At 30.8% G+C, this 47,013-nt stretch carries 44 protein-coding genes, 1 rRNA gene and 1 riboswitch (2 of these 46 only partly in view); of the genes, 28 read left to right on the plus strand and 17 right to left on the minus strand.

The window, feature by feature from the left end:
- Together LACAL_RS08165 and LACAL_RS08170 are read left to right on the plus strand one after the other, a co-directional pair.
- Positions 1–227 carry the 3' end of a phenylacetate--CoA ligase family protein gene (locus LACAL_RS08165; protein ID WP_013870252.1) on the plus strand. It extends 1,060 nt beyond the left edge of the window, so the window shows 227 of its 1,287 coding nt (coding positions 1,061–1,287); the start codon falls outside the window, past its left edge; the stop codon is at positions 225–227.
- A gap of 24 nt (positions 228–251) precedes the next feature.
- Complete coding sequence (locus LACAL_RS08170; protein WP_013870253.1) at positions 252–1,757, plus strand: GMC family oxidoreductase; 1,506 nt, start codon at positions 252–254, stop codon at positions 1,755–1,757.
- Positions 1,758–1,790: 33 nt separating this feature from the next.
- Here the strand turns inward: LACAL_RS08170 and LACAL_RS08175 are convergent, their stop codons facing one another.
- Positions 1,791–2,264 carry an Lrp/AsnC family transcriptional regulator gene (locus tag LACAL_RS08175; RefSeq protein ID WP_013870254.1) on the minus strand — a complete coding sequence of 158 codons (474 nt, stop codon included), beginning with the start codon at positions 2,262–2,264 and terminating at the stop codon, positions 1,791–1,793.
- Positions 2,265–2,463: 199 nt separating this feature from the next.
- Between LACAL_RS08175 and LACAL_RS08180 the strand changes: the two genes are divergently transcribed.
- The 13 genes from LACAL_RS08180 (at position 2,464) to LACAL_RS08240 (ending at position 15,518) form a co-directional block, all read left to right on the plus strand.
- Complete coding sequence (locus tag LACAL_RS08180; RefSeq protein ID WP_237700981.1) at positions 2,464–3,738, plus strand: dihydrolipoamide acetyltransferase family protein; 1,275 nt, start codon at positions 2,464–2,466, stop codon at positions 3,736–3,738.
- Positions 3,739–3,878: 140 nt separating this feature from the next.
- Entirely contained in the window at positions 3,879–4,946 is a 1,068-nt protein-coding gene (locus LACAL_RS08185; RefSeq protein WP_041301405.1) for a branched-chain amino acid aminotransferase, read from the plus strand.
- A 179-nt stretch (positions 4,947–5,125) separates the two neighbouring features.
- On the plus strand, positions 5,126–7,219 hold the full coding sequence (locus LACAL_RS08190; protein ID WP_013870257.1) for a thiamine pyrophosphate-dependent enzyme: 2,094 nt from the start codon (positions 5,126–5,128) through the stop codon (positions 7,217–7,219).
- 199 nt (positions 7,220–7,418) lie between these two features.
- Positions 7,419–7,513, plus strand: a riboswitch (TPP riboswitch).
- Between the two features lie 46 nt (positions 7,514–7,559).
- Positions 7,560–7,763, plus strand: coding sequence for a sulfur carrier protein ThiS (thiS, locus tag LACAL_RS08195; protein ID WP_013870258.1), 204 nt, complete (start codon positions 7,560–7,562; stop codon positions 7,761–7,763).
- 30 nt (positions 7,764–7,793) lie between these two features.
- On the plus strand, positions 7,794–9,656 hold the full coding sequence (gene thiC / locus LACAL_RS08200) for a phosphomethylpyrimidine synthase ThiC (protein WP_013870259.1): 1,863 nt from the start codon (positions 7,794–7,796) through the stop codon (positions 9,654–9,656).
- A gap of 90 nt (positions 9,657–9,746) precedes the next feature.
- Positions 9,747–10,334 (plus strand): thiamine phosphate synthase, encoded by a 588-nt coding sequence (locus LACAL_RS08205; protein ID WP_013870260.1) that lies wholly within the window; start codon positions 9,747–9,749, stop codon positions 10,332–10,334.
- Between the two features lie 16 nt (positions 10,335–10,350).
- On the plus strand, positions 10,351–10,704 hold the full coding sequence (locus LACAL_RS08210; RefSeq protein WP_013870261.1) for a four helix bundle protein: 354 nt from the start codon (positions 10,351–10,353) through the stop codon (positions 10,702–10,704).
- A 1-nt stretch (position 10,705) separates the two neighbouring features.
- Positions 10,706–11,485 (plus strand): hydroxymethylpyrimidine/phosphomethylpyrimidine kinase, encoded by a 780-nt coding sequence (locus LACAL_RS08215; RefSeq protein ID WP_013870262.1) that lies wholly within the window; start codon positions 10,706–10,708, stop codon positions 11,483–11,485.
- Between the two features lie 4 nt (positions 11,486–11,489).
- Positions 11,490–12,140 carry a thiamine phosphate synthase gene (gene thiE / locus LACAL_RS08220; protein ID WP_013870263.1) on the plus strand — a complete coding sequence of 217 codons (651 nt, stop codon included), beginning with the start codon at positions 11,490–11,492 and terminating at the stop codon, positions 12,138–12,140.
- A 9-nt stretch (positions 12,141–12,149) separates the two neighbouring features.
- Positions 12,150–12,920 (plus strand): thiazole synthase, encoded by a 771-nt coding sequence (locus LACAL_RS08225; RefSeq protein ID WP_013870264.1) that lies wholly within the window; start codon positions 12,150–12,152, stop codon positions 12,918–12,920.
- A 21-nt stretch (positions 12,921–12,941) separates the two neighbouring features.
- Positions 12,942–14,057: a 2-iminoacetate synthase ThiH gene (thiH, locus tag LACAL_RS08230; protein ID WP_013870265.1), complete on the plus strand. Its 1,116-nt coding sequence runs from the start codon at positions 12,942–12,944 to the stop codon at positions 14,055–14,057.
- The gene (locus tag LACAL_RS08235; RefSeq protein WP_013870266.1) at positions 14,057–15,106 is read left to right on the plus strand and encodes a HesA/MoeB/ThiF family protein; all 1,050 of its coding nucleotides are present in this window, start codon (positions 14,057–14,059) and stop codon (positions 15,104–15,106) included. The genes thiH and LACAL_RS08235 overlap by 1 nt, the downstream gene beginning before the upstream one ends.
- An 85-nt stretch (positions 15,107–15,191) precedes the next feature.
- Positions 15,192–15,518, plus strand: coding sequence for a thermonuclease family protein (locus LACAL_RS08240; protein WP_013870267.1), 327 nt, complete (start codon positions 15,192–15,194; stop codon positions 15,516–15,518).
- 41 nt (positions 15,519–15,559) lie between these two features.
- Here the strand turns inward: LACAL_RS08240 and LACAL_RS08245 are convergent, their stop codons facing one another.
- Genes LACAL_RS08245 through LACAL_RS15390 form a run of 3 tightly spaced genes read right to left on the minus strand, consistent with a single transcriptional unit; the run spans position 15,560 to position 18,299 of the window.
- Entirely contained in the window at positions 15,560–16,111 is a 552-nt protein-coding gene (locus tag LACAL_RS08245) for a DUF4136 domain-containing protein (RefSeq protein WP_013870268.1), read from the minus strand.
- A 20-nt stretch (positions 16,112–16,131) separates the two neighbouring features.
- Complete coding sequence (locus LACAL_RS08250; RefSeq protein ID WP_013870269.1) at positions 16,132–18,123, minus strand: urocanate hydratase; 1,992 nt, start codon at positions 18,121–18,123, stop codon at positions 16,132–16,134.
- A gap of 5 nt (positions 18,124–18,128) precedes the next feature.
- The gene (locus tag LACAL_RS15390) at positions 18,129–18,299 is read right to left on the minus strand and encodes a DUF5522 domain-containing protein (protein ID WP_013870270.1); all 171 of its coding nucleotides are present in this window, start codon (positions 18,297–18,299) and stop codon (positions 18,129–18,131) included.
- 49 nt (positions 18,300–18,348) lie between these two features.
- Between LACAL_RS15390 and LACAL_RS08255 the strand changes: the two genes are divergently transcribed.
- From LACAL_RS08255 to hemL, 4 genes are read left to right on the plus strand one after another with little or no spacing between them, the layout of a single operon-like run.
- Positions 18,349–18,687, plus strand: coding sequence for a hypothetical protein (locus tag LACAL_RS08255; RefSeq protein ID WP_013870271.1), 339 nt, complete (start codon positions 18,349–18,351; stop codon positions 18,685–18,687).
- Positions 18,677–19,588, plus strand: a complete 912-nt coding sequence (locus LACAL_RS08260; protein WP_013870272.1) for a 1-aminocyclopropane-1-carboxylate deaminase/D-cysteine desulfhydrase — start codon at positions 18,677–18,679, stop codon at positions 19,586–19,588. The genes LACAL_RS08255 and LACAL_RS08260 overlap by 11 nt, the downstream gene beginning before the upstream one ends.
- A 4-nt stretch (positions 19,589–19,592) precedes the next feature.
- A complete protein-coding gene (locus LACAL_RS08265; RefSeq protein ID WP_013870273.1) occupies positions 19,593–20,408 on the plus strand; it encodes a glucosaminidase domain-containing protein in 816 nt (271 codons plus the stop codon).
- Positions 20,409–20,414: 6 nt separating this feature from the next.
- The gene (gene hemL, locus LACAL_RS08270) at positions 20,415–21,695 is read left to right on the plus strand and encodes a glutamate-1-semialdehyde 2,1-aminomutase (protein WP_013870274.1); all 1,281 of its coding nucleotides are present in this window, start codon (positions 20,415–20,417) and stop codon (positions 21,693–21,695) included.
- Positions 21,696–21,765: 70 nt separating this feature from the next.
- Here the strand turns inward: hemL and LACAL_RS08275 are convergent, their stop codons facing one another.
- Together LACAL_RS08275 and LACAL_RS08280 are read right to left on the minus strand one after the other, a co-directional pair.
- Positions 21,766–22,170 carry a hypothetical protein gene (locus LACAL_RS08275; RefSeq protein WP_013870275.1) on the minus strand — a complete coding sequence of 135 codons (405 nt, stop codon included), beginning with the start codon at positions 22,168–22,170 and terminating at the stop codon, positions 21,766–21,768.
- A gap of 110 nt (positions 22,171–22,280) precedes the next feature.
- On the minus strand, positions 22,281–22,760 hold the full coding sequence (locus tag LACAL_RS08280) for a hypothetical protein (protein WP_013870276.1): 480 nt from the start codon (positions 22,758–22,760) through the stop codon (positions 22,281–22,283).
- Positions 22,761–22,900: 140 nt separating this feature from the next.
- Here LACAL_RS08280 and LACAL_RS08285 point away from each other — a divergent pair, with 140 nt between their 5' ends.
- Complete coding sequence (locus tag LACAL_RS08285) at positions 22,901–24,547, plus strand: hypothetical protein (protein WP_013870277.1); 1,647 nt, start codon at positions 22,901–22,903, stop codon at positions 24,545–24,547.
- 350 nt (positions 24,548–24,897) lie between these two features.
- Here the strand turns inward: LACAL_RS08285 and lysS are convergent, their stop codons facing one another.
- A complete protein-coding gene (gene lysS / locus LACAL_RS08290) occupies positions 24,898–26,592 on the minus strand; it encodes a lysine--tRNA ligase (protein ID WP_013870279.1) in 1,695 nt (564 codons plus the stop codon).
- Between the two features lie 122 nt (positions 26,593–26,714).
- Between lysS and LACAL_RS15180 the strand changes: the two genes are divergently transcribed.
- From LACAL_RS15180 to LACAL_RS08305, 4 genes are all read left to right on the plus strand, one after another.
- The gene (locus tag LACAL_RS15180) at positions 26,715–26,873 is read left to right on the plus strand and encodes a YqaE/Pmp3 family membrane protein (RefSeq protein ID WP_013870280.1); all 159 of its coding nucleotides are present in this window, start codon (positions 26,715–26,717) and stop codon (positions 26,871–26,873) included.
- Between the two features lie 38 nt (positions 26,874–26,911).
- The gene (locus LACAL_RS08295; RefSeq protein WP_013870281.1) at positions 26,912–27,721 is read left to right on the plus strand and encodes a hypothetical protein; all 810 of its coding nucleotides are present in this window, start codon (positions 26,912–26,914) and stop codon (positions 27,719–27,721) included.
- A 3-nt stretch (positions 27,722–27,724) separates the two neighbouring features.
- Entirely contained in the window at positions 27,725–28,429 is a 705-nt protein-coding gene (lipB, locus tag LACAL_RS08300) for a lipoyl(octanoyl) transferase LipB (RefSeq protein WP_013870282.1), read from the plus strand.
- A 324-nt stretch (positions 28,430–28,753) separates the two neighbouring features.
- Positions 28,754–30,208 carry a hypothetical protein gene (locus LACAL_RS08305; protein ID WP_049791483.1) on the plus strand — a complete coding sequence of 485 codons (1,455 nt, stop codon included), beginning with the start codon at positions 28,754–28,756 and terminating at the stop codon, positions 30,206–30,208.
- Between the two features lie 98 nt (positions 30,209–30,306).
- On the opposite strand, the gene LACAL_RS08310 is transcribed toward LACAL_RS08305, so the two are convergent.
- The 6 genes from LACAL_RS08310 to LACAL_RS08335 all read right to left on the minus strand — a co-directional run bounded on the left by LACAL_RS08310 (position 30,307) and on the right by LACAL_RS08335 (position 35,363).
- Positions 30,307–31,356 (minus strand): nucleoid-associated protein, encoded by a 1,050-nt coding sequence (locus LACAL_RS08310; protein ID WP_013870284.1) that lies wholly within the window; start codon positions 31,354–31,356, stop codon positions 30,307–30,309.
- Positions 31,357–31,471: 115 nt separating this feature from the next.
- Positions 31,472–32,002, minus strand: coding sequence for a hypothetical protein (locus LACAL_RS08315; protein WP_013870285.1), 531 nt, complete (start codon positions 32,000–32,002; stop codon positions 31,472–31,474).
- Between the two features lie 89 nt (positions 32,003–32,091).
- Positions 32,092–32,436: a DUF4870 domain-containing protein gene (locus LACAL_RS08320; protein WP_013870286.1), complete on the minus strand. Its 345-nt coding sequence runs from the start codon at positions 32,434–32,436 to the stop codon at positions 32,092–32,094.
- 97 nt (positions 32,437–32,533) lie between these two features.
- Positions 32,534–33,775 (minus strand): hypothetical protein, encoded by a 1,242-nt coding sequence (locus LACAL_RS08325; protein ID WP_013870287.1) that lies wholly within the window; start codon positions 33,773–33,775, stop codon positions 32,534–32,536.
- A gap of 217 nt (positions 33,776–33,992) precedes the next feature.
- Complete coding sequence (locus LACAL_RS08330; RefSeq protein WP_013870288.1) at positions 33,993–34,487, minus strand: outer membrane beta-barrel protein; 495 nt, start codon at positions 34,485–34,487, stop codon at positions 33,993–33,995.
- Between the two features lie 33 nt (positions 34,488–34,520).
- Positions 34,521–35,363: a DUF4412 domain-containing protein gene (locus LACAL_RS08335; protein ID WP_013870289.1), complete on the minus strand. Its 843-nt coding sequence runs from the start codon at positions 35,361–35,363 to the stop codon at positions 34,521–34,523.
- Positions 35,364–35,496: 133 nt separating this feature from the next.
- Between LACAL_RS08335 and LACAL_RS08340 the strand changes: the two genes are divergently transcribed.
- Both LACAL_RS08340 and LACAL_RS08345 read left to right on the plus strand, forming a co-directional pair.
- Positions 35,497–36,063 carry an RNA polymerase sigma factor gene (locus LACAL_RS08340; RefSeq protein WP_013870290.1) on the plus strand — a complete coding sequence of 189 codons (567 nt, stop codon included), beginning with the start codon at positions 35,497–35,499 and terminating at the stop codon, positions 36,061–36,063.
- Positions 36,063–36,791: a tol-pal system YbgF family protein gene (locus LACAL_RS08345; RefSeq protein WP_013870291.1), complete on the plus strand. Its 729-nt coding sequence runs from the start codon at positions 36,063–36,065 to the stop codon at positions 36,789–36,791. Before LACAL_RS08340 ends, LACAL_RS08345 begins: the two co-directional genes overlap by 1 nt.
- On the opposite strand, the gene LACAL_RS08350 is transcribed toward LACAL_RS08345, so the two are convergent.
- From LACAL_RS08350 to LACAL_RS08365, 4 genes are all read right to left on the minus strand, one after another.
- Positions 36,784–39,570 carry a CHAT domain-containing protein gene (locus LACAL_RS08350; protein WP_013870292.1) on the minus strand — a complete coding sequence of 929 codons (2,787 nt, stop codon included), beginning with the start codon at positions 39,568–39,570 and terminating at the stop codon, positions 36,784–36,786. The genes LACAL_RS08345 and LACAL_RS08350 overlap by 8 nt on opposite strands.
- Positions 39,554–40,201 carry a hypothetical protein gene (locus tag LACAL_RS08355; protein WP_158306394.1) on the minus strand — a complete coding sequence of 216 codons (648 nt, stop codon included), beginning with the start codon at positions 40,199–40,201 and terminating at the stop codon, positions 39,554–39,556. The genes LACAL_RS08350 and LACAL_RS08355 overlap by 17 nt, the downstream gene beginning before the upstream one ends.
- Before the next feature lie 136 nt (positions 40,202–40,337).
- Positions 40,338–42,767: a hypothetical protein gene (locus tag LACAL_RS08360; protein WP_013870294.1), complete on the minus strand. Its 2,430-nt coding sequence runs from the start codon at positions 42,765–42,767 to the stop codon at positions 40,338–40,340.
- Between the two features lie 33 nt (positions 42,768–42,800).
- Entirely contained in the window at positions 42,801–43,400 is a 600-nt protein-coding gene (locus LACAL_RS08365; RefSeq protein WP_013870295.1) for a ribonuclease HII, read from the minus strand.
- A gap of 135 nt (positions 43,401–43,535) precedes the next feature.
- Here LACAL_RS08365 and LACAL_RS08370 point away from each other — a divergent pair, with 135 nt between their 5' ends.
- Positions 43,536–45,512: a putative porin gene (locus LACAL_RS08370; protein ID WP_013870296.1), complete on the plus strand. Its 1,977-nt coding sequence runs from the start codon at positions 43,536–43,538 to the stop codon at positions 45,510–45,512.
- Between the two features lie 809 nt (positions 45,513–46,321).
- A 16S ribosomal RNA gene (locus LACAL_RS08375) occupies positions 46,322–47,013 on the plus strand; it runs 828 nt beyond the window's last position.

Here is a 47,013-nt window from a genome sequence, read left to right on the forward strand (position 1 = left end):
CTCCTAATTATCAGCTAATAGTTTCTAAAGATAAAGCTATGGACATAGTAGAAGTTAAAGTAGAAGTGGTAGATAATTCTTTATTAAATAATGAAAGCTTAATAAAAAAGTTTTCAAAAAAAATAAAAGATAATATAGGTCTGTCTATGAAAATTAACCTTCAGGCAATAGGAACAATACCTAGAAGTGAAGGAGGAAAACTCAATAGAATACTTGATAAAAGATAAAATTAAACCTTAAAATTTAACAATATGAATTATGATTATATAGTAGTTGGAGCTGGATCTGCAGGCTGTGTTTTAGCAAATCGCTTGTCTGAAGATGTAAACAATAAAGTTTTATTAATAGAAGCAGGAAGTCCAGATAACGATCCTAATATTCAAGCTCCAGCAGGTTGGCCAGCAACTTGGAATACAGAAAGAGATTGGGCATACATGACGGTTCCTCAAAAAAACGCTGGAAATAAGGTTAAGTATTGGCCAAGAGGAAAAACCTTAGGAGGAAGTAGTAGTATTAACGGTATGATTTACATTAGAGGTCATAAAACAGATTACGATAATTGGGCGTACCAAGGTTGTCAAGGTTGGGATTATGACAGTGTTCTACCATATTTCAAAAAATCTGAAAATTTTGAAAAAGGAGCAAATGAAGCTCATGGAGTAAATGGGCCATTGCACGTCACAACAATTAAAAAGCCTAGTCCAATTTCAGATATTGCAATAGCAGCCTGTAAAGAAGTTGGTTTGCCTGTAACAGACGATTTTAATACAGATATTTGGGGAGCAGGTTTAAATCACATAACGGTAACTCCAGAAGGAGAGCGTTGCTCGGCAGCTAAAGCTTTTTTAGTACCTGCACTTTCTCGCGAAAACTTAACAGTAATTACTAATGCACAAGCACAAAAACTGACCTTTAATGGTAAAAAATGCTCGGGTCTTGTATATAAAAAAGATGGAGAATTACATGAAGTTAGCTGTACTAAAGAAGTTATTTTATCTGGAGGAGCAATTGGTTCGCCTCAATTATTAATGCTTTCTGGTGTTGGTAATGCTAAAGATTTAAATGAGCATGGTATTGATAGCGTTGTAGATTTGCCTGGAGTTGGACAAAATTTACACGATCATATTTTGGTGAGTGTTATTTTTGAAGCTAAACAGCAAATTCCTGCTCCACAAGCAAATTTATTAGAAGCACAGTTGTTTTGGAAAAGTAAACCAGAAATGATTGTTCCAGATTTACAGCCTCTATTTATGGGATTGCCTTATTATAGTCCAGGCTTAGAAGGACCTGCAAATGCATTTACATTATGTGCAGGATTGGTGCGTCCAGTAAGTAGAGGAGAAATAAAATTAAATTCAGCAAATGCGGAAGATGATCCATATTTAGATCCAAATTATCTAGGAGAACAAGCAGATTATGATGCTATTTACGAAGCGGTCAAACTATGTCAGCAACTTGGTCGTACAAAAGCAATGTCAGAATGGATGAAAGAAGAAGTATATCCAGGAAATAATAAAAGTGAAGCAGAAATCGAAGATTATATAAGAAACTCTTGCGAAACTTACCATCACATGGTAGGCACTTGTAAAATGGGAATCGATAGTATGTCTGTTGTAGATCCAGAATTAAAAGTACGTGGTATCGAAGGTCTTCGTGTGGCAGATGCTTCAATCATGCCAACAATAATTTCAGGTAATACTAATGCTCCAGCTATTATGATTGGTGAAAAAGCTGCAGATATGATTTTAAAAGGCTAATCTTAAGTCTTGATAATGTAACAGATTTGAGTGTTAAGAAGCACTCAAATCTATTACATTAGTTTCTTTTCCTGTAGAAAGCGTAATTAAACTCTGTACGTTTCCTAAATAAGGTAATAACGTTAATTTCGAAATAATAAAAGTCTCGTAAGCTTCAATATCTTCAACAACAAGCTTTAAAAGATAATCAAAATTCCCACTAACTCTGTGGCACTCTACCACTTCAGGAAAATTGTTTATTTCGTTTACAAATTTCTCTAAATAACTTCGGGTATGTCCTTGCAAAGTGATGCCAATAAAAACTGTAAGTTTTAGTCCTATTTTCTTTTTGTCTAAAACGGCAACATATTTTTTAATATAACCTTCTTTTTCTAATTTTTTAATACGCTCAAAAATTGGTGATGTAGTCATTCCTAATTCCTTAGCAATGCTTTTTGTTGTTCTATTACTATTCGCTTGTAGAATATTTAAAATTTGAGTGTCTATTTTATCAAGAGTATTTAACATAAGGAAATAATATTTTAAAGACGATTATATTTAGATGTAAAAGTAAATTATTCTTTTATTTTAACATTAATAAGAATAAAATTCTTTTTACGATTTATTTTAAAGTTTTTAACAATTGCAGATTCTAATATTTATTATCTTTATTTCTTGAAATAAAAAGATATTTAACTTGAAGAATTTTGAATTAAAAATGCCCAAAATGGGCGAAAGTATAACGGAAGGAACCATCATCAATTGGTTAATTTCTGAAGGAGATAGTTTTGATGAAGGAGATATTATTCTTGAAGTAGCTACAGATAAAGTAGATAACGAAGTACCTGCGCCAGCATCTGGAGTATTGGTTAAAACCTTATTTCAAGCAAAAGATGTTGTTCCGGTTGGAGAAGTAATTGCTGTGTTAGAAGTTTCAGAAGAGGTAAAAACTTCTAATGAAACAAAGGTCTCGTCGAGCGCTGTCGAGACGTCTAAAAAGAAACAAAAGACACCAAAAAGACCAAAACCAGTTCAGCAAGCATCAGCTTCAACTTCATTTTCAACATCAAATTCAAATACATTCTTTTCACCATTAGTACTCGAAATTGCAAAAGAACATCATATTAGTTTTGAAGAATTAGCCAGAATACCGGCAACAGGTCATGAAGGCAGATTGCGTAAAAGTGATGTGTTTCAATATATAGAAGAAGGCAGGCCATACAAATTTGCACAACCAGTAGCCGAAAAAGATCCTACGGCTTATCGTATTCCGCAATTGCAGTTCGATAAAGGCAAAGGTAAAGTGATTGAAATGGATCGCATGCGCCAAATGATTGCAGATCATATGGTGTATTCAAAGCACACGTCGCCACACGTTACAGCTTATGTTGAGGCAGATTTAACCAATATGGTAAATTGGCGAAATGCTAATAAAGTGGCGTTTCAAGAAAAGTATGGTGAGCGTTTAACCTTTACACCATTATTTGTTGAAGCCGTAGCAAAAGCAGTAAAAGATTTCCCAAATATTAATGCTTCGGTAGATGGTAATAGCATTATAGTAAAAGAAGACATCAATATTGGTATGGCAACCGCATTACCAAGCGGAAACTTAATAGTTCCTGTGGTAAAAAATGCAGACACGAAAGATTTAAAAACCATTGCCAGCAATGTTAATGAACTTGCAGGAAAAGCAAGAGAAAATAAATTGGCAGGAGACGATATAAAAGGCAGTACGTTCACAATATCAAATGTTGGAACTTTTGGTAGCGTCATGGGAACACCAATAATAAATCAACCAGAAGTAGCAATTCTTGCCTTAGGAATTATTAAAAAACGACCAGAAGTTATCGAAACCGAAAACGGAGACGAAATCGCAATACGTAGCATGATGTATCTATCATTATCATTCGATCATCGTGTTGTAGATGGTTTCCTTGGTGGAAGCTTCGTAAGACGTGTAGCCGATTATTTCGAGCAATTTGATATCAATAGAGACATTTAATTCCTGCGACGTAGCAATCTCTTAGTAAAAGAGAGAGTATATTAATATAAATAGTATTGTCATTCCATATTTGATACGGAATCCACAATAAAAAATAAGTTTAATTAATGAGATACCCACTTTCGTGTGGGCATAAAATTATGAAACATAACATTTCAATAACAACAGTAACCGAATCTAAAGTTAAAGGCATAGACTTTAACAATATTCCTTTAGGTACAACCTTTACAGATCACATGTTTATTTGTGATTATAACAACGGTGTTTGGGAAAACCCAAGAATAGAACCAATGGGAATGATTCCTACGCATCCAGCAGCCATGGCATTACACTACGGTCAAGCCATTTTCGAAGGCATGAAGGCAACAGTAGATGCAGATGGAAACCCAATGTTATTTAGAGCAGATAAAAATGCAGCACGATTAAATACCAGTGCAGACCGTATGGGAATGCCACATTTCCCAACAGATTTGTTTGTAGAAGGCTTAACAAAATTAGTAGATTTAGAGCGTAACTGGATTCCACCAACCGATGGTAGCGCACTTTATTTAAGACCATTTATGTACGCAGACGAAGCCTTTATAGGTATGCGTGCAGCAACACATTATAAGTTTATAATCATGGCCTCACCAGCAGGACCATTTTTTAGTAAGCGCATTAGGTTGTGGGCCGAAAAACATTATATACGTGCCGTAAATGGTGGAACAGGAGAAGCAAAAGCAGCCGGAAACTACGCCGCAGCCATTCGTCCAACAGAATTAGCAAAAGCAAAAGGATTCGATCAAGTATTGTGGTTAGATGCTATCGAGCACAAATACATTCAAGAAGTTGGAACCATGAATATTTTCTTTAAAATCGACGGAAAATTCATCACACCAAATCGAGACGGTTCTATATTAGACGGTATCACGCGCATGAGTGTAATCGATATTTTAAGAGATAAAGGTTATCAGGTTACAGAGCGTACAATAACCATAGACGAGATTCAAGAAGCGGCAAAAAATAAAACATTAGAAGAAGCCTTTGGAACAGGAACAGCCGTTGGTATTGCTTACATTCAAGACATTGGAGTAGGCGATGAGGTTATACACGTATCCAACGAAAGTCCAGTAGGTTTAGATGTTAACAATACTTTAAACGCCATTAAAACTGGTAAAATAGAAGATAAATTTGGTTGGATGCTAAAAGTAGAAAATCAGTTAGCTTAAAATTTTTTGGGCGTTACCACAAGGGTCGCGCTTTCCGTTATATCTTTTTTGCTTTTAATGGCAAAAAAGGATGCCACATCAATCGCTAACGCAAACTAACGCTAACAAAAAAATCTTTTATACTAATAAAAAAGATTGATTTTGAGATTATAACAAAATAGATACCTGCTTTCGCAGACATGAATATGAAAAAAGAAACACTAAAAAAAGGATTTTCAAAACTCTGCACAGCAAAAGCTATGGCAGAATTATACGAAGCTAATTTTAAGCAAGTCTCTAAATACGTACACGCTACATCAAGAGGTCACGAAGCTATCCAAATAGCTTTAGGTATGCAGTTATTACCACAGGATTATGCGTTTCCATATTATAGAGATGATGCCATGTTATTATCATTTGGTTTAGAACCTTACGATTTAATGTTGCAATTATTAGCAAAAAAAGACGATCCATTTTCTGGCGGAAGAACGTACTATTCGCATCCAAGTTTAAAAGATGACGATAAGCCAAAAATACCACATCAATCCTCAGCAACAGGTATGCAAACCATACCAGCAACAGGTGTGGCTATGGGAATGAAGTATAAAGAACTACAAGGATTGGATGATTATAGTTTAGAATCGGATCCTGTCAGTTCGAGCGCAGTCGAGAACGCTCTAAATCCAATAACGGTTTGTTCTTTAGGCGATGCCTCAGTTACCGAAGGTGAAATAGCCGAAGCCTTCCAAATGGCAGCTTTAAAGCAAATGCCAATTTTATATTTAGTACAAGATAACGGTTGGGATATTAGTGCCAATGCAGCAGAAACAAGAGCGCAAAATGCTTTTGAATATGCTCAAGGTTTTAAAGGCTTAGAAGCCATTTCAATAGATGGTGCTAACTTTACAGAAAGTTACCAAGCGCTAGAAAAAGTAATAGAAACTATTCGTACAGAACGTAGACCATTTTTAGTACATGCAAAAGTGCCGTTACTAAATCACCACACATCTGGTGTAAGAATGGAATGGTATCGCGACGATTTAGACGAGGCGCGTTCTCGTGATCCATATCCAGTAATAAAACAACAATTATTAGATGCAGGATTTTCAGAACAAGAAGTTGAAGAGATAGAAAATTCCGCGAAAGCGAAAGTACAATCAGATTTTGAAAAAGCCTTAAAAGCCGAAGACCCAAAACCTGAGGATTTATTTACTAACGATTTTGTACCAACACCAATTACTGAAGAGCAAGGAACACGTGCACCAGAAGGTGCAGATAAAGTGGTAATGGTAGATTGTGCCTTATTCGCAGTAGAAGAACTAATGAAAAAGCATAAAGAATGCTTGCTTTACGGTCAAGATGTTGGTGGCAGATTAGGTGGAGTTTTTAGAGAAGCAGCAACATTAGCTCAAAAATTTGGAGACGACCGCGTATTTAATACACCAATACAAGAAGCTTTTATTGTAGGCTCAACTGTTGGTATGAGCGCAGTTGGATTAAAACCAATTGTTGAGGTTCAGTTTGCCGATTATATTTGGCCAGGATTAAATCAGTTATTTACAGAAGTAAGTAGAAGTTGCTATTTGTCTAACGGTAAATGGCCAGTTAGCATGATACTTCGTGTGCCAATAGGCGCCTATGGTAGTGGTGGACCTTATCATTCATCTTCAGTAGAATCTGTAATAACAAATATTAGAGGTATAAAAATTGCCTATCCAAGTAATGGTGCCGATTTAAAAGGTTTGATGAAAGCTGCGTATTACGATCCAAATCCTGTAGTTATTTTAGAGCACAAAGGTTTGTATTGGTCTAAAGTACCAGGAACACAAGGTGCAACATCTGTTGAGCCAAGTGAAGATTATGTTTTACCATTTGGAAAAGCTTGGGTTTTACAAGAAATCTGGAAACAAGAAAATGTAGAAACGTTGACCATTGTTACTTATGGAATGGGCGTACATTGGGCAATGAATGCATCAGAAGAATTAGGCATGCAAGACCAAATTGAAGTCATTGATTTGCGTACGTTATTCCCATTAGATGAAGACACGATTATGAAATCGGTTAAAAAAACAGGAAAGTGTTTAGTTGTTACTGAGGAACCTTCAAATAATAGTTTTGCCAGAGCATTATCTGGAAAAATTCAGGAAGAATGTTTTAAATATTTAGATGCACCAGTAATGACAATTGGTAGTGAAAACATGCCGGCAATACCTTTAAATTCAACTTTAGAGCAAACCATGATTCCTTCAACAGATAAGGTGAAAGCTAAAATTGAACAGCTAATTAATTATTAATTTTATGTCTGTTTAAAAACATATTTTTAATTATAAATAAACTAGGGATTAGTAATTGTACACACAATTATTAATCCCTTTTATTTGCTTTATATTTTTGTTTTGATTTTATGGTATATAAAATCTTAATTAAAAAAAAAGAGCATAAAAATTACTTAAAAAGCGTTTTAAAGTAATAAATAATCTTCTATATTTGAGGTGTAAACTTTAGGAGTAGCTATTAAATTAGTTTGAGAAACATCCTTAGAACCTGATTTGGTTAATACCAACGTAGGAAAAAGTTATGTTCGATAATATGTCGATATACTACCATTCTGGTTTACAATAATATTTTATAAATATGATTGCTATAAAAGTAAACCAAAAAGACCACCACATTTTAGAAAATGTAACCTTACAAACATTTGTTGAACAATTAAAAATTGAAACAAATGGTATTGCTATTGCTATAAATAATGCTGTAATAAAAAAAGCAGATTGGTCTTCAAGATTACTTCAAAATAACGATGATATTTTAATTATAAAATCTACTCAAGGAGGATGATTTTAATTTTAAATGGAAACCAAAAATCTAATGAAGAAAAAAGACACAGCACCAAAGCAAGGACAAATTACCAGAAATCCATTTCCTAATTCTAAAAAGATTTACGTACAAGGTAAAATGCATCCGCAAATTAAAGTGGCAATGCGTGAAATAGCTTTAAGCGATACCGTCGATTCTATGACGAAAAAGAAAACGCCTAACGAGCCTGTTACGGTGTACGATACTTCAGGACCTTATACAGACCCTAATAAAGAAATTAATGTACATGATGGTATTGAACGTATTAGAGAACAATGGATTTTAGATCGCGGTGATGTTGAAGAATTAGACGTCTTTACTTCTAAATATTGTAACGAGCGTTTAAACGATAAAAGTTTAGACCATATGCGATTTAACTTAAAGCATAAACCAAAACGTGCAAAAAAAGGAAAAAACGTTACCCAATTGCACTATGCTAAAAAAGGCATTATAACTCCAGAAATGGAATATATCGCCATTCGTGAAAATCAACGTATAGATGAAATGACGGAGATTAGAAAGCAACATCCAGGTGAACATTTTGGAGCTTCAATTCCAGCTAAAATTACACCAGAATTTGTACGTAGCGAAGTTGCAAGAGGTCGTGCAGTAATACCATCAAACATAAATCATCCAGAAGCAGAACCTATGATTTTAGGGCGTAATTTCTTGGTTAAAATTAATGCAAATATTGGTAACTCTGCAACAACATCGTCAATAGAAGAAGAAGTAGAAAAAGCAGTTTGGGCCTGTCGTTGGGGAGCAGATAATATCATGGATTTATCTACAGGACAAAACATTCACGAAACACGCGAGTGGATTGTACGCAACTCACCAGTACCAGTTGGAACAGTACCAATTTATCAGGCTTTAGAAAAAGTAAACGGTGTTGCCGAAGATTTAACTTGGGAGATTTTCCGTGATACGCTAATAGAACAAGCAGAACAAGGTGTAGATTATTTTACCATTCATGCAGGTGTGTTATTACGTTATGTGCCCATGACAGCAAATCGAGTAACCGGAATTGTTTCTCGTGGTGGATCTATTATGGCAAAATGGTGTTTAGCGCACCATAAAGAAAGTTTTTTATACACGCATTTTGAAGACATTTGCGAAATCTTAAAATCTTACGATGTAGCCTTTTCATTAGGCGATGGTTTACGTCCAGGTTCGGTAGCAGATGCTAATGATGAAGCGCAATTTGCAGAGTTAGAAACCTTGGGTGAATTAACACAAATTGCACGTAAACACGAAGTGCAATGTTTTATAGAAGGTCCAGGTCATGTACCAATGCATATGATTAAAGAAAACATGGAAAAGCAAATTGAAGTTTGCGACGAAGCGCCTTTTTACACTTTAGGTCCGTTAACAACAGATATTGCTCCAGGTTACGATCATATTACATCGGGTATTGGAGCAGCCATGATTGGTTGGTACGGTTGCGCTATGTTATGTTACGTAACACCAAAAGAACATTTAGGTTTGCCTAATAAAGAAGATGTTCGCGTTGGTGTAGTTACCTATAAATTAGCAGCACATGCTGCCGATTTAGCAAAAGGACATCCAGGATCACAACATAGAGACAATGCATTAAGTATGGCACGATTTGAGTTTCGTTGGGAAGACCAATTTAATTTAGGTCTGGATCCAGAACGAGCTCGCGAATATCACGATGAAACCTTACCGGCAGCAGGTGCTAAAATTGCACACTTCTGTTCTATGTGCGGACCAAAATTCTGTTCTATGAAAATCTCTCAAGAAGTACGTGATTTTGCTGCAGAAAATAAAATAGCAGATAACAACGAGGTTATAGCAAAAGGTTTTGAAGAAAAATCGGAAGAGTTTAAAGAAAAAGGCTCAGAAATATATCATTAGTAAATAATACAATTGGCAATGTGCAATTAACAATAACTCTTAAGTTATAAAATATTGTTCATTGTCAATTATAAATTGTTAATTGACAAAATGATAGTCTTAATAGCACCAGAAAACGATATAAAAAATGAAATTGAAATACTAAACCAGTTATTTCAAGAAGGTTTGCAATATTATCATTTAAGAAAACCAAATAAAGATTTTAAACAACATTGCGATTATTTAAACCAAATAGACGAAAAATATCATAATAGAATTGTGGTTCATTATTTTCATGAATTAATCAATACATTCAATTTAAAAGGTATTCATTTTCAAGAACAAAAACGAAAAGATCATATAGATAATCCAGGACAGTATTTTAAAAACTTAAACATGTTTGGAAAAACAATAAGCTCGTCGTTTCACGAACCAGACGAACTTGAAAATTGTTATTTCGAATTCGATTATCATTTACTAAGTCCTGTGTTTTCTTCTATTTCAAAACAAGGCTATAAAGGTCGAGGTTTCAATGTTAACCATATCGATAAAACCATAATTGGTATGGGTGGAGTTACTGCCAGTAACTTAAACGAATTCGATAAACTTGGTTATAAAGGCGTTGGTATTTTAGGAGGTATTTGGAATAGTAATCAACCTATGGAAGTTTTTAAAGCAATAAAGCGTCATTTTGATTAACAAATAACAATTTGCAATGAGCAATAATATTATACTTGATAAAACTTATGACTTTGCAGTGGCAATAGTTAAACTTTCTCAGAAATTAGTTTCTGAAAAGAAAGAATATGTCTTGTCAAAACAAATATTACGCTCAGGAACTTCTATTGGAGCAAATACAGAAGAGGCTATTGGAGGCGTTTCTAAAAAAGATTTTATCTATAAATTGTCTATTGCTTATAAAGAGGCTCGTGAAACAAAATATTGGTTAAGATTATTAAAAGATACAGAATATATAAACCAAGAAACGTTTAAATACTTGTTTGATAAAGTCGAAGAAATATTGAAGATTTTGTACAAAATCATAAATTCATCTAAAAACAATATCTAGCATGAAAAAAGAGAATTGTTCATTGCCAATTGATAATTGTATAGTAACCATTGCAGGTCATGATCCTTCAGGTGGAGCAGGATTAACTTCAGATATTAAAACATTTGAAGCTCATGGTTTGTATGGCTTATCTGTTTGTACTGCTATAACCATTCAAAACGATATCGATTTTAAAGCATGTATTTGGACAGATGTTGATATTATCATAGCTCAAATTGAAATCTTGTTTAAACGCTTTAAAATTTCAGTAGTTAAAATTGGCATCATTCAATCTTGGCAGACATTGTCTGTTTTGTTAGACAAGCTTTATTCACTAAACTCAAATATAAAAGTCATTTTAGATCCTATTATAAAAGCTAGTGCAGGCTTTAATTTTCATGAAAAAGAAAACCAAGAAATATTAAATTCTGTATTTAAAAAATGCTTCATTATTACTCCAAATTATGAAGAAATACAGCTTTTATATCCAAATTTAAATATTCAAGACACTATCGAGCACATAAGTAATTTAACAAATATCTATTTAAAAGGCGGACATAAAACCGATAAAAAAGGATGGGATGAGTTGTATTACAGCAAAATAGTACTTGTAAATTTACCTCCAGCAACCCAAAACGTTTCAGAAAAACATGGTAGCGGTTGTGTTTTATCTTCAGCATTGGCAAGTAATATTTTTTTTAAAGATAATTTAGAAGACGCAGCAAGAGAAGCCAAGTATTATACCGAGCAATTTTTAAGCTCAAACTCTACTTTATTAGGACAACACACGTATAAAAAATAAAAATATGATAATACCTAAACTCCACTATATATCACAAGGCGATTCTCCAAAAGAACACATAGCCAACATACAAAAAGCATGTACTTCTGGAGCAGAATTAGTACAGTTACGTTTAAAAAATATATCGGAAAAAAAGATTTTAAAACAAGCTGAAGAAGCCAGAGAAATTACTTCTCACTTTCAAACCAGATTAATAATTAACGATCATTATAAAATTGCAAAAGCTATAAAAGCAGGTGGTGTACACTTAGGTAAAACCGATACTTGTCCTACAATAGCAAGAAAACATTTATATACTTGGCAAATTATTGGAGGTACAGCAAACACGCTAGAAGAATGCGAAACATTAATAAATAAAAATGTAGATTATATAGGTTTAGGTCCTTTTAGATTTACAATAACCAAAGATAATTTAAGTCCAGTTTTAGGGCTTGATGGATATAAAGTAATTTTAGATAAGCTAGAAACAAAAACACCAATAATAGGCATTGGAGGTATTACACTAGAAGATGTTCCTGCTATTTTAGAAACAGGCATTTCGGGTATTGCAGTATCTGGAGAGATTACAAAAGACTTTAATAAAATAAGAACATTTAACCAGTTGCTAAATGCCTCTTCTACACTCGAGCAACGCCATACATTTAATAAAAAGTAGAATTTTAATATGAATGATTTATTAAAAATTGCAGATAAAGAGTTTAGTTCAAGACTATTTACTGGTACTGGGAAATTTAGTTCTAATACTTTAATGTCTGAAGCATTAAAAGCCTCAGAAAGTGAATTAATAACAGTAGCATTAAAACGTGTTGAGGTAGATAATGAACAAGATAAAATGTTGCAAAGCATCATGAGTCCTAAAGTAAATTTATTACCAAATACTTCTGGAGTTAGAGATGCAAAAGAAGCTGTTTTCGCTGCGCAACTAGCTCGAGAAGCTTTAGAAACGAATTGGATAAAATTAGAAATACATCCCGATCCTAAATATTTATTACCAGACCCAATCGAGACTTTAAAAGCAGCAGAAGAACTGGTTAAACAAGGTTTCGTGGTTATGCCATACATACATGCAGATCCAGTTTTATGCAAACGTTTGGAAGATGTAGGTACGCAATGTGTTATGCCATTGGGCGCACCAATTGGTACTAATAAAGGTATTAAAACAGTCGATTTTTTAGAAATTATAATAGAACAAAGTAATGTACCTGTAATTGTAGATGCAGGAATTGGCAGTCCGTCGCATGCAGCTTTTGCAATGGAGTTAGGCGCAGATGCTGTTTTGGTAAACACTGCTATTGCTGTTTCTAAAAACCCAACACAAATGGCTGTTGCTTTTAAAATGGCTGTCGAAGCTGGCCGAATGGCATTTAATGCCAAATTAGCTTCGGTTAAAAAACATGCAGAAGCTAGTAGTCCGTTAACTTCATTTTTAAACTAGAAATTGAATACACCATAAAACATGTCTTTTAAAACTACTTTTAATAAATATAATTGGGATACTTTAGAAAAAGAAATTTATGCTTTTACAGCAGAAGATGTTAAGGAAGTTCTTCAAAAAGAAAAAATAGATTTAGAAGATTTTAAAGCCTTAATATCTCCCGCAGCAAAACCTTTTATTGAGCATATGGCGCAACGTAGTCATGCTATTACTAAAAAACGTTTTGGTAACACTATACAAATGTATGTGCCTATGTATTTGTCTAACGAGTGTCAAAACATTTGTACTTATTGTGGTTTTAGTATGACTAATAAAATTGCACGTAGAACATTAAATGATGCCGAAATTTTAAAAGAAGTTAAATTTTTAAAAGCCAAAGGTTACAACCATATTTTATTGGTAACGGGCGAAGCAAATAAAACGGTTGGTGTCTCGTATATTAAACATGCTATAAGTTTAATTCGAGAGCATTTTTCTAATATAAGTATTGAGGTACAACCGTTAGATCAAAACGAATACGAACAACTAATTGAGGCTGGTTTGTATGCTGTTTTAGTGTATCAAGAAACCTATCATGAAGCGACTTATAAAACACATCACCCAAAAGGGAAAAAATCTAATTTTAATTATCGATTAGATACGCCAGATCGTTTAGGAAAAGCAGGAGTTCATAAAATAGGACTTGGTGCTTTATTTGGTTTAGAAGATTGGCGTGTAGATAGTTTTTACACCGCTTTACATTTAAAATATTTGCAAAAAACCTACTGGAAAACCAAGTATTCTATATCATTTCCTAGGCTTAGACCGCATCAAGGTGAAGTACAACCAAAGGTAGAAATGACAGATTCTGATTTAGTTCAGCTTATTTGCGCGTACCGTTTACTAGATGAAGATGTAGAGCTTTCTATGTCTACCCGCGAAAGTGAAACCTTTAGAAATAATATTATAAAACTTGGAATAACTTCTATTAGCGCAGAGTCTAAAACAAATCCTGGAGGTTATGCTGTAGCGCCAGAAAGTTTAGAGCAGTTTGAAATATCTGATGAACGCGAAACTAAAGACATTAAAGAAATGATTGAAAATCAAGGTTACGAAGTGGTTTGGAAAGATTGGGAATGTTTTGAAGAAACAAAATAATGAGTCTTAGCGAAAAAGAAAAAAAGCAATATAGCAGACATCTTATTTTAGATAAAATAGGAGAAGCAGGACAATTAAAACTAAAACAAGCAAAGGTTTTGGTTATTGGAGCTGGTGGTTTGGGTTGTCCAGTTTTACAATATTTAACAGCAGCTGGAGTAGGCACTATTGGTATTATAGATCATGATGTTATAGATCAAAGTAATTTGCAAAGGCAAATTTTATACACAATTAACGATGTTGGTTTGTATAAAGCTAAAATAGCAGCTAAAAAATTATCTAAATTAAATCCTTTTGTGAATTTTAATATCTATAATACAAAGTTAACACAAGAAAATGCCATTGCGTTATTTAATAATTATGATATTATAGTTGACGGAAGCGATAATTTTTCTACCAGATATTTAACAAGCGATGCAGCAGTAATTACTAATAAACCGTTAGTTTATGGCGCTATTTTTAAATTTGAAGGTCAAGTTAGTGTTTTTAATTATTTAGGTAGCGCAACCTATAGATGTTTATACCCAACACCACCAAGACCTGAAGATGCTCCTAATTGTTCAGAGATTGGAGTTCTAGGTGTGTTGCCAGGAATTATAGGAAGTTTTCAAGCCAATGAAACCATTAAAATCATTTGTGGTTTAGGAGCGGTTTTAAGCAATAAGCTATTATTGTTTAATGCTTTAAATATGAGCCAACAAATATTAGGTTTTGAAAAAGATGAAAACATGAGAATTATTGCTTTAGAAAAAGACTATAACCTTTTTTGTGGTATTAATAACGCTGAAGAAATTACCTTAGATGAATTTAATAAAAATAAATCAAGATATAATTTACTAGATGTTAGAGAGCAAAACGAAAGAGAAGAATACCATATTGGTGGTCAACACATACCTCTAAAAGAAATACCAATTAGGTGTATGGAAATAGATACTTCACTACCTGTAATAGTATATTGCAAATCGGGTAAAAGAAGTGCAAGAGCTATTTCTATATTAAAAACAGAATTTAAAAGCGCTCATTTTTATAGTTTAAAAAACGGATTGTAAAGCATTAAAATACTGTTTAATTATTTATAATAAATTATAATTGTATTATTTTGTATATTGATTTTTAGTCACTTAAAAATAGAAAATGTATAATTATTACGCTAAAATAATAGGAGTTTACGATGGTGATACGGTTACAGCAGTTGTAGATTTAGGGTTTTTACATTCGCAAGAAATGAAACTTCGTCTTTATGGCATTGATACTCCAGAATTAAGAGGAGAAGAAAAAGAAGAAGGAAAAAAAGTTAGAGATATTTTAAGAGAAATGATTCTTGATAAAGAAGTAGAACTAATTACTTATAAAGATAAGCAAGGTAAGTATGGCAGATATTTAGCAACAATAATGATTGATGGTGTAGATGTAAACCAATGGTTAGTTGCAAACGGTCATGCTAAAGTTTATTTACCATAAAAAAAAAGCGATTCAGTAAATATTGAATCGCTTTTTTAATATTATTTATTTGTTTCAGGTGGATATTTGGTCATAATCTTAGCAACAAATTCTTTTATTCTAGCTTCTTTTTTATCAATATTAGAAGAGTTTGTTAGGTAACCTTGACCTTTACCTTGCCAAATCAATTCTTTTTTAGAAGCATCTATTAAATCTATATATAAAGAACCTTGAGTAGATGTGCTAACAGAGGTCCTATTAAAACCATTGTTCCAATACCAAGGGCTCCAACCCCAACCATAACCATATGGTCCAAAACCATTATTGTAAACATTAACTTGTTCTCTAGATTTTGTAAAAATACTTACTAATAAATCTGGATTTTCAGATTTTGTAAATCCTTTAGCAATCATTTCGGCTTCAATAGCTCTAAGAATTCGGCGTTTATCTAAGTCGCTTATCTCGGCTTTATCAATTCCAGTTTTGAAGAAGGCAAACGTTTTGTAAGAATCAAAATCTGCATTTTTATCATAATCTGAAGCTACTCGAACTGAAGTACACGAGCTAACTACTACAAGAAGTAGTAAAATAGGTAGAGTTTTTAATAATTTCATCTTTTTTAATTTTTATAAAGTTATAACGAGTCTATAATAGCATCATCTACATTATTAGGTAATGTGACTTTTAAATTAGGCTCGCTATCCATTGCACGTTTAATGGCAAAAATAGCACCTTCATTTCTTGCCCAACTTCGTCTTGAAATTCCGTTGTTTACATCCCAGAATAACATTGATTTTAAGCGAGTTGATGCTTCTTTACTACCATCAAGAACCATACCAAAACCACCATTAATAACTTCTCCCCAACCAACGCCACCACCGTTGTGAATACTTACCCAGGTTGCACCACGAAAACTATCTCCTATTACATTTTGTATTGCCATATCTGCTGTAAAGCGTGAGCCATCATAAATATTACTGGTTTCGCGATATGGAGAATCTGTACCAGAAACATCATGGTGATCACGGCCTAAAATAACAGTACCTATTTCACCTTTTGCAATAGCTTGATTAAAAGCTTCGGCTATTTTTGCTCTACCTTCGGCATCTGCATAAAGTATTCTAGCTTGAGAACCTACTACTAATTTGTTTTCTTGAGCTCCTTTTATCCATTGAATGTTATCTGCCATTTGTTGTTGGATTTCTTCTGGAGAGTTTTGTTTTATTTCCTCTAAAATAGCACAAGCAATAGCATCAGTTTTTGCTAAATCTTCAGGTTTACCTGAAGCACAAACCCAACGAAAAGGACCAAAGCCATAATCAAAGCACATTGGTCCCATAATATCTTGAACATAGCTTGGGTATTTAAAATCTACTCCATTATCTGCCATAATATCTGCACCAGCACGAGACGCTTCTAATAAAAAAGCATTACCATAATCGAAAAAATAAGTACCTTTTGCAGTGTGTTTATTTATTGCTTTAGCATGACGACGTAATGTTTTTTGAACTTCGGCTTTAAAGGCTTCAGGATTATTTGCCATCATATCATTTGCTTCTTCAAAAGACAAACCTACTGGGTAATAACCACCAGCCCAAGGATTGTGAAGAGATGTTTGGTCGCTTCCTAAATCTATGTGTATGTTCTCTTCGTCAAATTTTTCCCAGACGTCTACAATATTTCCTAAATATGCAATAGATATAGTTTCTTTGTTAGCTTTCGCTTTATTAACACGCGTTACTAATTCATCTAAATTGGTTATTTTTTCGTTTATCCAACCTTGATCTAAGCGAACTTGTGTTATTTTTGGGTTTACTTCTGCACAAACTGTAATACAACCAGCAATATTTCCTGCTTTAGGTTGTGCGCCAGACATACCACCTAATCCAGAGGTAACAAATAAATTTCCTTTTGGTTCTTTTTTAATTTTTCTAAAACCGTTTAAAACAGTAATTGTTGTACCGTGAACTATACCTTGTGGGCCAATATACATATAGCTTCCCGCAGTCATTTGTCCATATTGTGTAACACCTAAAGCATTAAATTTCTCCCAATCGTCTGGTTGAGAATAATTAGGTATCATCATTCCGTTTGTAACAACTACTCGTGGTGCATTGTTGTGAGATGGAAATAATCCCATTGGATGTCCAGAATACATAACCAATGTTTGTTCGTCATTCATTTCGGCTAAATACTTCATTGTTAATCTGTATTGCGCCCAATTAGAAAACACACCACCATTACCGCCATAAGTAATAAGTTCGTGAGGATGTTGAGCAACAGCATAATCTAAATTATTTTGAATCATTAACATGATTGCTGCCGCTTGTTTAGATTTTGCAGGATACTCTTCTATTGGTCTGGCGTACATTTTATAATCTGGACGCAAACGGTACATATAGATTCTTCCGTAATTATCTAATTCGTTTTTAAACTCTTTTATTAATGTTTTATGGTGTTTTTTGTCAAAGTACCTAAGCGCATTTCGTAGTGCAAGTATTTCTTCTTCTTTAGTAAGAATAGCTTTTCGTTTAGGTGCGTGGTTTATATCTTTTTCGTAAGGTTTAAAAGCAGGTAATTGCTCTGGAATACCTTCTAGAATTTGTGTTTTAAAAGTTGAGTTCATTTGTGTTAACTCTTTTTATTAGTGGAATTAGTGTTTTTATTATAACCGTATGGGCAATGCCTACAACCGCTTTCACAACAATAACCTCTTTTTAAATGGTATTGCTCTGTAAAGCACCTGTAGCCTTCTGGCGTTAAGTAATAATCGCCGTCTTCTAATGGAATATATTTCTTCATTTCTCACAAAGATAATGTAAATTGGAGTGATTTTTGAAACCATTAAATCATGATATTATTTTCTAAATATTTAGTGCCTAAAGGTTATACAGGAATAACAATTTATCCGTTTGTTTTTTTAAGAAGTAAACGGTTTAAAAATGATGTTGTATTAATTAATCATGAAAAAATACATTTAAAGCAGCAACAGGAATTATTGGTGCTACCGTTTTACTTAATTTACTTAACAGAATTTGTTGTAAGGTTTTGCATTTACCAAAATTGGTTTAAAGCTTATAGAAATATCTCTTTTGAAAGAGAAGCGTATTACAACCAAACCAATTTAAATTATTTAAAAACAAGATCGTTTTGGAGATTTACGCATTATTTTTGCAAGAATGATATTTGATTTAGAAAACGTATTAAATAAAAAAATAATTACTAAAAACGCTTTAAATGTAGAAGTTCATTTAAAACGTGAAGACACTATACACCCAATTATTTCTGGAAACAAATACAGAAAATTAAAATATAATTTAAAAGAAGCCAAACAACAAAATAAAAATACTGTTGTCACATTTGGTGGAGCCTACTCAAACCATATTGCCGCTGTTGCAGCTGCAGGAAAAGTGTATGGTTTTAAAACAATAGGAGTAATAAGAGGTGAAGAAATTAAAGATAAATTAGAGCGTAATGCTACTTTAAAGTATGCAAAATCTTGTGGCATGACTTTTAAATTTATTAGTAGATTAGAATTTAGAAATAAAAATGAATTTTATTTTATAGAAAATTTAAAAAATGAATTTGGAGATTTTTATAATATTCCAGAAGGTGGCACTAACGCTTTAGCTATAAAAGGTTGTGAAGAGATTTTAACACAAGACGATTTTAAATTTAATTACGTCTGCACATCTGTAGGAACAGGAGGAACAGTTGCAGGAATAATAAATAGTACAAAACCTAATCAGCAAGTTTTAGGTTTTTCGGCTTTAAAAGGCGATTTTTTAAGAGAAGATATTAGTAAATTTGCAAAACAAGATAACTGGAAGTTAATTACTAATTATCATTTTGGTGGTTATGCCAAAATAAATGAAGAGCTAATAACGTTTATTAATACATTTAAAGCTATTAATAATATACAGTTAGATCCTATTTATACAGGAAAAATGCTTTTTGGAATCCAAGATTTAATTGAAAAAAAATATTTTCCGGAAGGTTCAAAAATTTTAGCAATTCATACTGGAGGTCTACAAGGCATTCAAGGTATGAATGAAAGACTAAAACAAAAAGGGTTACCAATAATAAAATAAATTAATGAAAAAAATAATATTACTACTGTGTTTATCACTATTTATAGCTAGTTGTGGCTCTAAAAAAAGAGTTGTTACAAGTAAATCTAAAACAAAAAAAGAGCGTGTTGTAAAAAAACCACGTAAAAGAAAAGAAGTTAAAGTTACATCAGAACCAGCACCTAAGCCTGTAGTAATTGAAGATACACCAGAAGTATATAACTCACCAACCGAAGAGTATATTGCCATTTATAGTGATATAGCAAAAGATGAAATGAAAAGCTACGGTATTCCTGCAAGTATAACCTTAGCTCAAGGCATATTAGAATCTGGATCTGGAAAAGGACGTTTATCTACAGAAGCTAATAATCATTTTGGTATAAAATGTCACTCTGGTTGGACTGGAGGAAAAATTTATCATGATGATGATGCGAGCCAGGAATGTTTTAGAAAATATAAAAATTCAAAATATTCTTTTAGAGATCATTCTTTATTTTTAAAAGAAAGAAAACGTTATTCAGATTTATTTAACCTTCAAAAAGATGATTATGAAGGTTGGGCAAAAGGATTAAGAAAAGCAGGTTATGCAACAGATAGAAAATACCCTCAAAAATTAATAAGCCTAATAGAACGTTACCAGTTATATAGATTTGATAATGAGGTTTTAGGGAAAGATAATGGTGTAAACGAAAAACATATTGTTGTAGCAGGTGATACACTATATTCACTGGCCAAAAAATATAACCTAACTGTAGAAACATTAAAAAGTTTAAATGGGTTAGAAAATAATTCACTTTTTGTTGGCCAGATACTTTATGTAAAACCTTTACCAAAAGATTAAAAATTTATGATTTATAAACGAAGTAGTTCACTTTTTTTAGAAGCAGAAAAAGTGATTCCTGGTGGAGTAAACTCTCCAGTAAGAGCCTTTAAAGCCGTTGGTGGAACACCAATATTTGTAGAAAAAGCAAAAGGCGCATATTTGTATGATGAAGATGGAAACCAATTAATAGATTATATTAATTCTTGGGGACCAATGATTCTTGGTCATGCTTTTAAGCCAGTAGTAGATGCTGTAATTGAAAAAGCTAAAAAAGGAACCTCGTTTGGAATGCCAACCGAGATAGAAACAAAAATTGCAGAATTAGCAGTTTCTATGGTTCCAAATATAGATAAAATTCGTTTTGTAAATTCTGGTACAGAAGCTTGTATGAGCGCTGTAAGATTAGCAAGAGGTTTTACTAATAAAGACAAAATAATAAAATTCGCCGGTTGTTATCACGGGCATAGCGATTCATTTTTAATACAAGCAGGAAGTGGAGCTGTAACTTTTGGCTCACCTAACAGTCCAGGCGTTACAAAAGGAACAGCAAAGGATACTTTATTAGCAAAATACAACGACTTAGACAATGTTAAAGCATTAATTGAAGCTAATAAAAATGAAATAGCTTGTATAATAATTGAACCAGTTGCAGGAAATATGGGATGCATTCCACCTAAAAAAGGCTTTTTAGAAGGATTACGTACATTATGCGATGCTAATGATATTTTGCTAATATTTGATGAGGTCATGACTGGTTTTCGTTTAGCAAAAGGTGGCGCACAAGAATTATATAATATTAAGGCAGATATTGTTTGTTTTGGTAAAGTAATTGGTGGTGGTTTACCTGTTGGAGCTTTTGCGGCAAGAAATGAAATAATGAATTATTTAGCACCGCTTGGTCCTGTTTATCAGGCAGGAACATTAAGTGGTAATCCTTTAGCAATGGCAGCAGGTTTAGCCATGTTAACAACATTAAATACAGATACAGAAGTATTTAATAGATTAGCACAAAAAACCGAATATCTACATAAAGGTATTGCAAAGGTTTTAAACAAATTAAATATAACACATACTATTAATAGAGTAGGTTCAATGATTTCTGTACACTTTAGCGAAACCGAAGTCGTTGATTTTGATACTGCAGCAAAAGGAAATAATAATACATTTAAAAACTTTTTTCACGGTATGCTTAATAATGGTGTTTATATTGCACCAAGCGCCTTTGAAACTTGGTTTATAACAGATGCATTAACCTACGAAGATTTAGATAATACAATTCTAGCCTGCGAAAACGTTTTTAAATAAAACTTTAAGTATAGAGCAAAAAAAAGCGATTCAATATTAATTGAATCGCTTTTTTTATAAGAGATAAAAACTATCTCTGTTGTTTTACTTGAGAAGCACTTTTGCTTTGTAATTGTGTTTCTTCTTTATCTATTTCTAATTGCTCTGTAATAATTAAATATCTTTGAAAACGGTCTTCTCCAAGAGCACTTTTAATATTTTGTTGTAATGTTTTACTAGTTTCTAAAGTTGCATTTTTGTATTGTGCAGTATTTTTAGAAAGGTTCTCATTTATAGACAACATTTTGTTTTCATACTGTTGGTATGCTAAATATACTTTCTCCATAGTCGAATCATCAAACTTAAGTTGAGAGCGTAACTCTTTAGCTTTAGTAGTAGCCTTTTGGTCAACCTTTACATTATTTTGCGCAAATGCAGTTTGCGTTCCAATAAGCATAGTAAAAGCGAATAGGCATAAAGTAATTACTTTTTTCATTATTAATTTATTATTAGTTATTTACTCAAAGTAAAGCTATTTAGATAAAATTAGCAAATAAAAAAGCACAGATTAAAAAACCTGTGCTTTTTAAGTAACCAAATTAACAATTAATCATTATCCTCGTTGTGTTTTTCTCCACGACGTTTTTTCTTATGTTTATTAGCTTTTTTGCGCTTTCCCATTCTTTGCTTTTTTTCTGTCATGGTAGTCCACTTTTCGTATTGAGATTCATTAAGAATGCTTTTCATTTCTCTTTTAGTAGCAATTTTGTGGTCTAACATCTCGTTTTGTCTCTTTAATCGCTCTTCTTGAGAAGGTTTTTCATTCTTTTCTTTAGCAGCTTCTCTATCTTTACGAGCTTCAATACGTCGTTTTGCATTATCAAGATTTAGCTTTGCAACTTTTTTTTGCTGCGCATCAGATAAATCTAAAGCCAAAACCATTTTTTTAGTTTGTATTTGGGCTAAATCTTCAGCATTTAAATTATTTAATCTTTCTTTTTTCATCGCTAAGCGATCATCTTTTTTGTTTTGAGCATTTAGTCCAAATGTAACTAATGCTAAAGCTATAATTATTACCTTTTTCATCGTTTATGTTTTTTAAATTCAACATTATTAGGACACTGTAATTTTAGAAAGGTTTAATTATGTTATAGTTTTTAAGTGTTTTTTAACATCTAAATGTTTTTTAAAAAGGCTTATATTTGAGGATAACTAATCTTTTTAAAATGAAAAAAATAAACTATTTATTATTAATAGTATTCACAATTTTATCATGTAAAAACGATAAAAGCAAAGCAGAAACTAAAGATGTTTCTCCTCAAAATACAGCAATGGAAACAAAACTTGATAAATATGTAAGCGTTAAATTAACTGCAGATTTAAGTGTACTTTCAGAAAATGAAAAACAAATGTTGCCTTTATTAATAGATGCTGCAAATAAAATGAACGATCTATTTTGGTATGAGTCTTATGGTGATCAAGATTTATTATTAACAAGTATTAAAGATGAAGCTACAAAAGCGTTTGTGAAAATTAATTATGGACCTTGGGATAGGTTAGATAACAACAAACCATTTGTAGAAGGTATAGGAGAGAAGCAAAAAGGAGCAAACTTTTACCCAAAAGATATAACAAAGGAAGAGTTTGAAAACGCAAGCATGGAAAACAAATCGAGTATTTATAACTTTGTTAGAAGAGATAAAGAAGGAAATTTATACACTATACCATACCACGAACAATTCAAGGAAGAAGTTAAAGAGGTGTCTAATTTATTAATTGAAGCATCTAGATTAGCTGAAGATAAAGGATTAAAAAAATATTTAGAGTTAAGAGCTGAAGCCTTATTAGATGATAATTATCAACAAAGCGACCTTGCCTGGATGGATATGAAAAACAATACTTTAGATATTGTTATTGGCCCAATAGAAACTTACGAAGACCAATTATTTGGAAATAAAGCAGCACATGAAGGTTATGTGTTAATTAAAGATCAAGCATGGAGTGAAAAATTAGAAAAATTCAGCAGTTTCTTACCAGAATTACAAAAAGGACTACCTGTTGGCGATAAATATAAAACTGAGAAACCAGGAACAGATAGCGATTTAAATGCATATGATGTTGTTTTCTATGCAGGAGATTGTAATGCGGGAAGTAAAACCATTGCTATTAACCTACCAAATGATGAAGAGGTACAATTAGAAAAAGGAACAAGAAGATTGCAATTAAAAAATGCAATGCAAGCAAAATTTGATAAAATTTTAATGCCAATCTCAAAGGTATTAATAGATGAAAGTCAAAGACAGCACATTACATTTGATGCCTTTTTTGAAAATACAATGTTTCATGAAGTTGCACATGGATTAGGAATAAAAAATACAATTAATGGAAAAGGTACAGTTAGAACCGCATTAAAAGAATATGCTAGTGCTTTAGAGGAAGGAAAAGCAGATATTTTAGGACTTTATATGGTGGAGCAATTACATAGTAAAGGAGAATTAACTAACGATTTAAAAGACAATATGGTTACATTTATGGCAGGAATATTTAGGTCTGTTAGATTTGGAGCTTCTAGTGCACACGGTAAAGCAAATATGATAAGGTTTAACTTTTTTAAACAAATGGGAGCTTTTTCAAGAAACGAAAATGGAACTTATAAGGTTAATTTTTCTAAAATGGAATTAGCTATGCAAACACTTTCTGAGGTGATTTTAAATTACCAAGGAGATGGTGATTATGATGGCGTAGCCAAATTTGTTTCAAATTACGGGAATATAGGAGAAGTACTACAAAATGATTTAAATAGATTAAGTGATGCAAATATTCCTGTAGATGTTGTTTTTGAACAAGGAAAAGCCGTTTTAGGTTTAAAATAATGTTAGAAGGTTTACATTTTAAAATATAATAAAATAGCTGCCTTATTTAAAACCCATACATAGCATAGCTTACTCTTATATAATTAAATAATTTATTTATGAATACAAATCAAATATTAACGACTCTAATAATAGTATTTGTTATATATTTTATTTTTGTAAACATTAAAATTGTAATAAAAATTAAACAGTCTAGAGAAGCCGGAATTAAATTGTATAAGAAGAACTGGTATTATAAATTTTTATCCAGATACTTTATAAAAAATTTGCCTTCTTAATTTTATTATAGAGATAAAAAAAAGCATACATTTTTTAATGTATGCTTTTTTATTTTATAAGTTTAATAGTAACTATACTATTTCTACAAATAAGCCATCATCAGTTTTGTTCACTTTAGCAACGCCAAGTTTAGTTAAACCTTTAATGGTTTTATCCCATTTTTTATTGCTTAATCCAGATTGACTTTTTAATTCATTTAAATCAATAGGAGTATTTTTTTTCAGGATTTCGAAAACTGTTTTTTCCTCTTCACTCATAGGTATAGCTTTTTTCTCTGGTCTCATTTGTGGGAAAAATAACACTTCTTGTATAGATTGATTGTTAGTTAAAAACATAATTAATCTATCCATACCAATACCCATTCCAGATGTTGGAGGCATACCATATTCTAATGCACGTAAAAAATCGTGATCAATAAATTCAGTAGCTTCATCATCTCCTTTTTGAGCTAATTTTAATTGGTGTTCAAAACGTTCGCGTTGGTCTATTGGGTCGTTAAGCTCAGAATATGCATTAGCAATTTCTTTACCGCAAACCATTAATTCAAAACGTTCTGTAAGTTCTGGGTTATCCCTATGTTCTTTACAAAGTGGGCTCATTTCTTTTGGGTAATCTGTAATAAATGTAGGTTGTATATAATTACCTTCACATTTTTCACCAAAAATTTCATCTATAAGTTTTCCTTTACCCATAGTAGCATCTACCGCTATACCCATATCTTTTGCAGCAGTTCTAATTTCATCTTCGGTTTTTCCTGTAATATCAAAACCAGTAAATTCTTTAATAGAATCTGCCATTGTAATACGTTTATATGGCGCTTTAAAGTTTACTTTATGTTCGCCAAATGTAGCTTCGCTAGTTCCGTTTACAGCAATAGCACAATGCTCTAAAAGTTTTTCGCAAAAATCCATCATCCAGTTGTAGTCTTTATAAGCTACATAAATTTCCATTGCTGTAAATTCAGGATTATGGGTTCTATCCATACCTTCATTTCTAAAGTTTTTAGAAAATTCATAAACACCATCAAAACCACCAACAATTAATCGTTTTAGGTATAACTCGTTAGCAATACGCATATATAATGGTATGTCTAAACTATTATGGTGAGTTATAAAAGGTCTGGCAGCAGCACCACCAGGGATAGGTTGTAAAATAGGAGTTTCAACTTCAAAATATCCAGCATCATTAAAAAAGCTTCTCATAGCGTTAAATAATTTTGTACGCTTAACAAATACTTCTTTTACATGTGGATTTACAGCTAAATCTGCATAACGTTGTCTGTAACGCATTTCTGGATCTACAAAGGCATCATGTTGGTTACCATCTGCATCAACTTTTGGTAATGGTAATGGTTTTAAAGCTTTACTTAATAAAGTAAAATCTTTAACTAATACTGTTTTTTCTCCAACTTTAGTAGTAAACAATTCACCTTCAATACCAATAAAATCTCCAATATCTAAAAGTTTTTTATAGACATTGTTGTATTTACTTTTATCATCACCAGCACAAATTTCGTCTCTATTAAAATAAACTTGTATGCGGCCTTCGCTATCTTGAAGCTCTGCAAAACTAGCATTACCTTGAATACGACGAGACATTAAGCGTCCAGCAATAACAACTTGTGTTCCTTCTTTAAATTCCTGTTTAATTTTTTTAGTAGTTATAGATACAGGAAATAAATCGGCTGGATATGGATTAATATCCATATTACGAAGCTTGTTTAGCTTTTCTCTTCGTACGAGCTCTTGCTCAGATAATTGTGACATAATATAATAGTGTTTAAGCCTGCAAAGATAATGGCTTTGTAACAAAACGCAATAGCTTACGTCTTATAAATAAATCATCAATCAATACTGAAACTTTTTCGGTATAAAAATTAAATCAAATTATGAGTATTTGGAGAGTAATTCTTTCTGTTATTTGTCCGCCTTTAGCCGTTATAGATAAAGGTTGTGGCTCAATTATTATTACATTTTTATTATGGCTTTGTGGTTGGGTTCCAGGCGTTATAGCTGCCCTAGTAATTTTAAATAATCCTGAAAGATAAATTGTATCTTTGCAGTATAACTTAATCGCTTTATTTATATGAAAAAAATTACTTTACTTTTCGCATGTCTTTCGGTTTTATTTTTAACTAGTTGTAATTTTACAGAAGAAATTACTTTTAATGAAGATGGCTCTGGAGAATTTATTATGAATTATGACATGTCTCAAGTAATGGAGTCTTTAAAAGAAATGGGCATGGATGATAGTGCTAAAAAAGAAGACAATACTAAAAAGAAGAAAAAACCTATTGATAGTGTTTTCTATTTTAAAGATATGTTAGTAGAAAAAGCAGATAGTATAGCAAAACTATCACCAGAAAAGCAAGAGGAAATAAAAGCAATGAAAGATGTTGTTATTAAAATTAAAATGAATGAAGATAAAGGTTTATTTAATTTTGGTTTTGGGTCTACATTTAAAAGCTTAGAAACACTGCCTCAAGCTTTAAAAAACATAGAAAATGCTAAGAAATTAAGTAATAAAGAAAATGCACAAGCTAGTAAAATGAGTGAAAGTGCCTTTGCAAAATCTAGCGAAAACATGCTTGAGAAAGTAGGCTTTAGTTACGACGGAAAAACGTTTAATCGCTTTTTTAAAGAAGAAATAAACGAACCTTCTCAAGAAGAAATAGATGCTTTAAATAATGAAATGAATGAAATGGGAAGCATGAAAAGTGTATTTGAAGAAATGTCTTATACATTAGTATATAATTTCCCAAAGCGAATAAAATCTGTTTCAAATAAGAATGCTAAAATAAGTAACAACAGAAAAACAGTTAGTTTAAAAATGAATTTTATGGAGATGATAGAGTCTCCAAAAGAAACTAATTTAACTGTTACATTAGAAGATTAAATTGTGAATAAAAACATACAATTACAAGACTTAGGTACTAAAGACTTTAAAGAAACTTGGGATTATCAAGAAGCGTTATTTAAAGGTATATTAGATACAAAAATCAAAAACAGAAGAGAAGACGCAGGATTAGATACAAATAATTACTTTTTATTTGTAGAGCATCCACATGTCTATACCTTAGGTAAAAGTGGTGATATGTCTAATTTGTTGCTTGACGAACAGCAATTAAAAGACAAAGGTGCTACTTTTTATAAAATAAATCGTGGTGGTGATATTACGTATCATGGACCAGGCCAAATTGTAGGCTATCCTATTTTAGATTTAGATAATTTTTTTACAGACATACATAAGTATTTACGTTTGTTAGAAGAGATGATAATACTTACACTTGGCGAGTATGGCTTAAAAGCCGAACGATCTCCTGGTGAAACAGGCGTTTGGTTAGATGTTGGAACACCATTTGCTCGTAAAATTTGCGCAATGGGAGTTCGTGCTAGTCGTTGGGTTACTATGCATGGTTTTGCACTTAATGTGAATGCTAATTTGGGATATTTTGATAATATTATACCATGCGGAATTCGTGGTAAGGCAGTAACTTCTCTTAATGTTGAATTAGGAAAAAAAGAAGTTGATGAAGCTGAAGTTAAAACAAAGCTTTTAAAACATTTTACTACCTTATTTGATGCAGAAATGATAAGCAAATAAACGCTTTAATGTAACTGTATTAGTATTAAAATATAAGTCGTTATTTTACTTAAATTTATTTTTAAATTAGTAAAATAGCGACTTTTTTTATTTATAATGATAGATCAAAAAAATGTAATCTAGTAGAGTTTTTTTTTCTCTCTCTTGTAAAAATTATTGAAAATATAATGGTTTAAAATCTTATAAAAGATGTAAGGGGTTTTATTTGTATTACTATTCTTACTAATCAGTGTTAAAATTTTAATTTAATAACATAACTCATTGGTTTTTATTATTTTAGCGGTATATTTTTGTTTAAATGCCCTTAAACTTAACCACATGATTATGAGATTAACTAGATTACTTTTTTTATTATTTGTTTTTTGTACAACTGCTGTTTTTTCACAGGTAGGAATTGGTACAGTAAACCCAGATGCTTCCTCTGCTTTAGATATTAGTTCTACCACGCAAGGATTATTAGCTCCTAGAATGACAACTGCCGAAAGATTGGCAATTACTACTCCAGCAAATGGTTTGTTGGTTTACGATATTACAACTCTTTCTTTTTATTATTTTAACGGTACAAATTGGGTAGAAGTATTGTCTACAACAGTTCCTGCCAGAGATAATTATAAATTGGTTAAAGATATTACAGACTTGGCAGATGAGTTAACTGCTGGTGGTGGTTCACAATATCAATTAAATTCAGATTTTTTATATGAAATTAATGGTACCATTGTTTTTGATTATCCAATAGATTTAAATGGTGCCAATATAATAGGTAGAGATACTAGCCAGGATATTATTGTTAATGGTTTTTCTGGAGCACTATTTTCTGGTGGAAATGGCGGCCGACTTAAAGATTTGTTAATTAGCGGTGGAGGACAACCAGTTTTTAATATTACTAGTGATGGTTCACAAAGTTTAATAGGTTATAGTGTTGTTATAAATAATGCCTCTTCATTAGGTACTTTAAGTAATTTTGGTACTGTTTTTTTTGAGGTTTTACAAGTTATAAATACAAATAACGGTTTTACTTTTTCTAATATAAATTCTTTATTTATGGAAAAAGTGTTTTGGACAGAAACTAATACCGGTACATTTTTAACACTTACAGGAACGTTTCAAAATTTACAAATTGCTAATGGTAGAATTGTTGTAGATACTGGAGAAACTGGTTTAAATGTTAGCTCAAACCCAACAATTGGTTCTTCGGCATCTTTAACCGGTATAAATTTTACAGGAGCAGGAAATAAAGTACAAGGTTATACAGCAAATACATATACAGGCTATGACTTTACAAATTTTTGGGATGTTGACTGTCAAGGTATACCTCAAGAGACAGATAACAATGCAATTGGTGATTATAACTTAAGCTTTAATACAGGAACTGGTGCATTTACAACTTATACAGGTTCAGGTATTCCTGTAAAAGTTTCTGGTATTACAGCTACAAATAATTTATTTAGATTTAGAGCGGTAGGAAATAATAGGTTGGTTTATGAAGGTAAAAGAACAAGATATTTTTCGGTAACAGCAAGTATTTCTTTTAGGGGAAATACAAACAACGATGTTTTATTATTTTACGTAGCAAAAGGAATTAGTGGTAATACAACAGCTTCACCATTGTTAGAAACAGGAACAGCTAGTGAAATAGTAACTAATTTTAATATTGGTGCGGTTCCTGTTGTAGGAACTGTACAACTATCACCAGGAGATTTTGTTGAAATCTGGACAGAAAGAGACTCTGGTGTAGGAGCTAATGTTTATGTCGCTTCTTTAAATATGGTAATACGCTAGTATTTAAAATAAATTAAATATAAAAAAGGCATCAAAAATCTAGAGGTATTTTTAAATACTAGATTTTTGATGCCTTTTTAAGTTGAATATAACTTTAATTAATCTTCAGCATTAAAAAATACTTTATAATAATGCATTTTTTTCTCTTCGTCATAACCACGTTCTAAATATTCTTGTGCTGCATCTGGCGCATCAATATCTAGTTTAATTTGTATGTTAGTGTCTAGTTTTATATCGGTTTTAATTTTCTTTTTGTCCTTTTTTACAACGGCTTCAGCTAAATCAAATTGATTGCGTAATAAAATATTTTGCTCACCTTCGTATTCTTTTTTAAAGTCTTCAAATAAACGAATGTGTTTTTCTTCGGTAAAAACTTCTTCTTTAAAATTTTCGACGTTTATAATTTCATTTTCTTTAAAATAGTCTATGGTTTTGGCTAAAAAAATGTTTCGTTCTTGTTCGCCATAACTTGTTTTTAAAATTTCGGTAGAAAACTCACTACACATATCTAAGTAGTTATGTGTATGGTTATTCATATCATCGGCATATTTAATATTTAAAAATTTATTTAACCAATATTGTGTATCGTAACTATTATTATCTACACTTAAAACAATGTTACCTTCCATATCTGTTTGGTTTAAAATAAGGCAACCTTTATCTACTTTTTTACTAGAAATTCCTTTTTGTACCAAGACATCGTAGCTATTATCTTCTAAATAGGTTTGAAAGAAATTAATTTTATTTTCAATTTTAAAAATCCCAATAGCATTGGTAGTCATATCTTTAAATTCTATACCTTCAAATACAGCAACTAAAACATCTCCTGTTTTTATTTGAGCAGAGTCGCTTTGCTCATATAAATGTTTTACTATGTTTTTTGAAGTTTCTACAAATGCTTCATCATCATTAAATATACTTTTAGCATAAGCATTAATTTCGTTTAACTCCACATTTGCGTGGTGATTAAAACGATAGCTTTGTACTACACTACCAAATGGTCTTAATAAAAAAGGTAGCATAAGTTCGTAGCTTTCTTCGTCGAAATGAACTTCTTGATCTGAAAAAGCATTTTTAGTATCGTTATGTTTATTGCCTACTTTATGAATTATAAATTTTGAAATGCTTGCGTTTTTACGTGTAATCATCTTAATCAATTGAAGTTTTATTCTAAAATACAATAGTAAACATTCTCTTAGAAAAAAGGAATAAAAAAAACCGAAGACTTATGTCTTCGGTTTTTTTAATATACATTTTTAATATTTATAGTTTTATATTATAAAGCTCAAGAGCATCATTATATAATATATTATGGCTTCTTGATGTGTTATTAGATGAGTCTATAATAAAATATCTAATTTTAGTTATAGCTGCATTTAACTCTCCACTAGATTGTTTAGCATAAAAGGTAAGTGTGTTAAGTCCGTAAGTAAAAGTTATTACTTGATCTTCACCACTAGTTAATGGGTAATCAAACGTCATAGGATACCATATGTCTTCTCCAAATAGTTGAAAATATACTAAAATTAGTGAACTCTCCATTACGTTTTCATTAATGTCTGTATCACTTATTTCAAATACGTTTGCGGCTCCTCCTAAATAAGTTCCAGGTGACCAAGTTATATTATCTACAGTTTTTGCAATTACATTGGCGTTACCATCTGTTCCTGCAACACCTTGTTCTCCTTGTGGTCCTTGTTCGCCATCTGCTCCATCTTCTGCAGAGCAAGAAAAGGTTAATGCTACTATTAGAGCTAATACGACATACTTTGATTTTGAAATTAATTTTTTCATGATTTCTTGTTTAAATTTATTTTATGATTAATAGTTTATTTATTATTTAATGGTTTAAAAATTGAAAGGTTAACAGATGTGAATTTTTTTTAAAGTTTTTTAAACCAAACTTCAAACTTTTTGCCAAGTACTGGTACAGGTTGTTTTTTGTTGTTAACAGCATTTATAAGTCCCATAACCCATAAAAAAGCAACAAAAAAACATCCTAAAATGCTAATTAACCAACCTAATAAAGGTATTACACCAACCACCATAAGAGATAAGCTTGTTAGAGCTATACCTAGAGATTGTTTAATGTGGTAACTGGTAAAAGTGTTTTTCTTTTCGCTATTTATTATAAAAGCGATAATGAGCCCAATAATTGTTACGTAAGCTATAATAGCAATGTTTTTTTCGTTTGTAATAGTCTGGTCTATTGAAGTTTGATTTTTCATTTTTTTTTATGATTAATAGTTTATTTATTATTTAGTGTCAACATTTTACATAAAAACCTAAACTGTTAAGTTTAGGTTTTTATGATTTTAATAGATTTTAACCTTGGTCGCAAAAATCATTACTAACGTTATTTTGAAAAGTATTATTAGATTGATTAATTGTACAAGCACTAAAACCAGTTATTGTTGATACACCAACAATAATACCGCAACCATTGCTATTAGAAATTTCACAATTGGTTACTTGTGCATAAGAACCGTTAAAAAGCGTTAAATTGGATTTGTTAGATACAAGAGTTTGCGAGGCACTACCACCATAAGAGATTTTACAATAAGAAAATTTATTTTGTACGTTGTTGCTATCTAGAATGTAAATTCCTTTCCAAGAACCAGGTGTAGTAACATGACCTGTAAAAATTATATTTTCACTTGCTGTGCCAACAGCATTAATATAAGCATTATTGTATTTAGCTACTAAAAAGCCATTTGGTGAAAATTGTAGTTTTGCGCCAGGTAATATTTTTATTCCTTTTCTAATATCTATCTCTCCATCTATATAATAATCTATGCCTTGCCATATGTGTTCAATCCCATCATCTAATTTAGATTCTCTAATAGAAACTCCATTAAATCCATTATTTGTGTAAGTGCTGTTGCTATCTATTTTTTCTACATGTTCAGCAGATACTCTCACTGCAGCACCTGAATTGTTATTAAATGTATTATTACTAAAGACATTAAGATCTGCACTATTATAATTGGTTATATGGTTCATAACAGCCAAACCAATACCATCTGTATTCTCTATTATTGTATTTTTTATACTAAGTTTACCAGTATGAATTGTTTTGAAAACAACAACTGCTGCTTTTTGATTATACCAAGTGCTATTAATAGGGCTGCTACCTGCGTTGTTAATTTTTACATAGTTTAATTTGTTTCTAACATCATTAGATTCAAAACCAACGCCTCTCCAATATCCTTTAATGTTTTGTTCGCCTTTAAAAGTAATTGGACTTTCTGCTATACCATCTGCAGATAAAGCTCCTCCTGAATTTACATATAAGCTAGTACCAGTTTTAAAAATTATTGTGGTACCAGGTTCTATTGTAACCAACGCATCGATGTTTACTTGACAGTCAACTATATAGTCTACACCATTAGAATGATTTGTTAAGATGGTATCTGTATTGTAATCGCATTCTAATGTAATAGTATTTGGCGTTACCTCTAATGGTGCCGAAGGTGTTTCGTCTATTATATCGTCTGTACTACAATTTGTTAGGCAGATTGAAAGTAAAATTAAGCTTATTTTTATTGCTTTTTTTAAAGTTTTCATAATTCAGATTTTGTTAATTATTTATATACTCTTTAATAGCACTATTTTTTTAAGGTTAACATTACTCAAAAAAAAAGCCGAAGTTTTTAGGGAAACTCCGACTTTAAACAACCTAAACTAAAAATAAAATAGACTATTAATCTATTTTTAGAGAGCTATTATTAATTAACGATTGTTTTAAAAACTGTTTAATTTGTGAGACTAATTAAATAAACTATTACAGTTTTAATAATACACCAGCATTTACTACTATTTGGCTATAATTACTTGCAATATATTTGGGTTCTAAATACACAGAGAGCATATTTGTAAATTGCCATTGTGCTCCTGCACCAATATTGGCACCAATTGCAGTATCGTTTTCTATTGTTTCGTTTTCTATAAAGTAAAAAGATGTTTGTGTTTTATAGCTTGAGAAATTTATGCCTACTACTGGATATACTTTAAGCTTATCTATAATATTAATAGTATAAGTAGCATTTACATCTATACCTAATAAATTTTGGTTATAACCTAGAAAGGTGCTGTTGCCAAAAAAATACGATATGTTTGGACTTACAGCTATTTCATTTGTGATATTAAATTCTCCTTTTATAGTAATACCAACGCTGCTTACTTTTTCGTTATAACCAATACCGCCACCAACGGCGATTTGAGAATAGAGATTTATACTTAATAATATTGTGATGATTGATATAAAAATTGTTTTCATTATAATTGTTTTCTTATTTATTAATGGTTTGTTTTAAAACATTTTCTTGTATTGCGAACTGTCTATTGTAATATTTTGTTTTTCTAGTGCTTTACATGTCATTGTTATGGTTTTAGGTTTTCTTTTAGAAGTATCTGTTATACTCATTTCTAACATTAAACCATTTATATTTTGAATCCATTGATTTTTTAATTTTGTTTTTTGTGATGCCAATGCTTTATACAAACTAACATCCACATCGTTTGTAATCCATACAGTACCATGCATGTCTTTTCCTTTTGTTTCGTACTCTGTAGCGTTATAACCTAAAATTGTTTTTGTTTTTCCTGTTGGTTTTACGGTGTATTCTGTGTTAGTAGCAGCAGCATCTGCCATAGTTTCAAAATCTATATTCATTTTCATAGACATAACTTGTTTAGCGCCATTGTTTTCCATAAACATAAATATGGTTTTTCTTTTTGCATCTAAAACGTTTATTAAGTTAGTACCATGTGTGTCTGGTATTGTTGACCCAGTATAATCGCCATGTGTATTTAAGTAGTAGATTATTTCTGTAGTTTTTTTATCACTTGTCATTTCTAACACATATTTATGTGAAAACCTATAAGTACTCTCTGGAGTAATACTCATTCCAGAAGGACTAAAAGGAATACTACTATTTTTATTAGACTTGCTTTTTTTTCCTTTAGAAGTATTATTAAATGTAGAATCGAAAGCTTTGTTAGTTTCTTTTTCGGCTTTTTGTTCAACTTTTTTTTCTAAGGTACGTTCTACAGCTTTTTCTGCTTTATTACCAAGTTTTTTCCAAATTTGAGCTTGGCTTTTTGTGGCTAAACAAATAGCCATAATAATTAGTAAAGATTTGTAAATATTCATTGTTGTTTAAATTTTGGTTATTTACAATCTTAATGGCTTGTAATTTAAAAGGTTAACATATTTTATAAATTTCATTTAAAAACACTTAAATTAGCTTTGTAAGTGTTAACCTTTTTTTCAATACAAACATTAAATGTCAAAGCAACAAGTAGAAATTACGCTTAACGAGCTTAAAAGTGGTTCCCAAATTGCATTACGGCAAGTGTACGAAGACAATAGAGATAAGTTTATAAACTTTGCTAAACGCTATAATTTGCCACAAGATGATGTAATTGATATTTACCAGGATGCTTATGTTATATTTTATGATAATATAATGAATGGTAAAATTGAAAAGTTTACAAGTAGTATTTCTACCTATTTATTTAGTGTTGGTAAATATCTAATCTTCGATAAAATGAAAAAAAACAACAAAAAAGTAGGTTCTGGATTTGATCTTGCCATAGTTAGAGACGAAGATGAGATTATGCACACTATGGAAATTGAAGAAAAGACATTAACACGCGAGCAAGAATTGTTATACACACATTTTTCGAGTTTAGGTAAACAATGTCAAGAGTTGTTAAAGTTATTTTATTACCGAGGTTTTACTATAAAAGATATTTTAGAACTAGGCAATTACAATAGCGAAAATGTGATAAAAAGTACTAAATCACGTTGTATGAAAACCCTAAAAGAACGAATTAATAGCAAATTATAATGACTAACGACGACTTACTATATCGCTACTTTTCTAATAATTTAAGTAAAACTGAAACAGAGCAGTTGGAAAAATTATTAGAAACAGATGCTGAGTTTAAAGCTCAATTTGAATTTGAAAATAATTTAAAACGTGTAATAAAGCACAAAGAAAATAGCATATTAAAAGCTAAACTTCGGGACTTTGAAACTGAAATTGAAACACGTGATAATAAACAAACAAGTAAAAGTTTTAATTGGCGTATTGCTGCATCTATAATAATATTATTAGGTGTGAGTTGGTTTGGGTATCAAACCTTTTTTGGTGTAAATTACCAAGATTTATACAATGCAAATTATCAAGAATATCCAAATACAGAATATGCAATTACAAGAAGTGATACTGTAGATTCTCCAGAACGACGTGCATTTGTAGCTTACGAAGCTCAGGATTTTGAAAATGCTATAACGCTTTTTGAAAATTTACCAGTAGATGTTAAAAAACCTTATCATATTTTCTATAAAGCACAAGCATATTTAAAAACAGGAGAGATAGAAAAGTCTAAAGTAATTTTTAAATCTATTATTAGTGAAGGCAAACCGTTTAAAGCAGAATCGTACTGGTATTTAGCAATGATAGCATTAAAAGAGAAAGATAAAAATGAAGCTTTAAAATATTTAAAAATTTTAAAAGCAGATTATAACTATAATAAAGTAAAAGCTGAAGCACTTTTAAAAAGACTTAATTAGCTTTTTTATTTTTAAAGTAAAATAGAGCCAAAGCGATTATAAATACTAAAGACCCAATAATCCATATCCAAAGGTAATTTGATGTAGAAATTGGTTTAGTATTTCCAGAAATAACAAAACCAGACCAATAATAAGGGTGAGATAATGCATTATCTCTATTATTATTTATAAAATTGACTTGTGCAATTTGCAAGGCTTTAGGTTTTGCTTTGTTTTTAGAAAGAGCAAAGTAAAAATCATTCATTAATATTGATGCAGAAGCATCGTTAATTTTCCAAAGTGTACTTGTAATACTTTTTGCTCCACTAAAATAGAATCCACGAGCCAAACTAAGCAAACCTTCACCGCGTTTAAGTTCTCCAATACCACTATCACAAGCACTTAAGGTAACTAAATTTGCATTTAATTTAAGGTTATACAAGTCTTTTGTATAAAGTAAATTTTCAGATTGTGGTTTTGGTGAAAAAGCTAAAAAAGAATATTCTGGATTATTATCATTAAAAATGGCATGTGTTGCCATGTGTATTATTCCGTAGTTTAAACTTTTATTGGTAAAATTATTTAAACTGGCTTGATTTCCTGTAAATGCTTCTCCTTTTATATGTTTTAAAATTGCTTCAACTTCATTTTTATTATTAGGTAGTGGTAGTAACTTATTATCTTCAAACTTAAACGTAGGAGCAAAAGCTATTATTTTGTTATTTGTATTTTGATTTTCTTGTAGTTGAGATAGTAGTGTAGCAGAGTTTACATAGCTAATTCCATAATCTTCAATTAGGTAATTAATGTTTGTTTTTGAAGTGTTTAATGCCGAAAAAGGAATGTAATTTAAAAAACCATCTGCTGCAATAATTATTTTTTTCGCATTATGCTCCTTTAATATAGGTGCAATTAATTTTAGATATAGATCATGAGACTGTTGCGCGACGGTTTCTAAGTTTGATTTTGGATTGCTTATATTTTTTTGAAATGCAATAAGATTTTTGTAAAAAGAATTATTTATAGGAATTTTTAAAATATTTTTTTTGTTTTTGCTAATACCAATGGCGTATATAGCTTGTGAACCATAGAAGTATGAAATAAAAATTTCATCTTTTTTTAAAGTGTTTTGAAGTTGTTTACCCGAAACTACAGCAGTATTATATTTTAAATCGTAATAATTTTTATAATTAGATTCTAAATTTAAAATTAAATTACTGTATTGTGATTTTGTACTAAATAATTCGTCTTGTAAAGCGTCTGTGTTTTTGTTTATTATTCTTTTTTCTAAATAAGTTATTCTTGATTTTAAAAACTGTTCTTGCTCAATAATGTTTTGAGGAATGTTAGCATAGGCTGTTGCTTTTGTATTTAATAATGCTTCAATTAGTATAATGCTTTTGCTTTTTTCTGCATAAGCGAAAGCATCATCAATAAATTTTGTATTATTTGTTTTGTTATATAAGTTGTAAAGTGCATTTAATCCAGACTCAAAAACAGGAAAAGCATTGTCTATTAAAAAAAGCTTATCTGTATTATTTTTAAAGCTTGGTTTTAGCTGTTCTAAAACAGAAAGCGCTTTGTTTGTAGTTGCAATAACAGAATCTAAAGCTTTTGTGTGATTTAAAATGTTGGCTTTAGATTTTAAAGATTTAAAAAGTGTGGTTTGATTTATTGTTGAGTTTAGAGTGTCTTTACTAAATTGATAAATAGCTAGGTTATAATTAGTAATAGCTTTGTTAGGTTTTTTAATTTCACTATACAAATCGCCAAGTTTATTATATATTATAGCGACATCGTTGTGAGGTTGGTTATTCCACTTTGCTTTAACTAACTCAAGTGCTTTATCTAAGGCAACTGATGCTTCATCGTAATTTTTTGTTGCTTTGTTAATATTAGATTTAGCAATGTAATACCTGTACCAAAAAGGATGATTTTTGGTTAAGTTTACTTTCATTTTTCTTAAATAAAAATAGGCACTATCTGTTTGTTTTAAATTTATGTGATTATCTATAACGTTTTGGTATGAAGAAACAATGCGATTACTATTTTTAGTAATATTTATATAATAGTCTAAAACTTTTTGCAAGGTTAAATTAGATAGCTTGTAATTTTCTTCTTTCTTATATACATCAGAAATAAGTACATAAGTAGTATTTAAAAATTCTATATTGCTTTCAGGATTTGCATTTAAAACTCTCAAGTTTTTATTATGAAATGTTTTTGCTAATTCATATTTACCTTCATCACTGTACATTTTTCCAATAAAGTTATTAGCGCCAACATATAAGCCAAGTACATGGTTAATTTGGTTAAAATCGCGCTGAGTTTCAATATTTGAAACTAATTTTTTGAATGTCTCAAGTGCACTATCATATTTTTTTAACTCATAATTATTTAAGCCTTTTGTATAGTTTATGGTATTTAAATAATAACTTTTTAGAGGTAATGTATCTATTTGTTTTTTATAAAGGTTCACAATAGAGTCTAGTGCCACAAGATTATCACTAATAACTGCCAAATCATAATGGTAATTTGCACACCAATTTTCGCTAATTAATCCATCCATTAAACTTATAACATCATCATTTTGCGAAGCTATTTTTTCTATTTTATTAAAGTAGAAATATGCTGAGTCTTTATTTACATAATAATGTTCATTTGTTTTATTAAAATAAAAATCCAGATTACTTAAATAATCTGGATTTTGGGCATTTAAAATTTGAGTACAAAAATAGATTAGTACTATAGTTAATTTTGTAAAATTTTGATAATATGCTTTATTAGTAAATATAGCCACTAACAGAATAATTTATTACTTGATTATTTGTATTAGTACGTTGAATATCTGCAATAAAATCTCCAGTAAAACCATTAAAATCTACGGTTGACACAGAAATTATATTATCGAAATTATTTAAAGAAGTAAATTCGTTTGTTTGAAGCGTAACTATTTCTTCTTCAGTTTGTATGTCTCGAAATACAATTGTAACATTCAAAATATCATTAGAGAAAGTAATATAATCTAAAAGATTAGGAATGCAAGCTCCAGATGTACAAGGCATAGGAGGAACAGGCGGAATTCTAGGGATTCTTGGTACACCAATTAAAGCATCTTCAATAGCAACTTGATTACTCTCTGCGTTTTCTAATTCATCTAACTCTGTATTAGCTGTATTAAGCATGTTTTGTAATTCTACATTGTTAGGATCTTGCTCTAATTGTTCTTCTAATGAAATTATTTCAATATGTGTTATCTCAATTTGTGCGTCTAGATATAGTCTATATAAGTCTCCTTCGTAGTAATTATTTTCATTTGTGATAGCAAAATCTTCTGCATTTTGATCTTGGTTAACTTGGTCATCATCATCTTTACAAGAAAAGGTAAAGACACATAATACGGCTAATAATAAAAATTTAGTTCTCATCATTTTTGTTTTAGGTTGTTGTAACAATTAATGCTAAGGGACTAAGTAAAGTTAACAATTTATATGTATTTCTTTAAGAATCTGTGTGAAATGTTATTTTAAATGTGTGATTAGTAGGTTTTTATGTGTAAGTGGTTTCTTAGTTTATTTCGTACAATAAAATGCTAGCGCTATCACCTTTTGTAATAAATTCTAAATTATCGTCTTTATCTATGTTATCTAAATCTATTGTAGACTTTCCATATACAGGAAAGTTAGCAATAGGTTTTGCTTGGCTATCAAATAAAAGCACTTTTTGAGATTGCAAGTCTGTTACAGATACATATATTTTATTATTAATATAAAATAGTTTTGGCTTGGTGTAATTTCCAAAATCTAAATCTAAAGTATTGGTTTTAATTTTTAATTTGTTTTCTTTTTGTGCAACTAGCGTTTTTGTTGTGGTAAGTAATTTAGAGTTTTCACCAAGTAATTTACTTGTGCTTACCTTACCTTTTGTAGTTATCTGTACTAAACTTCCATCTTTACTAACGGTTGCAAAACCATTTTCAAAACTATATACAGGTGAATTTGAATAATTAAATTTAGTGTTTGCTTTAATTCTAGTTAGACCACGTCTACTTAATATATGTAGTTTTTTATTTGTTTTTATAATAATGTAATCTTTATTATTAATACGTATGTGTTGTGGTTGTGTATTAATAATGTCTTTAGCTTTAGAAAATTTAAAACCTTTTACAGTTTTACCTTTACCATTATAAAGCAATACGTTTTTGCCTTGTGTTACAAAAAGGCGGTATTTTTTATTTTTATCATAATCGAAAACCGAAAGCGGTTGTGTAATTTTATCATTAAATTTTAAAGGAAACCCAGTAACATCTTTACCTGTTCTGTCTAATAAATAAACACGATTAGGAGTTGCGAATACTAGCTGTAATCTTCCGTTTTTATAAGAGTCTATTTGTTCAATTTTTCCTAAAACGGGACCTTTAAGTTGTTTTTTCCAAAGTATATTTCCTGTATTAGATATAAGGTATAGTTTGTTCTTTATATCTTGTACTACAATTTCTTTTTGTTTTGTACGGTGGTTAGTTACAAACCGAGGATTATTTAATATTGGAGCATCAAGCTTTATATTTAATAACTCTGTAACTGTACCGCTTTCAGCTTTAGCTTTACTTTTTTTAATTACAGCGTTTAGGTGAGCATAATTAGTATCGTAAATAAATTGAATAGCAGACGTTTTGTATTGTTTTAAGCTGGCATCAATATATGTATCTAGGTTAACGTCTAAAACATCTTTTAATGAGTTTGGGTTTAAAACATGAAGTATTGATGAGGCTGTGCTTAAATGCTGCGTTGTACTTGTGTAGTAATCTCTAGACTTTAATGTGGTTTCATTTAAATAATTAGCAATAATATTTTCTAAATCTTCTTTAGAATTCCCGAAAATTAAAAACTGGTCTATAATACAATATAGATTAGCAGTACTAAAATCTACAAAAGGAGATAAGGTTTTTTCAAATAAATCTGGTTTACTAAAACTATATATAGGTATTTGTCTATAATCTTCAACTTTATTTTCTTCACTAATTAATGCTTCCTTTGTTGCAATAATATCTAAAGAATTTAAAACTATACTTTTATTCTCGCCTTGGTAAATTACTCCAAACTCTACAATATTATTAAAAATCGCATTTGTTTTAGTGCTGTCTTTTTTTTCGTTATATAAATTTAAATTGTTTTTAAAAGTAGAAAATGTATTAAAAGTTACACTTAAAAAACCATCGCAATTATTAGGTGCAATATGTGAAATTTGATTTTCCTGCGGAATTGTGTTTTTAAAAATATTAATAAGTTTAGTAGAATCGCTTGCTTTGGTAATGCCGTTAAGTATTAATTGATCTTGAGAAATATCTGCATCAAAAGCGGTATAATCTGTAAAATTTTTAAAATTTAAGTTTTCAGAATCAAATACCGAAGTAATAACACTTTCTTTTTTATTACGTATTAAAACCGAAATGGCTTTTTTATTATTAAACGTTTTTGTGATTTTATTAATTTCCTCAGGTGTACTTTTTTTATTTAAAGTGGCTTTTAAAATATCAAGGTTTGAAGCCGCAATAGCAATACTATCTTTAACAACAGTGTAAACAACACTGTTTTTATAAGTTAGTTTTTTTCCAGGAAGGTTGTTTATCTTTAAACTTTCAGATAGATGATTTGGTAGAGAATCTATTTCAATTAAATTTTTAGTAAACCTAGTAGAGAGAACAAATTCAAGACTGTCATTACTATTTTTTAAAAATGAAAGTAAAATTGGGTTATCTGTCTTTATGTAATCTAAACATGATAACTTATTTTTAATTGAGTTAGAAATTTTAGTTTGTGATAAATTACTAATAAACGCACTGTTTTTAATATTACTTTTTAAAGCTTCGGCATTGTTTATACTTATAATAACCGATGTTTTTTCTGGTATAAAATCATAAAGAGAAGCATCTTCTTTTTGCGTGGTACAACTAATTGTTATCACTAAAAGGAAAGCTAAAAAGCAAAAATTTTTCATTAAAATTGAGGGTTTTTGTAAAAGTAATTAATTCTATAATTCTAGCTTTAATTGTTCTGGCAATAATCTAAAAGATTTTCTGTGATATTTGGTGATGCCATATTTTCTAATCGCTTCTCTGTGCTCCTTAGTTGGGTAGCCTTTATTTTTTTTCCAATTATACATAGGAAACTCTTCGTGAATTTTTAACATATATGCATCACGATATGTTTTAGCTAAAACAGAAGCTGCAGCTATACTTAAATATTTACTATCACCTTTAATAATAGTTTCAAAAGGAATATTATTTAAAGGCTTAAACCTGTTACCATCAACAATTATAAACTCAGGTTTAGGGTTTAATTCTAAAATAGAACGTTGCATAGCTAAAATTGAAGCATTTAAAATGTTTATTTCATCAATCTCATTTTCATAAACATGAGTAAAAGCATAACAAATCGCTTCGTTTTCTATAATAGGTTTTAAAAGCTCCCGTTTACCTTTAGAAAGTTTTTTAGAGTCGTTTAATATATTGTTTTTAAATTTTTTGGGTAAAATAACAGCAGCCGCTGTTACAGGTCCAGCAAGGCAGCCGCGTCCGGCTTCATCTGTACCGCATTCAAATTCAAAAGAAGAATAATTAAATTTAAGCATTTAGGTGTATCTTAACAAATGGTATATAATATTAGCTGTATTTATGCGATTATTTATATAATATGAATTACCACAGAGATATTTCATATTTTTGGCAAAGCTTTTAATTTGAAAGCCTAAAAATATAATGAATTAATGAATAAAATAATATTAACTCTTTTTTTATTGTTAAGTAGTACAATAGTAACTGCTCAAGTTTTACAACCAGTAAAGAAGAAAGTTAAAGTATCAGACGATGGTTTAATTTTAAACGATTCTCTTTCTCAAGGCTCAAGTAAAAGCACGAGTAATAAAAACATAAAAAATAAAGATGCTAAAATAACAGACTATCTTATTATTTCTCACCTTCGAGATACAACCTATGTAGATACCACACAAAGTATTATTAAAGAATATAAATACAATTATTTACGTAAAGATAATTTTAACCTAATGCCTTTTTCAAATTTAGGGCAAACATATAATACATTAAGTTATGATGTTAAAGAGACTTCTTTAATGCCAAAATTTGGAGCACGAGCTAGACATTTTAATTATATGGAAGTTGATGATATTAACTATTACCATGTGCCAACACCATTAACAGAGTTGTTTTATAAATCTGCTTTCGAGCAAGGCCAACTATTAGACGCCTTTTTTACTACAAATGTTTCTAAACAATTAAACTTTTCTATAGCTTATAAAGGGTTAAGATCCCTAGGTAAATACCAAAACCTACTTACAAGTACAGGTAATTTTAGATCAACGGTAAGCTATAAAACCAAAAACAAAAGATATGTTTTAAACGCGCACTTTGTTGCTCAAGATTTATTAAACCAAGAAAATGGAGGTTTAACAGATGAAAGTGTAGCATTCTTTATGTCTGGTGACGATGAGTTTAAAAACCGTGGCGTTCTAGAAGTTAATTTTGAAAATGCAGAAAACATTCTTGAAGGAAAACGTTTTTATTTAAATCAATCTTATGATTTGATATCAAAAAAAGATTCTACAGCAAACAACACATTAAGCGTTGCTCATGTTATGAATCTTGAAGATAAGTTTTATATGTACGATCAATCAATTGAAGAAGATGAATTTTTTGGAGACGCATATAGAACAACAAACCTAAAAGATAAAGTAACATTAGAAGAGTTTAGTAATCAATTACAATTAAACTACGGTAATAAAATACTAGGTGATATACAATTAAATGCCTCTCATACAAATTACAATTATGGTTACAATAAAATAATTGTTTTAAATAATCAAACCATTCCTAATAGATTAAAAGGAGATATTTTAGCAGTAGGAGGTAAGTATCAAAAACAACTTGGAGGTTTTAGACTACAGGGAGATTTAGGAGCAAATGTTAGCGGCGATTTTAATGGCAACCATATTACAGTAAAAGCAAGTTATAATTTAAATAATGATATAAAATTATTAGCACAAATAAATAACAATTCAAAAGCTCCAAATTACAATCAACAGCTATACCAAAGTGATTATATAAACTATAACTGGAAAACTCAATTCAAAAACATTAAAACTCAGCAACTTTTATTTAATCTAAAATCTAAAAAATTAGCAAATATTACAGTAGATGCATCTACAATAAATGACTACGTATATTTTAAAAAGGACGAAACAAGTAATACCGTTAAGCCGTTTCAGTCAGATAAGTCAATAACCTATTTAAGACTTAAGCTTAATAAAGAAATTGGATACCGTAATTTTTACCTAAACAATACTATAATGTATCAAAATGTAAAAGACGATAATCAAGTATTTAACGTACCACAAATTATAACCCGAAACACGTTGTACTATGCCAACCATTTGTTTAAAAAAGCACTTTACTTACAAACAGGCATAACATTTAATTACTTCTCAAAATACAATATGAATGCATACGATCCATTACTTGCAGAGTTTTATGTGCAAAATGAACAAGAATTAGGAGGTTACCCAAGATTAGATTTCTTTATAAATGCAAAAATTCGACAAACAAGGATCTTTTTAAAAGCAGAACATTTTAATGCAGCCTGGTCCGGTTATGATTATTTTGCAGCACCTAATAATCCATATAGAGATTTTTCAGTGAGATTTGGAGTAGTTTGGAACTTCTTTTTATAATCCAATAACTAAATAAATATTAAAAATGGCGTTCCCAAAGGGCGGGCTTTCCACTATATCTTTTTTTTAGAAATAAAAAAAAGGATGCCGTATCAATCCCTAACGCAACAAACATTTTCAAAAAAAGGTATAATTATTACAAATAAGAATCATACACTTATTTAAGTAGTTTAACTAATATATAGATTAGAGGTAAAAGCATAAAATTAAGGGTATATATAATAAGGACAAAGATAATAAATAAGCGTAAAAAAAATAAGTCTATAAAGCATTGATTAGAAGCTTTTAAGCGAGGTGTTTAAAATAAAACACAAAAAAGATAAATTAAAAGCTTGTTAAAGAAATAAATGGTTGTATATTTGCAGCCGCTTAGCGCTTAAGCTATATAGGCAAAGGCACAAAAGTGACGTTCAAAAAAAGGTTAAAAAAAATAAATAAAAAAAGTTTCAAAAAAGCTTTTTATATTAAATAAAGGTTGTATGTTTGCAGCCGCAAAAAACACCAAAGTTTAGAGCGAAAAAGTTCAGTAGTATTTTTATTTTTTAGTGATTTAAAAGGGGATAAAAATTTTCAAAAAAAAACTAAAAAAACATTGCGTAGAACAAAAAAGGGTTTTACATTTGCAGCCCGCTAATGAGGTAACAAAATTAGCGAATAAAAATTAGAATATAAAGTTCATAAACATATTGAATTGACAGCGTAAGTTTTTAACTGGAAACGGTTAGAGACAAACAAGAGAATAAACCATTCGAGTACTAAATTAATTTCTTTGGTTGTTAAGCATATTAGTGGAAACACTTAAAAATTTAACGATGAAGAGTTTGATCCTGGCTCAGGATGAACGCTAGCGGCAGGCTTAACACATGCAAGTCGAGGGGTAACAGGGGAGCTTGCTTCTGCTGACGACCGGCGCACGGGTGCGTAACGCGTATAGAATCTACCTTGTACTAAGGGATAGCCTTTGGAAACGAAGATTAATACCTTATAGTATATCGACTCGGCATCGGGATGATATTAAAGATTACGGTACAAGATGACTATGCGTTCTATTAGCTAGATGGTGTGGTAACGGCACACCATGGCAACGATAGATAGGGGCCCTGAGAGGGGGATCCCCCACACTGGTACTGAGACACGGACCAGACTCCTACGGGAGGCAGCAGTGAGGAATATTGGACAATGGAGGCAACTCTGATCCAGCCATGCCGCGTGCAGGAAGACTGCCCTATGGGTTGTAAACTGCTTTTATACAGGAAGAAACACCTCTACGTGTAGAGGCTTGACGGTACTGTAAGAATAAGGATCGGCTAACTCCGTGCCAGCAGCCGCGGTAATACGGAGGATCCAAGCGTTATCCGGAATCATTGGGTTTAAAGGGTCCGTAGGTGGATAATTAAGTCAGAGGTGAAATCCTGCAGCTCAACTGTAGAATTGCCTTTGATACTGGTTATCTTGAGTTATTATGAAGTAGTTAGAATATGTAGTGTAGCGGTGAAATGCA

The organism is Lacinutrix sp. 5H-3-7-4 (assembly GCF_000211855.2).
In the GTDB taxonomy this organism is placed as follows: domain Bacteria; phylum Bacteroidota; class Bacteroidia; order Flavobacteriales; family Flavobacteriaceae; genus Lacinutrix.

Bases quoted from the DNA above. Each gene is read 5' to 3' on its own strand.
- LACAL_RS08255 (WP_013870271.1), top strand. From the start codon at position 18,349: ATGATATTATTTTCTAAATATTTAGTGCCTAAAGGTTATACAGGAATA.
- thiC (WP_013870259.1), top strand. From the start codon at position 7,794: ATGAAGAAAAAAGACACAGCACCAAAGCAAGGACAAATTACCAGAAAT.
- LACAL_RS08250 (WP_013870269.1), bottom strand. From the start codon at position 18,123: ATGAACTCAACTTTTAAAACACAAATTCTAGAAGGTATTCCAGAGCAA.
- LACAL_RS08285 (WP_013870277.1), top strand. From the start codon at position 22,901: ATGAAAAAAATAAACTATTTATTATTAATAGTATTCACAATTTTATCA.
- LACAL_RS08305 (WP_049791483.1), top strand. From the start codon at position 28,754: ATGAGATTAACTAGATTACTTTTTTTATTATTTGTTTTTTGTACAACT.
- LACAL_RS08185 (WP_041301405.1), top strand. From the start codon at position 3,879: ATGAAACATAACATTTCAATAACAACAGTAACCGAATCTAAAGTTAAA.
- LACAL_RS08295 (WP_013870281.1), top strand. From the start codon at position 26,912: ATGAAAAAAATTACTTTACTTTTCGCATGTCTTTCGGTTTTATTTTTA.
- LACAL_RS08225 (WP_013870264.1), top strand. From the start codon at position 12,150: ATGAATGATTTATTAAAAATTGCAGATAAAGAGTTTAGTTCAAGACTA.
- LACAL_RS08355 (WP_158306394.1), bottom strand. From the start codon at position 40,201: ATGATGAGAACTAAATTTTTATTATTAGCCGTATTATGTGTCTTTACC.
- LACAL_RS08345 (WP_013870291.1), top strand. From the start codon at position 36,063: ATGACTAACGACGACTTACTATATCGCTACTTTTCTAATAATTTAAGT.
- LACAL_RS08320 (WP_013870286.1), bottom strand. From the start codon at position 32,436: ATGAAAAATCAAACTTCAATAGACCAGACTATTACAAACGAAAAAAAC.
- LACAL_RS08335 (WP_013870289.1), bottom strand. From the start codon at position 35,363: ATGAATATTTACAAATCTTTACTAATTATTATGGCTATTTGTTTAGCC.
- LACAL_RS08330 (WP_013870288.1), bottom strand. From the start codon at position 34,487: ATGAAAACAATTTTTATATCAATCATCACAATATTATTAAGTATAAAT.
- LACAL_RS08310 (WP_013870284.1), bottom strand. From the start codon at position 31,356: ATGATTACACGTAAAAACGCAAGCATTTCAAAATTTATAATTCATAAA.
- LACAL_RS08365 (WP_013870295.1), bottom strand. From the start codon at position 43,400: ATGCTTAAATTTAATTATTCTTCTTTTGAATTTGAATGCGGTACAGAT.
- LACAL_RS08340 (WP_013870290.1), top strand. From the start codon at position 35,497: ATGTCAAAGCAACAAGTAGAAATTACGCTTAACGAGCTTAAAAGTGGT.
- thiS (WP_013870258.1), top strand. From the start codon at position 7,560: ATGATTGCTATAAAAGTAAACCAAAAAGACCACCACATTTTAGAAAAT.
- lysS (WP_013870279.1), bottom strand. From the start codon at position 26,592: ATGTCACAATTATCTGAGCAAGAGCTCGTACGAAGAGAAAAGCTAAAC.
- LACAL_RS08170 (WP_013870253.1), top strand. From the start codon at position 252: ATGAATTATGATTATATAGTAGTTGGAGCTGGATCTGCAGGCTGTGTT.
- LACAL_RS08210 (WP_013870261.1), top strand. From the start codon at position 10,351: ATGAGCAATAATATTATACTTGATAAAACTTATGACTTTGCAGTGGCA.
- LACAL_RS08315 (WP_013870285.1), bottom strand. From the start codon at position 32,002: ATGAAAAAATTAATTTCAAAATCAAAGTATGTCGTATTAGCTCTAATA.
- LACAL_RS08240 (WP_013870267.1), top strand. From the start codon at position 15,192: ATGTATAATTATTACGCTAAAATAATAGGAGTTTACGATGGTGATACG.
- thiE (WP_013870263.1), top strand. From the start codon at position 11,490: ATGATAATACCTAAACTCCACTATATATCACAAGGCGATTCTCCAAAA.
- LACAL_RS08360 (WP_013870294.1), bottom strand. From the start codon at position 42,767: ATGAAAAATTTTTGCTTTTTAGCTTTCCTTTTAGTGATAACAATTAGT.
- thiH (WP_013870265.1), top strand. From the start codon at position 12,942: ATGTCTTTTAAAACTACTTTTAATAAATATAATTGGGATACTTTAGAA.
- LACAL_RS08260 (WP_013870272.1), top strand. From the start codon at position 18,677: ATGATATTTGATTTAGAAAACGTATTAAATAAAAAAATAATTACTAAA.
- hemL (WP_013870274.1), top strand. From the start codon at position 20,415: ATGATTTATAAACGAAGTAGTTCACTTTTTTTAGAAGCAGAAAAAGTG.
- LACAL_RS08180 (WP_237700981.1), top strand. From the start codon at position 2,464: ATGGGCGAAAGTATAACGGAAGGAACCATCATCAATTGGTTAATTTCT.
- LACAL_RS08275 (WP_013870275.1), bottom strand. From the start codon at position 22,170: ATGAAAAAAGTAATTACTTTATGCCTATTCGCTTTTACTATGCTTATT.
- LACAL_RS15180 (WP_013870280.1), top strand. From the start codon at position 26,715: ATGAGTATTTGGAGAGTAATTCTTTCTGTTATTTGTCCGCCTTTAGCC.
- LACAL_RS08205 (WP_013870260.1), top strand. From the start codon at position 9,747: ATGATAGTCTTAATAGCACCAGAAAACGATATAAAAAATGAAATTGAA.
- LACAL_RS08325 (WP_013870287.1), bottom strand. From the start codon at position 33,775: ATGAAAACTTTAAAAAAAGCAATAAAAATAAGCTTAATTTTACTTTCA.
- LACAL_RS08245 (WP_013870268.1), bottom strand. From the start codon at position 16,111: ATGAAATTATTAAAAACTCTACCTATTTTACTACTTCTTGTAGTAGTT.
- LACAL_RS08370 (WP_013870296.1), top strand. From the start codon at position 43,536: ATGAATAAAATAATATTAACTCTTTTTTTATTGTTAAGTAGTACAATA.
- LACAL_RS08235 (WP_013870266.1), top strand. From the start codon at position 14,057: ATGAGTCTTAGCGAAAAAGAAAAAAAGCAATATAGCAGACATCTTATT.
- LACAL_RS08190 (WP_013870257.1), top strand. From the start codon at position 5,126: ATGAATATGAAAAAAGAAACACTAAAAAAAGGATTTTCAAAACTCTGC.
- LACAL_RS15390 (WP_013870270.1), bottom strand. From the start codon at position 18,299: ATGAAGAAATATATTCCATTAGAAGACGGCGATTATTACTTAACGCCA.
- LACAL_RS08280 (WP_013870276.1), bottom strand. From the start codon at position 22,760: ATGAAAAAGGTAATAATTATAGCTTTAGCATTAGTTACATTTGGACTA.
- LACAL_RS08215 (WP_013870262.1), top strand. From the start codon at position 10,706: ATGAAAAAAGAGAATTGTTCATTGCCAATTGATAATTGTATAGTAACC.
- LACAL_RS08265 (WP_013870273.1), top strand. From the start codon at position 19,593: ATGAAAAAAATAATATTACTACTGTGTTTATCACTATTTATAGCTAGT.
- LACAL_RS08175 (WP_013870254.1), bottom strand. From the start codon at position 2,264: ATGTTAAATACTCTTGATAAAATAGACACTCAAATTTTAAATATTCTA.